The organism is Salimicrobium flavidum (genome assembly GCF_900156645.1).
GTDB classification, from domain to species: Bacteria; Bacillota; Bacilli; order Bacillales; family Halobacillaceae; genus Salimicrobium; species Salimicrobium flavidum.
The window spans coordinates 1-57671 of sequence record NZ_FTOC01000005.1; the positions used below are offsets into that span (position 1 = coordinate 1).

Genomic DNA, 57671 nt, shown 5'->3' on the forward strand with positions numbered 1-57671 from the left:
GATGCCTCTGAGACGAAGAGGTTGATAGGTCCGGTGTGGAAGCGTGGCGACACGTGCAGCAGACGGATACTAATCCATCGAGATCTTCTCTATACCGTTGGTTTCCTGTTTCTTATCCAGTTTTGAGGGTTTTTTAAAAATAACTCTTGAAATTTTCTCATCTGGACAATATAATAGATTTTGTCCATAGAGAACAATTCATAAAAGATCTGGTGGCGATAGCGAAGAGGTCACACCTGTTCCCATGCCGAACACAGAAGTTAAGCTCTTCCGCGCCGATGGTAGTCGGGGTTACCCCCCGCGAGAGTAGGGCGCTGCCAGGTTTTTATTATTCCACCGTAGCTCAGTGGTAGAGCAATCGACTGTTAATCGATCGGTCGTAGGTTCGAATCCTACCGGTGGAGCCATTGGAGAGATGTCCGAGTCTGGCTTAAGGAGCACGATTGGAACTCGTGTAGGCCTTCGTGGTCTCGAGGGTTCGAATCCCTCTCTCTCCGCCATGGCCCGTTGGTCAAGTGGTTAAGACACCGCCCTTTCACGGCGGTAACACGGGTTCGAATCCCGTACGGGTCACCAACATATTCGGAGGATTAGCTCAGCTGGGAGAGCACTTGCCTTACAAGCAAGGGGTCGCAGGTTCGAGCCCTGCATCCTCCACCATAGAAGTTTTTTCAACATCGCGGGGTGGAGCAGTCTGGTAGCTCGTCGGGCTCATAACCCGGAGGTCGCAGGTTCAAATCCTGCCCCCGCAACCATTTTGGTCCGGTAGTTCAGTTGGTTAGAATGCCTGCCTGTCACGCAGGAGGTCGCGGGTTCGAGTCCCGTCCGGACCGCCATTAATACATAAGAAGTGGCTCGGTAGCTCAGTCGGTAGAGCAACGGACTGAAAATCCGTGTGTCGGCGGTTCGATTCCGTCCCGAGCCACCATTTCGCCGGCCTAGCTCAATTGGTAGAGCAACTGATTTGTAATCAGTAGGTTGGGGGTTCAAGTCCTCTGGCCGGCACCATTTATCTAAATCAAATGGAGGGATAGCGAAGTTGGCCAAACGCGGCGGACTGTAAATCCGCTCCCATCGGGTTCGCAGGTTCGAGTCCTGCTCCCTCCACCATCTAGGGGTATAGTTCAAAGGCAGAACAGCGGTCTCCAAAACCGCCGATGTGGGTTCGAGTCCTACTACCCCTGTTTTTTCTATCTATGGCGACTGTGGCGAAGTGGTTAACGCACCGGATTGTGGCTCCGGCATTTCGTGGGTTCGATTCCCATCAGTCGCCCTTTTTTCAATAGTTGGGCTATAGCCAAGCGGTAAGGCAACGGTTTTTGGTACCGTCATGCGCTGGTTCGAATCCAGCTAGCCCAGCCATGCGAGAGTAGTTCAGCGGTAGAACACCACCTTGCCAAGGTGGGGGTCGCGGGTTCGAATCCCGTCTCTCGCTCCAAGGTTATGGCGGCATAGCCAAGTGGCAAGGCAGAGGACTGCAACTCCTTTATCACCGGTTCGAATCCGGTTGCCGCCTCCAAATATAATAAATCGTGGCGAAGTGGTGGAATTGGCAGACACGCTTGACTCAAAATCAAGTGCCTTCACAGGCGTGCGGGTTCGAGTCCCGCCTTCGCTATATATATAAGAGGAGCTATCTGACTTACAGATAGCTCTTTTTTTATATTTTAGAACGATAGAGTATTGACGACACCTCTTCAGAAAGCCTATTTATAATTCGGCTAAAATCTATGAGAAGAGACTAGGCTCTCGTTGAGTATCAGACAACCGAAAATTCACAAGCTATTAAGTCTCATTCGTTTTCAGATTGATAATTAGGGAATAGGTAAAAAGAAAGAGGGGGGGAGCGGGATGAGTCTGCAATATTCCATGAATGATTTTATTATGAAGTACTTGAATTCTACCCCATTTTTATCTGTCTGACAGATAAAAATGGGGAAATTCTTTTTGTTAACGGCTCCACAGAGAATGTATTCGATAAAACACAAGAAGAGATCCAAAACACCTATATATCAGATTGGGTGGAGCAGATATCCCTGGAGAAAGTGGATACATTACTTTTAACTTCGGAGAAAGAAGAAGTAGTAGAAACGGAATTGAATCTATATAATCAGCAAAGTGAACAGCAATCGTTCTACGCTTATGTCATAGAGCTCCCGGAGAGTCGAAGAATTTATTGTTTTGTGCCTATTTCCACCGCGTACTTTCAAGTAACCGAACAGTTGCTAGAAATAAATTCGGATTTTTCAGCTCTCTATTCGGAGCTTTACCTGAAGAATAAAATCATAGAACAGCAAAAGCATGATTATTACTTATTAAGTGTAACGGATGCATTGACCAAACTTTATAATCGACGCTATTTTTACGATATCGTGGAAGATGAAATTGAAATCTCTGAAAAGAATGAAACGCCATTGAGTTTTTTGATGATTGATATCAATGATTTCAAAAAGGTTAATGATTACTATGGGCATTATGCCGGTGATGAGCTTCTCGTTCCATTTCATAAATATTCCTTGAAAACTTGTGGAACGAAGAAAAGGCTTTCCGGTTCGGGGGAGATGAATTTTTGATCGTTTTACACCGTTCTCATGAGAATTGCTTGGAGTGGGCAGAGGAAATGAGTGAGATTTTCAGTCGTTTCAGCGCTATTGCTTCCCTTTCGTATGGAGCGGTTGAATATAAAGGTAATATTAGAGATATCCCTACTTTGTTGAACGAAGCGGATAAACACATGTACGAACGAAAGAAAAGTATCAAAGAGCGGAAGCACCGGGAGGAGAGAAAACTTTGAATCAAAAATTATTTTCAGAACAGTACTTAAAGCATATCCTTGATTCAGACAAGCAGGGAGTCTTTGAACTGGTGAAACAAGAATTGGATGATGGAGTGCCGGTGGAAGATTTATATAAGGGAATAGAAGAGGCAATGTATGAAATAGGGAGGATGTGGCATAAAAACGAAATTTCGATTGCGCATGAGCACTTAGCTACTGCAATAACTCAATGGGTATTGATGGCGGCCTTCCCTCAATTTGGCCATAACACACCAGAGCGGGGGAAGAAGGTCGTTTCTTTTACTGTGGCAGGTAACAATCATGACTTAGGTATCAAAATGGTGAATGATATATTGGAAAGCAAAGGTTTCCCCGTGATTTATCTGGGTACGAATTTGCCCGTGACTGGAGCACTCGAATTCATTAATAGGGAAGCTCCGGATTATATTCTTGTATCAGTGGCACTTCCGGTTAATGTTCCCTACGCCAAAGAGGCGATCAGTACATTAAAACAGTCTGAAGAACTAAAGGAAACAAAAATAATAGCTGGAGGGTATTGCTTCAAGCAGTTCCCGGCACTGCTAGAGAAATTGGATTATGATTACTATGCTTCTGATCTGAAGGACTTCATAGAACTTAGCGAAACGCTTTAAATGGCATGTCATAAAATGTTCATAAATTATTGAGCAACTTGTGAAACATTGAACAAACTATTCCAACTTTCTCCACCGTGTGGTAAACTACAATTGTAGTAAAGAAATCATTCGATTCATTCATGTGAAATACTGAGCATGAAAAACAAAAGGAGGAATTGAAATGTTTACAGATTTCCTTAGAAACAACAATGTGGCGGCGGCGGTTCTTACATTCTTCAGGGTTTATATCGGCTATCAGTGGATGACAGCGGGCTGGGGTAAAATCACAGGAGGACAATTCGAGGCAGGAGGATTCATCCAGGGAGCGATCGGTCAGGCGAGTGGGGAGCATCCAGCTGTTCAGGGATGGTGGGCAAGTTTTCTTGAGACGGTAGCGTTACCGAATGCAGGATTGTTCACATATATGGTGATGTGGGGAGAACTCTTAGTCGGAATTGCACTTATTCTTGGATTATTCACTAACTTTGCGGCTTTGATGGGAATCGTAATGAACTTCGCCTTTCTATTCAGCGGAACTGTAAGCACAAACGCTCAAATGGTAGTACTTACCGTACTCATTCTTGTAGCAGGGTACAATGCAGGTAAATTCGGTCTGGATCGTTGGGTCATCCCTTTCCTTCGTACAAAAACACAGGCACGTATACACAAACAAAAAGTTCAAGCAGCATAAAGCGGGTGGTTCACACCCGCTTTTCTGTGGTATATAGGTGGTAGGAGGGATGAAAATGAAAAGACATGAAGCTCTGATTCCATTATCACATCACCATCATCATGGACTGGTCCTGGCCCAACGCCTGCAGAAGACAGAAGAAAGGGATAAGTTCCGCGAACTCATGAAGGACATTCAGGAGTTCTGGGAGAATGATGGAAGGGATCACTTCAGAGAAGAAGAAGAGATATTACTTCCTCTCTACAGTTGTTATGCTTCCATCGAAGAAGATGAAGATATACGTAAGATGCTGATGGATCATGTAGTAATCCGCGGGCTTATCGAGAAATTGCATAAGGTGGAGAGACATGACTACGAGTTGTTCCGGGAATTAGGAGAAAAGCTTCATGACCACATACGAATGGAAGAACGGGTGATTTTCCCGAAAATAGAAACCGCAGTACCTGATAAAGAACTTTATAAAGCGGAAGGCCAATTCCATACTGACTCTCATAGCGGGAGGTAACGTAACTTTTATAAAGTTGCGTTTTTTTCTGAAGAAAAAGGTTGCAACCCACATCCACGCTTGATAGAATGATAATTATCACTTGAAAGTTGTCCATACCTCTTCAGGCGGGTGTAGTTTAGTGGTAAAACCTCAGCCTTCCAAGCTGATGATGGGAGTTCGATTCTCCTCACCCGCTCCATGTGTATTTGAATTTATGATTTCATACCACGTGCCAACGCAGTGTTTCGTTGATCAAAAACGAAGCATTGCGTTTTTTCATGATGTAAAATGGATACATACCATAGAGATAGATTTATAAGGAAAGGAAGTTTTCAGATGCAACAATTAAAAAAACACTTACAACGAATAGATGGAAAAAGTTACAAAGGTTATAAGGATATCCAGGGGACGTATGATTTCCGTGATTATAAACTTCACATCGATTATGTACAGGGGGACCCTTTTGCGGCACCTTCGAAGATAAGAATCCGTATCCCCGATGAGAAACGTCCGATTAAAAAAGAATGGACGAAATCGCGTTCAAGAAGAATTTATACGGAAGATATTATAACCCGCTACGTTGTGCAAACCGTTAAGAAGATCAATTCCAACGTAAAAGGTTCCGGGAAAAGCGGGAATGTCGGGATGGACCAGCCGGGGCAGGAGGTTCTTGAGCGTTCAGCCGTCATGATTGAAGAAGATTCTACGGTGCTATGTTTTACTGTAGGTCTACCGGCTAACGGCCGCAGAATCAATGGAAAAGAAGCTGAAAAATTATTTTTCGAAGTGCTCCCTTCCATCGTGGACAAGTCGATCATGTCTATAAGTGATGAGGAAATAGAGAAAGCGAATAAACTGGCAGACCAATACGATGCGATCCGTAAAGAAATGGATGAAAATAATTGGGAAGCGTTCATAGCTGATGGTTCTGTTTTGCCAAGAGAGAGTGGTATCAGTCAACTCCCTATGAAAGGAGCCGTGCCATTTGAGAGTCCGGAGGAGAACCGTGTTTCTATTTCAATCCCGCACCGTGGTGAGCCTCTGACCGGAATGGCAGTGAAAAAAGGGATCACTCTGATCGTAGGTGGAGGTTATCATGGTAAAAGTACGTTGCTTCAGGCTATTGAACGAGGCGTCTATCCGCATAAGCAGGGAGATGGCCGCGAATATGTCATTACCGATCCGAAAGCGGTGAAGGTCAGAGCCGAGGACGGGAGGAAAGTGACAAATGTCGATATATCTTCTTTCATCAAGAACCTCCCACATGGTACAGATACTTCCACATTTACGACGGAGGATGCCAGCGGAAGTACGTCCCAGGCTGCGAATGTCGTGGAGGCTTTAGAAGTAGGAGCAGGAGCACTTTTAATTGACGAAGACACGAGTGCCACCAACTTCATGATACGCGATGAGAGAATGCAGGAACTGGTTGCAAAAGAAAAAGAGCCGATCACCCCGTTTATCGATAAAATCGAACAGATGAGGGATGAGCTTGATGTTTCCACGATTATGGTCATGGGAGGTTCCGGAGAGTATTTTCAATCAGCGGATCACGTAATAATGATGGATCAGTATATCCCACATGATGTAACGAAACAGGCGAAAGAAATCGCTTCCCGCTATCCGAGTGAACGCAAGAAGGAAGAGAAGAAGTTCGGGGCACTCCCATCGAGATCTTTCCTTCCGGCTACGATTCAGGCCCAGCGGGGCAAGAAAGAAAAAGTGCAGGCAAAAGGGCTCTATCACATTATCATGGGCAGAAACGATATACAGATCGAAGGACTGGAACAACTCGTGGATGCATCCCAGACGAGGTTCATAGCCGATCTTCTGGTCCATATGAACACACAGGGAATATTAAAGAATCAACAGTCGCTTTCCGAACTTGTACAGGCGATTGACAAACAGATCGATACTCACGGGCTTTCTTTTGTATCACCTTTTCAGAATCAGCATCCAGGCGAGCTCGCGAGACCGAGACCCTTTGAAATTGCAGCCACTCTCAACAGAATCCGTACAGCTAAAGTAGATGATCTAAGATAAAGGAGGCATCCGGTGCTGGATTTTCATCAATTAAAACAAGAGACGATCGATTACAGCAAGGAAATAGGAATCGATAAGATCGGATTTGCAAGCGCAGACGTGTTCGGTGAGCTGAAGTCCCGGCTCATTCGTCAGGAACAGCTAGGGTATCAGTCCGGCTTTGAAAAGGGGGATCCGGAGGAGCGTGCGGAGCCTGAGCGGCTTCTCCCCACTTCCCAGTCGATCATATCGATTGCCTTGGCCTATCCGTCCAAAATGAAAAATCCTCCGAAGAACGAAAAAGGTGCCCGGCGCGGTCAATTTGCCCGTGCTTCCTGGGGGGAGGACTATCATACGGTGCTCAAAGAAAAATTGCAGCTGCTCGGTGCCTTTCTTCAGGAAAGAATGCCGGATATCGACCTGAAGTGGATGGTCGATACGGGGGAGCTTTCCGATCGTGCGGTTGCTGAAAGGGCTGGTATCGGCTTCAGTGGAAAGAACTGCGCCATCATCACCCCGGAATTCGGTTCCTACGTCTATCTCGGTGAAATTGTCACCAACGTTCCGTTTGAACCGGATGAACCTATCCAGGAAGGGTGTGGAGATTGTAATATCTGTGTAGACGCCTGTCCTACAGATGCCCTTGTACAGGGAGGACAGTTGAATGCCAATCGTTGCATCGCCTTTCTCACTCAGACAAAAGGGTTCCTTGAGGATGAATATCGCACGAAAATCGGTAATAGAGTTTATGGTTGTGACACATGTCAGACAGTATGTCCGATCAATCGCGGGAAAGATTTTCATCACCATGAAGAGTTTGAACCCGATCCGGAGAAAGTGAAGCCGAAATTACGCCCGCTTCTTCGCATATCCAACCGCGAATTCAAAGAACGGTTCGGACGGATGGCCGGTTCATGGAGAGGAAAAAAACCGATTCAAAGAAACGCCATTTTGGCTCTCGGGCATTACAAAGAAACAGAAGCGGTCGACGATCTCATTCACTTGATGAAAAATGACCCGCGTCCTGTTATCCGGGGGACTGCTGCATACAGCCTTGGAAAAATCGGAACGCCTGAATCTTATGAAGCTATTGCCGAAGCACTCGCATCCGAAAAAGATGAAGAAGTAACAGAAGAAATGGAAAAAGGACTCGACTTTCAGGTTACCTGAAGAGGAGTGATAAACGTGGAATTTCATCAAAAGGAAATAGTTACACCTCTTGGACCTATACTCGCTACAGCGGATGAAGAGAAGCTCCTCCGCCTTGATTACGGTGATGCCGAAGAAAAGGGGGACCTTCATAAGAAACATATACGTGCATTTCTGGATAAACACCCTGTAATAGACAATGGGGATACAGAATTGCTGAAAGAAACCGAGAAACAACTCCAGGAATACTTTCAGGGAGAACGAAGAAGTTTCGATCTCCCTTACGAGTTTCATGGTACAGCCTTTCAGAAGAATGTATGGAAAACGTTAGCATCAGAGGTTCAGTTCGGCGAAACATGTTCCTACAAAGAACTTGCGAAAAATGCTGGCAATGAAAAGGCGGTACGTGCCATCGGAGGAGCGATGAATAAAAACCCTTTTTCGGTGATTGTTCCGTGCCACCGGGTTGTAGGTCATACCGGGAAACTTACCGGTTACGGGGGCGGCGTCGATAAAAAAGTGTATCTGCTTGAACTTGAAACCACCCCTTAAGAGCGGGTGGTTTTTTGGTGGACCAGCCTTTAAATATGAAATCTTTCGGAAGATAATCACTAAGGTGTGCTATAATATTCAGGTTGAAGAAAAAAAGATCAGAGGTGAACCGAATGCCGAACCATGTGGTATTATTTCAGCCGGAGATTCCTGCGAATACCGGAAATATAGCCAGAACGTGTCTAGCTACCAATACTTCTCTTCATCTGATTCATCCGCTCGGTTTTTCCACGGAGGACAAAATGGTGAAGAGGGCAGGGCTCGATTACTGGTATGATGTGACGATCAACCATTACGACTCGCTTGAGGAGCTTTATGACAAGTATCCGGAGGGAGAATTCTATTACGTTGAAAATTTCGGGGATGCTTCCTTCGTTGATATGGATTATACAAATACTTCAAGAGACCATCTTTTCGTTTTCGGTAGGGAAAGCGACGGGATTCCGCATGAATTGTTGCAGGGACTGGAAGAGCGGTGTGTCCGTATCCCGATGACGGATAAGGTAAGATCATTGAATCTGGCGAATTCGGTTTCTGTTATGCTCTTTCATGCCCTGCATGAACAGGGATTCCCGGGCCTCATCAAATAATCCCTCAGATGAATAATTAAAATAAAGCTCTGTTTCCGTCCCTGGTTGATTTTTATCTCTACGGGTGGAAGCTTGGCTGCGGAGATGATGCGAACTTTCAGAATCTTACTTCGTTCGATTCCTGTAATTTTCCGTTCATGCTTTTCCCGCAGGTGTCTCGACCCTTCGTTTTAAAATCAACAACCGGCTTTAACAGAGCCAAAATAAAAAGGATCGCCGGGGAGGCGATCCTTTTGCTATATTATTTCTTCGCTCCAGGCTTTTCGTCGTGTCCTGCAGCAAAAATAGATGAAAGAAAAGAAATACAAACCATCATGATCAATGTCATTTTCATGTCTAACGCCTCCTTCATATCCGCTCGAATCTAAGTACATTATACATGAGGATATTTATAAAGGAAATGGGGTCCTAGAAATTTGTATTGGACAGTTGCTGACCGGAATTCTCTTCGTATCCTTTCACATATTCCATTTTTCGTTGATTCGTCGTTTTATTCACCTGTTCATCGGCATGATAGGAAGAACGGACAAGAGGGCCTGCTTCACAATGGGTGAATCCTTTTTCAAGTGCGATCCTTTTAAGTTCTTCGAATTCGTCAGGGTGATAATATCTCTCTACATTCAAGTGTTTTTTGGTAGGTTGTAAATATTGTCCAAGCGTTACGATATCCACGTTATTGGCTCGTAAATCGTCCATCGCTTCGATCAGTTCCTCCTTCGTTTCTCCGAGACCAACCATGATACTGGACTTGGTAGGAGTTCCCGGGCGCATTTCTTTCACGCGGCGTAACAATTCCAGAGAACGGTCATACATAGCGATTGCCCGGACTTTTTTAGTAAGACGACGCACAGTTTCGATATTATGATTGAAAATATCCGGTTCTCCTGAGAGAAGTGTGGAAAGACTTTCGTGGTCGCCTTTCATATCGGAAGGAAGAATCTCAACGGAACATCCCGGCATGCGACGACGGATCGCGTTGACAGTTTCAGCGAAGACAGCAGCGCCGCCATCTTTAAGATCATCACGCGCTACAGAAGTGACCACGACATGTTTCAGTTCCATAATTTCCACTGATTCAGCTACCCTTTCCGGTTCTCCCCAGTCGAGTTCATTCGGGAGCCCTGTTTTGACGGCACAGAAGCGGCAGCCTCTCGTACATGTATCCCCGAGGATCATAAACGTGGCGGTTTTCCTTTCGCTCCAGCATTCATGAATATTCGGACATCTGGCTTCCTCACAGACGGTATTCAACTTTTTGTTTCTCATCAATTTTTTCAGTTTCATATAAGACTGGTTCGTATTCAGTTTGATTTTCAACCATTCCGGTTTTCTGACATGTTCGTAATTTTTAGGCATATGTATGCTCCTTTGTCATCGTTTAAAGTTCCACTCGTCGGTCAGATACTTGGTTTCGGCCAGAACTCGGACTTCCTCCCACTCATGTGGAGAAAGGCTGCATGATTCGAAGTTCACGCCGATCCCTTCATGGAAACCCTCCAGAAAAGCATCGCGCACCTGTGTGAGTCCCGGGTGCTCTCCTGTGATATCCGCGATGCTTGCAGCCTTATTTTTGAAACTTTGCTGCGACCGTTTTTTAACTTGTTCATTTGGATAGAGGAACATGTCGAACAGTTTCTCTTCATCTGTTTGAATCGGAATGGATCCGTGTTGAAGAAGAACTCCCCCTTGTCGGACTTGGGCACTTCCTGCTATCTTCTTATCGTTTACGGTAAGTTCATACCAGGAAGGTTCTTCGAAACAGACAGAAGATTGATTGTCTGTTCGCCCATATTCAGGGATAGCATAATCCGTTTCAATTCCAAGGTTGCGGAAGCCGTTCAGGAGACCTTTTGATAAAATGAGATAGGCATCCTTCACAGTAGCAGGGATCATCGGATGTGCTTCCGAGACGATAATACTGTATGTAAGTTCTTCGTCGTGAAGGACTGCTCTTCCTCCTGTAGGACGCCGCACGATTTCCGCTCGATGGCGGGAAGCCCCGTCCGTATTAATACGGCCTTTCGTTTTTTGGAACTGTCCCAGCGAAAGGCCTGCGGGTTGCCAGGTATAAAAACGTAATACGGGTGGGATTTTTTGTTCGCGGTGCCATTTCATCAATGCTTCATCCAAAGCCATGTTCATTGCCGGGCTCAAATCTGGAGTGTAAAGATAGTTCCATGTTTCCAAATCATTCACTTCTTTCGTTTAAAGGATTAAACGATTTAATCCTAACAGGGGTTCGAAAATATGTCAAAAGAAGGTAATAACTTCCGGAAAAGAGTCTGTTTTAGTGATGGATTGAATACCATAATGAACAGGTCCCTGTCTTTGGGTTAAATATTACCTGAGACGGGTAAGTATTATATGATTTATTTTTCATTTCGTGTTCACAACATTTTTTTCTTGTTATAATGGAAGATGGAATAACTTTCACAGTCATGATCACGAGAAAAGAAGAAAAATATGCTAGTAGCTGTTGAAGGTTGGTTGTTACAGTTCTATAATAGAGTTTGAATTTGCAAACGTTTACGTTTTCATACATCATCCAAGACTAATTTGGGGGTAATTTTCGTGTCGAATCCAGAATCAAAAGAAATATTTTGGTCCAAATTCCATGGTCCCAATATGGGATACATAGAGGAGCAATATGAACGGTATCAGGAAGATGAAAATGCTGTAGATTCTTCGATGAAAGAACTTTTTGAAAAACACGGGGCGCCGGCTCAATTGAACGGTTCAACTGTTCAATCAGGAGAAGCCAATGCTCTGTCATCACAGGATATAGTAAATGTCTCTGCTGCACTGAAACTTGTAGAGGCTATTCGTCGTGATGGTCATCTCGCTGCCGATATCTACGCAGTGGGAGGATTTGATCGTCCGGGTACAGAATTGCTTGAGCCAGAGACATATGGTACGTCGCAAGAGGAACTGGAGAAACTTCCGGCGGAATGGGTATGGCCGGAAGCTAATGTCAGACTTGATAATGCGTGGCAGGCTATAAAAACCTTGAAAGAAAGGTACGCCGGCACCCTTTCTTTTGAATATGACCATGTCCACAACGAAAACGAGCGTTCCTGGTTGAGAGAAAGAGTGGAGTCCGGTTCCTTCAATGTCAATCTCTCCAATGAAGAACGTAAGCAATTGTTGTATCGTCTTGTAGAAGTGGAGAACTTCGAGCATTTTCTCGCGAAGACGTTCGTAGCCCAGAAACGCTTTTCCATCGAAGGACTCGATGCGATGATTCCTATGCTCGATAGAATGGTGCAATCGGCAGCAGGGGATCACATACGTCATATGATGATAGGTATGGCTCACAGGGGGCGTCTGAATGTTCTGGCGCATGTGTTGGGTAAACCTTATGAAAAGATTTTCTCGGAGTTCAATCATTCCCCTTCAAAAGAACTTATGCCCTCCGAAGGTTCTCAGGGAATAAACTATGGATGGACGGGCGATGTGAAATATCACTTCGGCGCTAAGCGGGAAGTGAAAAACGGAGATGATCATCACTCCACACGTGTAACGTTGAGTCACAACCCTTCCCATTTGGAATTTGTAAACCCTGTCGTACAGGGATTTGCAAGAGCTGCTCAGGATTATCGTGAAGAACCCGGAAATTCTGTCATTGATGAAGATGGAGCTATCGGTGTACTTATTCACGGGGATGCTGCATTTATTGGTGAGGGCGTTGTAGCAGAAACGCTGAACTTAAGTGATCTTGAAGGGTACCGTTCGGGTGGAACGGTGCATATTATTGCGAATAACCTGGTAGGTTTCACCACCAACAGAAAAGAAGGAAGGTCCACCCGCTATGCAAGTGACCTTGCCAAAGGTTTTGAAATTCCGATTATGCACGTGAACGCGGACGACCCGGAGGCTTGTCTTTCCGCAATGTCTTTGGCTTATGAATACCGTCAGAAATTCCATAAGGATGTGCTGATCGATCTCGTGGGCTATCGTCGATATGGTCATAATGAAATCGACGAGCCACGCGCGACCCAACCTCGTCTGTATAATGAAATCGACGAACATCCGACCATTGCGAATGTGTATGGAAATCGTCTGATCAAAGAAGAAGTCATAAATGATGAGGAACTGGATGAGTACAAAGATAAGGTGAATTCCAATTTAAGCGACATTTATAATAGCATGGAAGAAGAAGATACCCATGAACCTGATGTTCAGGGGCGTCCTCACGGAGTGGAGCGTTCTCTTGAAGAATTCGAGACTGTGGTAGACCTGGAACGTCTGAAATCCCTCAATGAACAGATGCTTAAGCGTCCGGAAGAGTTCAACGGATTCAAGAAACTCGAAAAAATTCTTCATAAACGAAAAGATATGCTTGAAGAAGGCAACAAAGTGGACTGGGCCACTGCAGAGGCTCTGGCTTTTGCCTCTATTCTCGAGGAAGGGCAACCGATCCGCGTTACCGGTCAGGATACGCAGCGGGGAACGTTCGCCCACCGTCACATGGTCCTTCATGACACGGAAACGGGTGAAACATATTGCCCGCTACACGGAATTGAACAGGCGAAAGCATCTTTCGATATATTCAACAGCCCTTTATCTGAAGCCGGTGTACTCGGGTTCGAATATGGATATAGCGTGCACTCTCAGGAAACGCTCGTTGTGTGGGAAGCTCAGTTCGGTGATTTCGCAAATGCCGGACAGGTCATATTTGATCAGTTTGTTTCTTCCGGCCGTGCAAAGTGGAATGAGCAATCGAATATGGTATTTCTGCTTCCTCATGGATACGAAGGACAGGGACCTGAACATTCTAGCGCCCGTCTCGAACGTTTCCTCCAGCTAGCTGCTGAAAACAATTGGACTGTCGCTAATGTTACCTCCGCTGCTCAGTATTTCCATTTGCTTCGCAGACAGTCGGCAATCAGCTGTATGGAAGAGGAAAGACCTTTGGTGTTGATGACACCTAAAAGTCTGTTACGTAATCAGAGAGTGGCTTCAGAAGCTTCTGAATTCACTGACAGCGGCTTCCATGCCCTGGTCCGCCAGCCTGGATTGACGAAAGAGAAGAAGAAAGATAAAGAGAAAGTGGAAACACTACTTCTCGGAAGCGGGAAGATCATGGTAGATATAGAAGACCGTACTGAAAAAGAAGAAAGCTCGTTCGAAACAATAGACGCCGTACGAGTCGAGCAGATTTATCCTTTCCAAAAAGAAAAGTTGAAAAAAATCATGAAAGAATACCCGAACCTCAAAGAGCTGGTGTGGGTTCAGGAAGAGCCGCAAAACATGGGAAGCTGGTACTTTGTGGAAGGTATCCTTTATAATTTGCTTGAGAAGGGGCAAATCCACCGTTATGTCGGTCGTCCTCACCGTGCTTCTCCGTCCGTTGGTGAGCCGAACATTCATAAGACAGAACAGAACCGCATTATACAGGAAGCTCTTCAAATCTCTAAAGGAGGCAATTCACAATGAAGGAAATAAAAGTACCGGAACTGGCTGAATCAATCACTGAAGGAACGATAGCAGAATGGCTCGTAGGAGAAGGGGATAAAGTTGAAAAAGGCGACCCGGTTCTGGAGCTCGAAACAGATAAGGTGAACGTAGAAGTGAACGCAGATACAGGAGGGGTCATCACAGAACTTCTGAAAAAAGAGGGAGATGACGTGGAAGTAGGAGATGTCATCGCTAAAGTGGATGAAACCGGTGAAGCTTCCGGAGAATCTGGTTCCAAGGATGATTCCTCTGAAGACGATTCCTCCGAAGAGAAGCAGAAAGATGAGAGCAAGAAGGAAGAGGAACCGAAGAAAGAAGAGAAAGAAACTGACAAAGAAGAAGAGAAAGAAGAGAAGACTTCTGATGACGATTCGAAAAGAGGAGACGTCATCGCTACCCCTGCAGCGCGTAAGCGTGCCCGGGAACTAGGGATCGACCTGAGTCAAATCTCAGCTCGCGACCCTTACGGCCGTGTTCGTCCGGAAGATGTGGAGGAACACGCGCAGGGCGGATCGAAAAAAGAGGAAAAACAAACTTCCGGATCTTCTGACGATACAAAAGAAAAGCAAGAAGATAAAGAAGAATTCGAGAAACCGGTAGAACGTGAAAAAATGTCCCGTCGCCGTCAGACGATCGCTAAACGCCTGGTGGAAGTGCAACAGGAATCTGCGATGCTGACGACGTTCAACGAAGTGGATATGACCAATGTGATGAACCTTCGTAAGGAACGTAAAGAATCGTTCCAGGACAAACACGGGGTCAAACTCGGTTTCATGTCATTCTTCACGAAAGCGGTAGTCGGCGCTCTTAAAGAATTCCCGTTATTGAACGCGGAAATACAGGGCAAAGAAATCGTGAAAAAGAAATTCTATGATATCGGTATGGCTGTTTCTACTGAAGACGGTCTTGTCGTACCGAATGTGCGTGACGCGGATCGGATCGGTTTCGCAGGTATTGAGAGTGAAATCATCCGTCTGGCTGAGATGGCACGAAATAAAGAACTTGGCCTTGAGGACCTTCAGGGTGGTTCCTTCACGATTACAAACGGTGGTATCTTCGGATCCATGCTTTCGACACCTATCCTGAATTCACCGCAAGTCGGTATTCTCGGTCTTCATAATATCGAAAAGCGTCCGAAAGTAATGCCGGATGATTCCATTCAAGCACGTCCGATGATGTATATCGCTCTTTCTTATGATCACCGTATCGTAGATGGTAAAGAAGCTGTGCAGTTCCTTCGTCGCATCAAAGAAATGATTGAAGATCCATATGACCTTCTTCTGGAAGGGTAGTATGATATATAATAAAAGGCGGCCTTTTCAGAAGGTCGCCTTTTATTACGTTTTCCAGGAGGTTGAAAAGTGAATAATGTTGAAAAGAGAAGGTCCCTGTGGCTAGCATTAGCACCTGATAGAAAGGTATCATAATATAGGTGAAGGGAAAGTGGAAATACGGTCGGGGTTTTAGTTTTATTTTACATATTTCCACTCATTCTTAATTGAATCGTTGTAGTGGAAGAACTAATCGTTGGAGGATACATGTATGATACAGGAAATATTGGAATCTAATCAGTTCCTCTTACTTATCGCTTTGCTTCTTATTATAAGCGTTGTTGTCACAAAATTTTCAAGTCGTTTAGGTGTTCCGTCGCTGGTCCTGTTTATAGCTGTTGGGATGGCGATAGGTAGTGATGGACTTCAAATCGTTTATTTTGATAATGCAGAAGTAGCCCAGTTGATCGGAGTATTGGCTTTGGTGATCATTCTTTTCGAAGGGGGCATGCAGACGGAATGGCGGGAAATCCGACCGGTGGCTGTACCCTCTGTCATGCTCGCGACGGTAGGAGTGTTGTTGACTACTGTTATAGTCGCACTGACAGCTAAATACATCATCGATTTCAATTGGCTGGAAGCTTTTCTGTTAGGTTCCATTGTAGGGTCAACAGATGCTGCAGCAGTATTTGCCGTTTTGAAGGGGAAGAATATCAAAGATAAAGTTGCATCGACGCTCGAAGCGGAATCAGGGACGAACGATCCGATGGCGGTGTTCCTGACCGTCACTTTCATCCAATTACTTACCCTCGAGGGTTCCAACGTATGGATCACTGTCGGTTCTTTTTTCTGGCAGATGGGGGCAGGCCTTCTTGTGGGATTACTTGTCGGGTATGTCGCAAGTACTTCTTTGAATAGGATAAACTTGGATTCAAGCGGCCTTTATCCGATTTTCGCTCTCGGTTTCGCTTTTCTTGCTTACAGTGCGAGTTCTCTTCTTGAAGCGAGTGGCTTACTGGCAGTTTATATAAGCGCAGTAGTAATAGGAAATCGGGAGCTCGCTTATCGCTATTCGATTCTTCGTTTCCACGAAGGATTCGGGTGGATGGCCCAGATTTTAATGTTCATTCTACTGGGACTATTCGTCTTTCCTTCCGAAGTGTTTACGGGGGATGTGATGTGGAATGGTATAGTAACTGCACTTGTTTTGATATTCATTGCCCGACCTCTTGCTATTTTTGCAGTGCTGAGTTTTTTCAGGTTCCGCCTCAAAGAGATGCTATTCCTCTCATGGGCCGGTCTTAGGGGAGCAGTGCCGATCGTGCTGGCTATTTTTCCTATGCTTGCAGGAGTCGGGAATAGTCAGACGATATTCAATATCGTTTTTTTCATCGTTTTGATTTCTGCTTTATTCCAAGGTTCTACCATTATGTGGTTGGCAGAGAAGTTCCAATTGGTATCGGAGAAGAAAATAAATCCCATTCATTCATTGGAAGTTATCTCAATTGGAAAAGCGAATGTAGAAATGCTTGAATTCGAAGTGACGGAACAGAATCAGATTGCCGGAGAAACCCTGGAAGATCTTTCTCTTCCGGATCGGGCACTGATTAACGCTATCATCAGGGAAGGGGACATGATCACTCCCTATGGACAGACTACCATCGAACCCGGAGATACGCTGTATATACTAGTGACGAAAAAAGCGAAGAAAGAATTGAAGAAACGTCTCCAGGCATTGAAGGAATAAAAAGGCATAAGTAAGAGCCAAGGGTAGAAGGATCCTTGGCTCGATTGCAGTGGTTATGATATTTGGGGTGAAGCATTATGATATAATTACGGTTCTAATTATAAAGGACCCTCCACATTTTGTAAACCCTTTCTCGGATTTTACAACCTTTTTCGTGAAGAAGATTGTTAAGGCTATCATTATTCGTTAAAATGAAAATCACTAAGGGAGGCGATTGATTTTGGTAAAGAACATAGGCTTTATTGGCTGTGGCAATATGGGACAGGCAATGATTCAGGGAATGATCCGCTCAGGAAGCGTCTCTATTGATCAGATTGCAGCTACTGCAATTACGGAGGAAACAATAGATTTCGTAAGTGGAGAAATCGGCATCCGGATTTCGGATGATAATAAGAGGCTGGCTGCCGAAAGTGACATATTGTTTCTTGCGGTAAAACCATATGTCTATCAAGGGATTATCGAAGAGATAAAGTCCGAACTATCGGAAGATACGATTATCGTGACTATAGCTCCCGGTATCAATTTGGAAACGATGAGAAAGTACTTAGGAAAAAATGTGAAGGTTATTCGTTCTATGCCGAACACCCCTTCTCTCGTAGGGGAAGGCATGAGTGTATTATGTCCGAATAACCTGGTAACGGATAAAGAATTGAACGAAGTACTGGAGCTTTATGAGAGTTTCGGGGAAGCGGAAGTGATCAAGGAAAACCTTATGGATGCTGTCCCTGCAGTAAGCGGTTCTTCACCAGCTTTTGTATACATGTTTATCGAAGCTATGGCTGATACTGCTGTGCAACAGGGCTTCCCGAGAGATAAAGCTTATAAGATGGCCGCACAAGCTGTAAATGGAGCTGCGAAAATGATTTTAGAGACCGGAGATCACCCTGGTAAGCTGAAGGATGATGTTTGTACTCCTGGAGGTGTCACGATTGAAGGGGTGACGGCTCTTGAGAAACACGGCCTGCGTAAAGCGATCATTGAAGCCATGAACGCTACAACAGAACGTTCGGAGTATTTATCCAAACAGTAAGGAAAGATATTAGAGAAAAGGTAAGCCGTAACTCACCGGCTTACCTTTTTTGATGTAGGCTTTGAATCGTTTCGTCTTTATGCAGGAAAACCTTCGTCCTGCCTGCGGCAAGCTTCCATCTGAAGATATAAAAATCAACAATAGGCTTTAACAGAGCCACGGAGAAAAAGACTGTGAAAATTTAATTATCCTAATATGACAAGCGTTATGAGAGACGATATTAGAATATTTTTTCTATTCATTTCTTTCTTGCATGACGTCTGACAACCTGATACAATTCTATTTGAAAGCGTTGTATGAAAGTGTTTTCATTATAACCTATAAACTATCAAGGGGGAAGTTTACGTGGTCAGTATTCTATTGGGCTTATTAGCCATTGTTGTCGTTATCGGAATCGCCTTTCTCATGTCCAATGATAAGAAGAACATCAACTTTATCGGTGTAGGAGTCATGCTTTTGGCTCAATTATTCACGACGTTCTTCATGTTCGTCACTCCATGGGGAGAACAGATTATCAAGGGAGTCTCTGCTGTTTTCAATAAATTGATCGAGTTCGGAACAGAAGGTGTCAACTTCATTTTAGGTGGAGTAGCTGTAGAAGAGGGAGGATCTGTATTCTTCTTCAACGTGTTACTGTTGATTGTATTCTTCTCCACTATCCTTTCTGTACTTACGCACTTGAAAGTGCTGCCATTTATCATCAAATATCTGGGACTTGGACTATCGTTCATCACTCGTCTGCCGAAAGTGGAATCGTTCAACGCAGTGAACAGTATATTCTTCGGCCAATCTGAGGCTATCATTGCCATCAAGTCTCAGTTCAAGCATTTGAACAATAATCGTCTTTATATCGTAAGTGCTTCGGCGATGGGTTCTGTCTCCGCTTCAATTGTGGGTGCTTATCTGAACATTTTGCCTGAACAATTCGTTCTTGTGGCACTTCCGCTAAATATGTTCAGTGCTTTGATTGTCGCTTCAATCATCGCTCCGGTGAAAGTTCCGAAAGAAGAAGACCACGTAGATATACAGGATGTTTCGCAATCCAAGAGTATTTTTGAAGCTATGGGTAACGGTGCTCTCGATGGTGGTAAAATCGCCCTCATCGTTGCAGCGATGCTTATTGCATTCATAGCTTCCCTTGAGCTCGTGAACTTTGTAATCTCAGGAATCTTTGCAGGAGTAACCTTGCAGCAGATTTTGGGTTACGTTCTCGCTCCGATCGGTATTCTGATGGGGATTCCAGCTTCTGAAGTTGTTGAAGCGGGATCGATCATGGGTACGAAGATCATCACGAACGAATTCGTAGCAATGCTTCAGTTCCAGGAGATGCTTGGTCAGGTTTCAGACAAAACTGTCGGTGTCGTAACGGTCTTCCTTACAAGTTTCGCAAACTTCTCTTCTATCGGTATCATTGCTGGTACTGTACAGGGAATCGACGCGAAAAAAGGTGCAGAAGTTTCAAGTTTCGGTATGAAGCTTCTCGTAGGTGCTACACTAGGCTCTATCCTTTCCGGTACAATGGCTGGTCTATTTCTTTAAAACAGAGTAAGATCCGACTGTCAACGAACAGTCGGATCTTATTTTTTATTGGCTACCCTGAAAATATATATTCAGGCGGACGCTTTCCACGGGCAACGCTTCAGCCTCCTCGTTTCCCTGCGGGGTCTTCAGCTGCCCGAGGTCGCGACGGAGTCGCCGCCTTTCTCTATATCCACCCTATCAAACTCGAATACTAACAGAGCCCGAAAATTTTCATGTATCATGGTGCAAATATCTTTGCATGAACGTCTCTGTTAAAGCCGATGGACTTTCTTATTAGTTGAATAGCTTAAAATCACCAGTTGTTTACACTCCAAACGTTCAGGAAATATAGAAATGAAGAAGTCTACTTGAAAAGGAGTGGAATGATGGAAGAATTCAAGTTATATATCAATGGTGAATGGAAAGAGACAGATTCTCAGGCAGAGGTGCTGGATAAATACACACAGAAGCCCTTCGCATTAGTGCACAAAGCTTCTGAACAGGAAGTGGGTGATGCTGTTACGGCTGCGGATGAAGCTTTTCAGGAAGGGGCTTTATCGCCATATGAGCGTTTTGAGATATTGAAACGGGTGAGTGACCTGCTACGGAAAAAGAAAGAAGAATTCGCAAAAATGATTACCAAAGAAGCTGGTAAACCCCTCAAACAAGCCAGGACTGAAATCGATCGTGCTATCCAGACGATCGAACTGTCAGCGGAGGAAGCCAAACGCATCAATGGTGAAGGAGTACCGGTGGAAGCAGCACCAGGTTCTGAGAATAGAATGGCATTTACAATCAGAGTTCCTGCAGGAGTAGTAGGGGCGATCAGCCCTTTCAACTTTCCGCTAAATCTTGTTTGCCACAAAATCGCCCCGGCGATTGCAGCGGGGAACGCCGTGGTACTTAAGCCTGCCAGTAAAACACCTCTTACAGCTTTGAAACTTGCTGCGTTGTTTCATGAAGCTGGACTTCCGAAAGGTTTTTTCAACGTTGTGGTCGGCTCCGGTGCGACAGTAGGGAATCAGATGATGGAAGATGAAAGGATAGCGCTCTATACTTTTACCGGGAGTACAGAAGTGGGCATGAAGCTGAAACAGAACACTGGAATGAATAAACTGATTTTGGAACTAGGTAATAATTCGCCGGTGATTATCGACAAACACGCAAATATAGACAAGGCTGCGGAAAATACTGCTGCTAAAAGCTTTGCATTTGCGGGGCAGACATGTATTTCCGTTCAACGTTTGTATGTTCATGAAGAGGTTCGCACAGCGTTTGAAGAGAAATTTATAGAAGCCATCAAAAAACTGAATGTTGGAGACCCGAATGATTCCGAAACCGACGTTGGTCCTATGATTGGCGATGAGGAAGCGGAAGGTGCTCTCGCATGGATTGAAGAGGCGAAATCAGAAGGGGCAAAAGTGAGTCACGGCGGAAACAGAGAAGGTGCCCTGCTTGAACCGACAGTGCTTACGAATGTTGATGAGTCGATGAAAGTCGTAAGTGAAGAGGTTTTTGCACCTGTCGTGTGTATTTTGCCTTTCTCCGATATCAAGGAAGGAATCAGGGAAGTCAATAAATCGAAGTATGGCCTTCAAGGAGGAATTTTTACTCAGGACGTCGACACTGCTTTTTACGCTGCTAAGAATGTACAGATCGGTGGCTTTATGGTCAATGATTCTTCTCAGTACAGGGTCGATCTGATGCCATACGGTGGTGTAAAAAACAGTGGATGGGGCAAAGAGGGTCCTAAATACACCATCGAAGATATGACGGAGGAGCGTTTGATTGTAATGAACCTGAGCGATCCGTCCTGAAATGAATACTGAACCGGAGGAAGCTGTCTATAGTATCAGGCAGCTTCCTTTGTAGTATGATATTATTGTTGGCTTTTATGTGCTTTGTAGACGAGCAAGAATTGTATCAATAGAGGGGAAGATATCTTCTTCTGTTATTCCTCTTCCAAGTGAGATAAGATGGGGGAAATGATCATTATCAACTCAGCAGTGGAAAGGAAAGATATCGATGAAAAGAATTTTATTTACCGGCGGAGGGACAGCCGGTCATGTCATCGTGAATACGGCACTCATCCCTTCTTTTCAGGAAAAAGGGTACGAAGTGGATTACATAGGCTCCTATGAAGGAATAGAGAAAGATTTGATTGAAGAGATGGAGAAAGTGAACTATTACGGTATCTCTACGGGGAAACTGCGGAGGTATATGTCGAAAGAAAACATAAAAGACCCGTTCAAAGTGGCCAAAGGCATCATCCAGGCTTTGTCTATTCTGAGAAAAAGAAAACCTGGTGTCATTTTCTCCAAAGGAGGTTTTGTCAGTGTGCCTGTAGTCATTGCTGCGAAGTTGGCTCGGATTCCTGTACTCATCCATGAATCGGATTATACGCCCGGACTTGCGAATAAACTGTCTTTCCCTTTTGCAGACAGAATACTTACCACATTTCCGGAGACGCTGGAGCACGTTCCGGAGAAAAAGTCGGAATATATAGGGGCTGTCATCCGTGATGAACTTTTCCGGGGCGACGTTGCTAAAGCAAAGCTTCTCACGGGTTTTCGTGAGGACAAACCGGTACTTCTCGTCATGGGAGGCAGTTCAGGATCCGGAAAAATAAACGAAGCTATACGTACCAATCTTGAAGAGTTATTGAAAAAGTATAATATCATCCATTTATGTGGGAAAGGTCATAAAGATGAAAGCTATAGCGAAAAAGGGTATGTCCAGTATGAGTATGTGACAGATGAACTGAAGGATTTGCTTGAGTTTTCAGATCTTGTTGTCTCGAGAGCCGGTTCAAATGCTATTTTTGAGTTCGTGGCACTTGAAAAACCGATGCTTCTTATCCCTCTTTCAAGGAGAGTGAGCAGAGGGGATCAGATCCTTAATTCCCAGTCTTTTGAACGTCAGGGGTTTGCTCACACTCTCGAGGAGGAACAGGTAACAGGAGAGTCGTTTCTTGAAGCAATAAGAAGACTTGATGAGGATCAGGATAATCTCAGAGATCGAATGAAAAAATATGAGGTAGAGAAATCGAAAGAGCATGTAATTGAATTATTGGAACGTTATGAAAAAGGAAGGGATCAGCGATGACTCATGCCTGTCATTACTGTAACAAACCGATTCGTGACCGAGACGAACTCGTTACTGCTTCGAAGTGGTTGAGTATTAGACCTTACCACTATCGATGTTACAATTTGGCTGCTCAGGAAGTAGAGACGATAGGCAACAACGAGAAACCGCTGAATAATATCCCGAATACAGTAGTTTCAGTAATAATGCTTGTAGTAGCTATTTTTTTTCTCATGACTACCACTCTCGGTGCGGTTGGAAATCTTCTTGGTGTGCTTTCTCTTTATCCTTCCATCATGAGAGTTTTATCTTACTTGAGGTTCGAACGTCAACTACCTGCATTTTTGGAAAATAAACGCTAGAGGAGTGAGAATACATGAACGCAGCATCGACACTTACACTTTCAAACGGGGTTAAGATCCCACAACTAGGGCTTGGAGTCTATAAGGTTGAGGAAGCGGACACGAAAGAAACTGTCATGACAGCTCTTGAACTCGGATATCGTCATATTGACACAGCTTCTTTTTATGAAAATGAAAAAGAGGTGGGCGAGGCGATTCGTGAGTCAGAGGTTCCAAGAGAAGAGATTTTCATCACTACAAAAGTGTGGAACGATGAACAAGGTTATGCAGAAACACTGATTGCTTTTGAACGCAGTCTGGAAAAACTGCAGCTCGACTATATCGACTTGTATCTGATTCACTGGCCGGTTCCCGGGAAATTCCAGGATACGTGGCGTGCGCTGGAAGACTTGTATAAACATGGAAGGGTAAGGGCGATCGGTGTGTGTAATTTCCAGGAGCATCACCTGGATCAGCTCCTGGAAACAGCAGAAATAACTCCGGTCGTTGACCAGGTGGAATTTCATCCGCGTCTCTATCAGAAAGAACTTGTAGATTACTGCGCTAAAAAGGATATTAAAGTTGAAGCGTGGGCTCCGCTTGGGAGAGCCAGATATTTTGATTCTCCTGTCCTTCAATCCCTGTCGGAAAAGCATAAGAAGACCCCGGCTCAAATCATTATTCGCTGGGAACTACAACACGGCATCATCACGATTCCGAAATCCACGAAAAGGAAGCGTCAGAAAGAAAACATGGAAGTTTTTGACTTTGAGCTCAGCCCTGAAGATATGAATGAAATGGATGAAATGAACCGTAACGAACGTCAAAGTAAGCATCCAGATGATTTCCCATATGACGAATCTTAAATAACAAACAAATAGTGGAATAAGAAATATGTGGGCTAACCTGCGGGCTAGTCCACATATTTTAAATTCGGCTCCGTTAAAAGCGTTTGGGTGACTTGAGGAATGAAAGGTGGGAAGCCTGTTTGAGGAGCATGAACTCAACAATCAGCCGAATCGATTCCGAAGAGACCCGGGAAGCCTGTTTCAATCTTTCACTCGTAAAGCCGATTTGATTGTGATCCTTCTTTCCTCCCTTCATTAGTGGGAGGGTCGTTAATAGAAAGTGAAGATTTCCCGGGAAATGTTTGTGTATGTCTAAAATTCCGAGTTGATGGTAAAATTGAAGATAGAAATGAGGTGAGTCGATGGATAAGAAGGATCGAAATCAGATGGATGAGGATCTTAAAGAAGATCTTGATGAAGAAGAAATCTTAGATATTATCGAAGAAGAAAGAAAGAAATCTCGAATGAAACAGACAGAACCTGAAGAAGAAAAACGCCCATTTCCAAAGTGGCTTATCGGCCTTGTGGCATTTTTTATGTTTTTCAGTGTTATGAGTGCCATTCCTCAGACATTCTCTATCCCCGCCATCGATTTCCTGATTACATCGGCCAAATTGTATACCAATGAAGATGTTCGCGAGTATAAAGAATCGGTAGTTGTAGTGGAAGCAGGCCAAAGTAAGGGAACGGGCTTCTCTTATACAAGTGACGGGAAAATACTTACCAATCATCACGTTATAGAGGGGGGAGAAAGAATTTCGGTCTCCTTCGAGGAACAAGGACTCTATGCGGCTGAGGTGGTGGAAGAGTACGAAGCTATTGATTTGGCTGTTCTTGAAGTCGAGGAGCAGGGTCTTCCACATCTCGACCTGGCGGATAAGGCTGAGATTGAAGAAAGACCACCAATTACATTCATCGGTAATCCTCTTCGTTTTATTAGAATAGCGAACGAGGGAGAAGTTATTGGAGAAAGAAGTTTGGATTCCTGGGAAGAGAAAGTGATGGTCCTCGATGCTCCTGTATACCGGGGGAATTCCGGGAGCCCGGTCATCAACGAGGACGGTGAGGTGATAGGGGTAGTGTTCGCTACGTTGAATACAGATGAAAATGGAAAGGTTGGTTTAGCAGTACCAATCAATCATTTCCATGACGTTAATAAGTAAAATGTAGTGTTTTTTGCAATCGTAATTTAAAAAAATGTAATCACTATGTACTCGTCATCACCCTTTCTGTTCAGTACAATAGTTGTGTTATGGAAAACACTATCCTTACACACTTTGCATAGGTGATACGTTTCTGTAATCTTCATGAAATAATTTCAGAGAGGACCACCATAAAAACGTCGTATTCAACGAAAATTATTTAATAGCCGGGGGTGAAAAGGGTTGATCAGACGTCTGTTAAAAAAAGAAGACACCACCCTGCACACTCAAGTGATTGCTGCTCAGCAAGGAGATAAAGAAGCAAGGGAGGACCTGATTTCCCAATATCAACCTTTCGTTGCTAAATGTGCTTCAGAGGTATGCAAGAGGTATATAAACCCGAGTCAGGATGATGAATTCAGCATTGGTCTTATTGCTTTCAATGATGCTATCGATTCCTATGCGACAGATAAGGGAGCAGCGTTTCTCTCGTTCGCAAAATTGATCATCAAAAGAAGGATCATTGACTATATTCGTCAGCAAAAATCTCATGTATCGGTTACTTCGCTTGATGAAACATATGAAAACGAAGAACAGATGGAAAATCCGGCTGAAATAAAACTTTCGCGTGAGAAGTTCCTTGAAGAAACAGAAAGCTGGTATCGCAAAGAAGAAATACGTGAGTTGCAGTCGCAACTACGGAAATTTCGTCTTACCTTTGAAGAGATTACAGAATCGGCCCCTAAGCACAGAGACGCCAGAGAATCAGCGGTTCAAGTAGCCCGAATCATTTATGAGGACGATGAGTTATGTTCAAAAGTCCTTCAGAAAGGGCGACTTCCTATTAAAGATTTAAATGGAAAAGTTTCTGTAAGCAAAAAAACATTAGAGAGGAATAGAAAATACATTATTGCTCTCGTGCTTATTTTGTCCGGCGAATATGTGTATCTGAAAGAATATTTAAAGGAGGTGAAGGTGTGAGGAAAGGTGTGATCCTGAAACATAACTTCCGCTCGACGATCGTGATGACAGGGAAAGGGGAGTTTGTCAAAGCTCAAAAAATCTCGGGAGCGGAAATCGGTGACGAAGTATCCTTTGAACCAAAACCTGCATCTTCTTTCAGTCTCTCCTCTTATAAAAATATGAGCGCTGTGACTATTGCAATCATAATTATCATAAGTCTTTTTCCGGCTTATTTCTGGCATGATGATAACAAAGCATATGCCTATGTGAGTATAGATATAAACCCGAGTTTCGAAGCGAAAGTTAATCAGGATATGGAAGTTATATCAGTTGAAGCTCTGAACGAAGACGCTGAATCATTATTGAAGAATTTCGGGGAATGGCAAGGAGAGCCATTGACGGATGTCACTTCGCAATTATTTGAAGCAGTGAAAGAGGAAGGAATGGTTTCAAATGGAGAAAACGCTCTAGTAGGAGTGTCTTACCTTTCCGGTCAGGGGAATCTTGATATCATAAAACAATTACAGGGATTCTTTGATCAGAAAGAAGACTCATTTCAGATAGCTGCTTATGCTATACCTTATGAATGGAAAGAAGAGGCTGAAAAAGCGGGTGAATCGGTTCATGCCATAGTAAATCAACGTCTCACGGACGACCGGGAAGCTGTTGAACTCGAGGCCGATGCCAGAAAAATGCTCGAGACATTTTTCCAGTCGGAAGAAAAAGAAGAGAAAAATAGTGATTCTCCTCAAGATGAGGAAAAAGACACCACCGATAAAACAACTTCTAAGCTGGAGAAGACTACCCCAGGAAGCCTTGAGCGAAGCGAAAGCGTAAACAAACCGGAAGAGAGTATATCATCCGGCGAAGAGAAGAAATCATCAACCTCTGAACCTGCTGCTAAACAAAAAAATCATCGAAAAGATAAGCAAGTCAACGATCATTCCCCCCGCATCACTAACAGCAACGCTTCAGGCAACGAAGGAGAAGGTCCTCCTGATAAAGGAACGGAGCACCCGAAGAACAAAGGAAAAGCACATCCCGGAAATAACGGTGTAGGTTCTCCATCCGTCAAGGAGAAGGAGACTCATCCCAGTAACAAAAAGAAAGAGAATCGTTCCGGCAACGCAAAAAATGAATCTACGGACGATAAAGACAATAGAGCTAACAAAGATAACAAAGGCAAAAAAGGCAACAAAGGTAAAGGAAAAGGTCCTTTCCCTGAGTGATTTCTGATTGTCCATTATAATGATTATCCATAAAAAACCGGACGCGGAAGAACTGGATTCAGTCTCCGGGGTCCGGTCTTTTCTTATTGACGCTATTAAACTTTTGTTTTGCCAGAGTGGGGAGTTTAAGCCTCACTCTCGTCTTTTTACCAAGCGAATCTGAGAGGCGCTATGGACGAGGGTAATCCTGTACCATTGGATGTATATGCATTTCATCAATTTGCATGTGTTTAGGAGCGGAAGCCATATGCAGAAGACCTGCAGCTACATCATCAGCTTTAAGCCAATCTTTTTTCTTTTCCTCTCCCTGTCTGCTTCCTGCAAAATAAGTGTCTGTCATGCCCGGGTTTATAGTTCCAACACGTATCCCGAAAGGCTTCAATTCCTGGGAAATAGAACCCATGAATCCCTGCACCGCGTATTTCGTGGAAGTATAAAGCGCACCGTTTTCCGGAATAGTGTAGCGGGAAACATCAGAAGCTACGGTCAGAATCGTGCCCGATTTCTGTTTTTTCATTTGAGGCAGGACGGACTTCGTGGCTAGGAAGACTCCCTGGACATTGATCTCGAATGTTTTCTTCCATTCTTCCAGTGTTACATCTTCAATCGCCTGAAACTTTCCGACACCGGCATTATTGATTAGTACGTCGATTCGGCCATAAGTGTTTATAGTGGAATGGATGGCCTGTTCCATTTCCCCCTCGATCGTCACATCTCTTGTCAGCGCGACTACATTAGGAAATCCGGCTTCTTCAAGGGCTTTTTTCGTTTCATGAATTTCTTCCGAACTTCCGATAATCGTCAGGTTAGCTCCAGCTTTTGCAAAATGAAAAGCGGCTGCTCTTCCAATACCCCTTGATGCACCGGTGATTACTACTGTTTCATTATTCATTGAGGAATCCTCCTATTTAATAAGTTTCTGAATTTGAATTATTTTAAGGTAAGTATTGAACAAATGTATTTCTGGAAAGTTATAACTATAGCAAACGTCGGTGATGATTGATTTCTCGGAAAAAAATCTGTGCTCCTACCGTCGATTGTTGCAAAAATATCTGTTTGGAGCAAACGTCAAGCAAAAGTTCTTTCTTTATACATAGAATATCATAGATGGTTAAATATACGTTTGAAGTCAGAAGAGATTAGGGAAGAAAACTAAGGAAATCGTCGGATTTTCTGTGCTATAATGAATGAAGTTTGTATGGTAGGGAGAGGTTTGCAAATGAAAGAGAAAAACTGGCTATGGCTGGTTATTACTGGTGTATCATTATTCGGTCTATTTATATTTCTTAGTGTGGTGACGATGAATACAGATACTGTTCAAAGAGTATTTGTGATTATAAGCGAAGTTCTGGGTGTATTAACCCTTTCTTTTGCCATTGCGGCGTGGATGAAAGATAATACACGGCCGTGGGTCTACATAGGTACTGTAGCATTCCTTTGCAGCTGGATCATGATAGCTGTAGCTTATGAAATCGGTCTTAGTGCCAATACCGATAATGGATGGGTATGGTTTCTTTTCTATTATATAATAGCTATCTCCGGCATTGTAGTGATGCGTTTGTCTTCAGGAAAAGTGTTCGGGAAAGAAACACTGCTGCCGATTTCAATGTTATTTGTAGCCGGAATACAACTCGTATATGTGTTAGCCGTACATATCATCTGGTCGCTCCCTTTTTAGTTTTTCGTTAGGCTTTGCTATCGTTCATTGTTGATTTTTATCTCTACGGGTGGAAGCTTGCCGCGGGCATGGCGGAAACTTCCCGCATCTTCCTCTTGGTCGATACGGGTGATTTTCCTTCCATGCTCATTCCGCAGGCGTATCTACCCTTCGTTCCAAAATCAACAACAGGCTTTAGAAGTGTTTTTCGTTAAAGTACAGCTTTCCTTTAGCTGCGCCTAGCCCCGGTAGAGGGGGAGAGGGAGCAGAGAAAGGAAGCAGCGAAAATATATTGACAGGGACAAAAGCAGTGATATACTTGATTCGGTAATCAGATAAGCCGTTTTGACGGCAGAGGTTCTTAGCTTCAACCCTCTTAAAAAAACTAAGGTATATGACGCATGCCATATCCCCTTAGGATATGGTTTTTTTAATTGATAATAAAGGAGAAATAATAATGGGACGTGAAAATGAACTGAAAGACCTGTCGCTGCTTGGAAGTCAGGAAACGCACTATTCTTTTGATTATAATCCGGACGTGTTGGAGTCATTTGATAATAAGCATGTTCATAGGGATTATTTTGTAAAGCTGAATTGCCCGGAGTTCACTACACTCTGTCCAAAGACGAATCAGCCTGATTTCGGTACGGTCTATATCAAATATATTCCTGATGAAAAAATGGTGGAAAGTAAGTCACTGAAACTATATCTGTTCAGCTTTCGAAATCATGGGGATTTCCACGAGGACAGTATGAATATTATCATGAATGATCTGATTGAACTGATGGAACCACGTTATATTGAAGTATTAGGGAAATTCACCCCTAGGGGCGGGATTTCGATAGATCCATTCTGTAATTATGGAAAACCGGGCACGAAATACGAAGAGATGGCTGATTTTCGTATGATGAATCACGATATGTATCCGGAAAAAGTCGATAACAGGTAAAAACTTCAAAAAAACAGCAAAGTTCCAGGTGGGGAGAGATTTCATGTTCGTGTATTTAAATGCACTATTCGTAGGGTTGTTGGTAGTATCAAATATTCTGGGGGTCAAATTGTTCAGTGTCGGAGAGTTCGTACTTCCTGCAGCCGTGATCGTATACGTAGTAACGTATATCATTACAGATGTCATCGGTGAGGTGTATGGGAAAGAAGCTGCAAAGCAAACGGTCCAGGCGGGTTTTTTCACCCAGTTAGTCGTTCTCTTTTTCATTTTCATTGCGATTGAACTCCCTGCTGCTCCCTTTTTTGAAGCGCAGGAAGAATTTTCGACGATTCTCGGTGGGAGTTTTCGTGTCATGGTAGCCAGTCTTCTCTCTTATCTGGTGAGTCAGCATCTTGATGTATCATTGTTCCATAGGTTGAAAAAAAGACATGGCGCAAAGAAATTATGGGTCAGGAATAATGTCTCCACGATGAGCAGTCAGTTCGTCGACACTATAATTTTCATAGCGATCGCTTTTGCCGGTACTGTACCTTTCTCCGTTCTGTTGGGTATGATTGGAACGCAGTATGTCTTCAAACTGATAGTAGCTATCGTAGATACCCCGATTACTTATATCCTCGTCAAATCAGCAAGGAAGAATCATTCTCTAGTGGATGAAAAAGCTGCCTGATTCATAAACATTACAACAGCCAGAGAGTCGAAATTCAAAATCAGCTATCTGCATCGTCTATGCTTCTGTTACACTCGAAGATACAACTAGCGTATTCAGGAGGGAAAAGATATGAGTCTTTATGATTTGATATTAACGGAAAAAGGGTTTATGCAGCAGAATGAGTTGAGCTATCCTTTCGAAGAGAGGGGGCTACAATTCGGGGATGGTGTCTATGAAGTCATCCGTATCTACCAGGGAAATTATCACCTTTTGAATGAGCATGTCGATCGTCTTTTCCGATCGGCAGAAGCGATTAAGATCGAAGTTCCTTTCTCGAAAACAGAAATGCACGAGTATTTGAGTGAACTCCTCGAGAAGAACAGCGTAGCCAAAGATGCCAAACTGTATTTGCAGCTTACAAGAGGATCGGCTCCAAGAAGTCACGAGTTCCCTCTGAACGTTTCGTCTAATTTATATGCTTATGTTAAGGATTTTGAACGGGACCTGGAATCGATGAGAGAAGGAGTAGCTACTGTCACCCTGGAAGATATCAGGTGGGAGTGGTGTTATATAAAAAGCCTGAATCTCCTTCCGAATGTTCTGGCTAAGCAACATGCGAAAGAACACGGTGCCAAAGAAGCGATTCTGTACAAAGAGGGTATGGTGACGGAAGGAAGTTCTTCCAACATATATCTGGTCCGGGACGGGAAAGTATACACCCATCCGGCAACTAAGCGGATACTGGGTGGATGTGTCCGGATGAAAATCCAGGAATTATGCAAGGAAAAAGAGATTCCGTTTATCGAGGAAGCTTTTCAGGTCGAAGATATTTCCTATGCGGATGAAATGTTTGCAACAAGCACTACGGCTGAAATCCTTCCGATTCTGAAAGTCGATACGGTGAGTGTCGGAGATGGGGAACCCGGAAAAATAACGAGGGAGTTGCAACGATTGTATGAAAAAGACGCCCATATCCCCTCGGGGGCATCCATTTTTTCGAAAGAGCAAGCGTGACAACAACCAGTATAATTTCAAGCGCCGAGGAGGGGATGAAGTGAGTTATTACACGATAGAAGTCACGAAAGAACAGCTGCGTACGATGGTAGCGTCGATGTTTTTGTCGACGTGGATGGTTAATTATCCAAAGCAGGAACTCGACGAGGAATTCGAAGAGGTACGCAACCTTGTACTATCTACGTATCATAGTGCCGATCCGCAGGGGGAAGTAGAATACCAGTCATTTGCGGATGTTTACGAACTGACCCAGGACAGGGAAAATGATCTTATGGAAAATGTCGTTCAGGAATATGATGAGCATAGTTTCTGGGATCAGCTTATCGAAAAACTGAGCCAGAAAGAAATGATTGATGCGTTCGGGGAAGAGATCCTGAACCGCCCCCTTTCTGAAGAAGAGGTGGGGAAACAGATCGAGATCGAAAAAAGTGTAGAAGAGAAACTCGAAAAGAACGGCTTGTGGGCGCTTACGTGGGATGATTAATGAAAGAGAAGCATTCCATTAAGATAAAAAAGCAAGGGACAGAAATTATTCTGAGTCCCTTGCTTTTTGTTTGTCTAACCATAAAAATGCAACTGGACGGGCCAAAGGGAAGGTCCATTGAATGAGCGGTCCAAGTAAGAACACCACCAGGACTGTACCTATCCCTACAGGGCCGCCGAGTAGATATCCGGCTAATGCCATTACCCCTTCCATAACATTTCGAACGATACCTTTTGATTGTTTTGTTTTTGTGTTCATGACCATCATGAAATGATCGAGAGGGATTCTTGGTAACGGTGTACGTAAATAAAAGGAGATACCGATGGCTGTCGCCAAAATTCCGAGAGCGAAAATGCCTCCCTGTGAATACCAGGTATCAGGATTTACGTTTTCCAAAGAGCCATAAAGGAAAATATCTAATGTACGACCCCTTATAATGCTTGGGATCAGTGATTCGTATTGAGGACGTTTTTTCTCTACAATCGCGTTCACAATAACAAGGATGGTGAACGCAATAATCATAAAAGTACCCACCGTAATAGGGGTGTGATACGATAACCCTACGGCGATACTGTCACCAGGGCCAGCACCAAGGTTGGATTTGATGATGAGAGCGAGACCCAGGCTCGAAACGAGCAGACCTGCTAAATATATAAGTGTCAAAGACAAGTAGACCATAGACGACTCCTTTAATATGAGCTGATAATAGCATACTTATTTGAAGAATAATTGTAAAGAAAAGAGGAGGAGAAATATATGGATTTTGTTATTATTACCGGTGACTCCAAAGGCCTTGGAGAGTCAGCAGCGAAGCGATGGATGGAAGAAGGGGCAGGTGTGATAGGTATTTCACGCACGTTCAATAAATCGTTGGAGAAGACAGCTTCGGATCGTAATGTGTCTTATCATCATTATGAGTGTGATCTTACGGATGAAGCTGAAACGAATAACACACTCGCGGCTGTCCATAACTTTCTGCAGAGAGAAAATGTCGATTCGCTTACTGTCATCAATAATGCAGGTATGGTGGAGCCTATAGAACAAGTAGGACGGCTCGATATACCATCAGTGGATCGACACGTCCGGTTGAATGTTTCTGTACCTATATTGCTCTCGAATTATATGCTCGGTCTTTCAAATGAATGGGAGGTGCCACTGACCTTAGTGAATATAACCTCAGGAGCTGCAGAAAAAACGATTGAAGGATGGAGTGTTTATAGTGCCGGAAAAGCGGCTATCAATCGTTTCACTGCAGTTACCGCTAAAGAACAGGAAGGGAATGGGCATACGATCTTTGCTTTCAGCCCCGGGGTCATGGATACATCCATGCAGGAAGAAATACGGTCCGCTTCCAAGGAATCGTTTGCTGATGTAGAGAAGTTCAGGGAATTGAAAGAAAAAGGACAGCTTACCTCTCCCGACCGGGTGGCAGATGTACTGAAAAAACTCCTGGCTCACGAATCGATTCAAAACGGAGAAGTATATAAACTTTATGATTATATCGATAAATATTAAGGGTGAGAGTAAACAGTATATAAAATATCCGCAGTACGTAGAAACTGCGGATATTTTTATAGGGGCGCTGATTTGCTTCAGGAAGATTTGACTCTGGCTTCCTGTTGCACTCTTTTTTTATCTAAATGATTGTTTTTCAGGAACATATAAAAAGAAGCACTGAATATAATCACATAACCGATGACACTGAGGAGAGTAGGGATCTGATCGAACAGAAGGATACTGAGCAGTGCCGAATAAACGACTGTGGAATAAAAGAATATCGATATCTCACTCGCCGGAGCGAATTTATAAGCTAGCGTTACCCCGAACTGTCCCACAGTGGCGAAGACGCCGGCAAGCAACAGGAACGTCCACTGGGTCGCACTCATCGGTTCATAGAAAAGCACCGTGAATGGTAGCAACAGAACAGTAGTGAAAAACGAAAAATAAAAAACGACGGTATAGTACTTTTCTTTATTCCCGAGTACACGGAGCATAGTATAAGCACCAGCTGCGAAAACAGCTCCAAGCACACCTACGATATAGGGGAAGATCTCCACCGAAAACTCAGGCTGTATTATGAACAGGGTTCCGATGAATGCGATGAGAATCGAGATAACCTGATATCTTCTGGCGTGTTCTTTCAGAAAGAGCGCTGAAAAAATAATCAGGATAAACGGGCTCAATTTATTCAACATTTCAGCATCGGAAAGGACGAGATTATCGATGGCGTAAAAGTTCAGTACTATCCCTACAGCACCGAGGGCTGAGCGGGACATCAGCAATTTCTGGTTTTCTTTTTTGCCGAACAGTCGCTCTTTGTGCCAAAGTACGACGCCGAGTGTCAGGAGAGCTGCAACGATATTACGGAAAAATGCTTTCTGTATGGTCGGGACATCTCCCGATAGTTTGACAAAGGCTCCCATCATTGAAAAACCGAGAGCGGATATCAAAAGTAGAAATATGCCTTTATTACGGTCAGACATGGAATTCCCTCCTCTTCCCTTATCCTTTCAAAAAAATCACTTTTACTATCCTAGTACAAAAAGGGGGAATTGGAAAGGGAATTGCATTCGTCTTCACGTATCAATATTTCTTAACAAACGAAGGAACGATCTTTCTTGTTAATGTTCGTTGACCGATGAACAGATACAGGGCCAATACTGAAAACAAAAACGGAACAGATACCAGGAGAGGTTGCATGCCGGGAAGCTGCCATACAAGGATGAGCACGGGTGCGATTACCAGAGCGCTCAGGAATAGAAGAAAGAGATTGATGAAACGATGCTGGAACACTTCCTCTTCATTCGACCATCCGAGTTTAGGCTCATTCATATCAAGACCTACTCCAATCACAGAAGTGACAAGAAGAATCATATACGAAAGCAGAAGCCAACTGCCCCATAAAGGAAAAGATAACGGAAGCATAACACCGAGTATGATACCGAACAGAGTGAGCGCGAATGAAGGCACGCTCCAGGCTACTGCAATTTTGCTTTTCAGGAGTTCCGAGAAGGTGATAGGGAAATAGCGAAAATCCAAGAGCGATTTCCCATCTCTCGAAAAGGCACTTGTAGCTGAAGTGCTAGTAGCTCCGATGACAGCTGAAAAAGCCAGCATCAGGGCGAGGGTCGTATTGGCTTGCAGTTCACCCGCCCCGTCGCTCCAGGCGGAAAAGGAGCTGCTTGAGTCGAGAAACAGTAATACGAGTAGAAACAAAGGAGCGAAGAACTGATGTCCGAGAATCTGTGTGAAGAAAACGGGTGTACGTACGATCGTTTTGATATCTCTCCAAAAGATGGAAATTAGGATGCTTTTTTGTTTTCCCGTCTGTTTTTTCCGGGTCTTTAGAGAGGAACGGACCCCGCTTGAGAGACCACGGACCCCTTTGAAATAAAGTGTTTCGCTGAAATAGAGAAACAGTAATACTCCACCAGTTGTCAGTAGTAAAAAACCTGTCAAAGCAAGTGTTCCTCCGGTGCTGAACGGATCTGCAAGGGCCATGGCAGCAAGTTTTGCATTTGGAACGTAAGCGGTGACCCAGGAAAGCAATCCTCCTTCTTTGAGCATGGGAGTAAGCACATCTTCATTAGGACCTTCGTCATTTTGTCGTATCATGATATTGATGAACAATACGAAAGCCAATGAAAAAAATCCTCCGAGTGCTTTCGCGCGGTCTTTATATTTTGAAATGTTGATAAAACGCATGATGAACATGAGAAAAGAGGTCACAAAAAGAAATGGCAGAACCGGGAAAAGCACCCAGATGATGATAGCGAAAAGGAAGAAGAAAGCACCGCTACCCGCTTGAAGCATATACATAAACAGAAAAGGAGCGGTGACGAAAAGGTTCCAAAAGTAGGCTGTTATTAAGGGAGAAGCAGCTTTCCCGAGCATGATCTGATATGACCTGAGGGGTAATGGCAGGTAAGACTCCACATTTTCTGACAGGTAAAATGAGCTGATGGCAGGAACGAAAGTGGTGACGATTATCAGGGTGGTGGCCATGAGAAAAATGATGCCGAGCAGCCCTGCTTCATTGCCAGTAGCAGAAAGCGTAGTAAATGTGTCTTTGAATAATGCATAAATCAAGTTGTAAAAAATGATTGCTAACGGAATGGCAAGTATAAACCCGAGTCCCCTCATGCCGTTCCCTTTTTCTTTTCGGAAGAACTCCATTTTTATAATGATTTCCATAAGGATATAAGTTTTACGCATGCCCGGTCAGCTCCAAAAACAGACTTTCGAGATTTTTACCTTCTTGGAATTCTTCTTTCAGTTCATGCATTTCCCCCTGAAAACGGAGGGAGCCCTGGTCAATGATAGCCACTTCATCACATAGTTGTTCCACGACTTCAAGTACGTGTGAAGAAAAAAACACGATCTTTCCGGCATCCGCTTGTTCCCTCATCAATTGCTTTAAGACATGGGCTGATTTTGGATCGAGCCCCGTCAACGGTTCATCCAAAATCCATACGTCCGGTTGATGTATGAGAACACCACAAAGAACTGTTTTTTGTCTCATTCCATGAGAATATGTATGTATCTGGTCATGAAGTGCTTCGTCCAAATCAAGTAATTTCGCATAGTATTCTATTCTATCTTTCCGTTTTTCTTCGCTTACATCATATATATCTGCGATAAAATTCAGATATTCAATACCTTTTAACCGAAGAAAAGAGTCCGACTTATCCGGAACGTAACCGAACTGAAGTTTCGTCTCCAAAGGTTCTTTTTCAATATCTTTCCCGTTGATGGTGATGTGACCTTCATCCATGGGAAGGATGCCGGTCATCATTTTAATGGTCGTGGATTTACCTGCGCCGTTCGGACCAAGGAATCCAAATATTTTACCCGGTTGTATTTGAAGATCCAGATGATGAACAACTGTTTTGCCAGCATAGGTTTTGGTTACTTCGCTTAATTCGATCATGGAAAGCTCCTTTTTGATTGGTATAGGCTCTGTAGATGTTTATGGATGTGAAAAAGAGAAAGGTGACGATTCCAGTGCTGTTTGCGGAAATCGTCCGCCTGGAACGCTCAAAAAATCAAAAGCAGGTTTAGCAGAGCTTTAATATTATACGAATTCAGTGTGTGATGGTTTCAATTCAAGCCTTGATATTATAATATAAGTAATGGAATAATTGTTCAAAACAAAAAAAGAATGATAGAGAGTGGACGAAGAAAGGATGAGAACTATGATTAAGCGGAAAAGCAAAAGAGAAATCGAGAAGATGAAAGAAGCGGGCACACTCCTCGCTTCTGTTCATAAAGAGTTGCGCTCCTTCATCAAACCGGGAGTGACGACTATGGAGATTGAACAATTCGTAGAGCGGTATCTGAAAAAACACGGAGCTACAGGAGAGCAAAAAGGCTACCAGGGCTATGAATTCACGACGTGTGCCAGCATTAATGATGAAATTTGTCACGGGTTCCCAAGGAAAGAAAAGCTTGAAGATGGAGATATCGTCACAGTGGATATGGTCGTCAATCTGAATGGGTTTCTTGCGGATTCTGCCTGGACGCACTCTGTCGGCACAATCAGTGAGGAAGCTCGTAAGTTGATGGACGCTTCGAAGACAGCCCTTTACAAAGGAATTGAAGCCTCCCAGGTCGGTAATCGGATCGGGGATATCGGTCACGCCATCCAAACCTATGCAGAAGGAGAGGGGTATTCAGTGGTCAGAGAATTCACGGGTCACGGTATTGGTGAATCGATTCATGAAGACCCTTATATTCCTCATTTCGGTGAACCTGGGAAAGGTTCCCGTTTGAAAGAAGGGATGGTCATCACTATTGAACCGATGATCAATATTGGCCCGTGGCAGAGCAGAATGGATGATAACCAGTGGACGGCGAGAACGGTCGACGGTTCCCTTTCAGCGCAATATGAGCATACGATCGCAATCACTAAAGATGGCCCGCTCATTCTGACGGAGCAGGAAGAATAGAGTCAGGAAAAATAAATAGAACCATCCGACGTTCGGGTAGTCCATGCTACGAGGAATTTTTTCTTCGAAGGGGTCTGTCCGGGCGTTTTTTACGTTATCATCCAAGTACTGTGAACGTGTAGTGGGGATTCCTTGATGGTAAGAAGAGAAAGGCAGTGACTCCCGCAGGAAATGAAACGATGAGAGACTTCCGTAGTGAAAAAAGAAAACTGCTTGCTCAGCAGTTATTTTTGGACATTGGCCGCTTGAGGCCCCCGTCTACCTTCTTCTATTTCAAATGTGACATATTGACCCTGTTTGAGTGTTTTGTACCCTTCTTCGTTGATGGCAGAAAAGTGAACGAAAATCTCCTCCTCTTCTTCTTCTGTTTCAAGGAAGCCGAACCCTCTGTCGTCGCTGAACCATTTTACACGCCCTCTGGTCATAAGCTGTCCTCCTTTTTCGCGTAACGTTGATGGTAATAATTTTACCATTTTATGCGTTAAATAGGAATGGCTATTTTTTGTTTTTTCAGAAAAAATGTATGTTTATGGAAATTTGATAAAAACAAAAGCTGAGATTCCTGTAAGTCAGGAAGCTTCAGCTTTTGTTTCAGACTTTTTTGTCAATGTCTTCCCAGTGAAACCATAAAATATGGTTAGTAAAGGAGAGAGGAGACAGAAAAAAGCGAATGGCAAGTACTCAAGCACCGGAACTCCGAGGACACCCGAGAGGAAGACCCCGCAGACACTCCACGGTACGAGAGGGTTGATGACAGTCCCTGCATCCTCGAGCGTACGGGAGAGGTTCTTTTTCGCCAGTCCTACTTTATCATAAACATCCTGGAAAGCTTCTCCGGTCAGGAGGATGGACAAGTATTGCTCTCCTACGGAAATATTGATACCGATTGCTGTAAAAGCGGTGGCTAGCGTCGCTGACCGTGCTGTTTGTAACCCTTTCTGAAGGTTCTGAAGAATGCTCGGTATGATTCCTGTTATAAATAGAAGCCCACCGAGAGTGAGAGCGAGAATGACGATGGAAATAGTAAAGAACATTCCATTCATTCCGCCGCGTGAAAGCATTTCCGTTACGGCTTCATTTTGCGATTCTATTTGGAATCCGTTGAACCAGGAGCCGAACAGTGCACCCCATCCCATCGTACCGCGCAGCCCCGCAATAATCGTGGCGGTAATGCTCGTCACGGAGAGAGAAATGAATGCTGGTCGTTTTGTAACGGTGAAAAACACGAGAACGATCAGCGGAATCCAGGAACTCCAATGAATCAGACCGGTTTCTATCAGACCTTCCTCAAAAGAGGAGAGGGCCGCTTCCTGATTGGCTCCCGGAGAGAGAAGTGCGAACAGGACAAATGTCAGGAGAAAAGCGGGAATGGTCGTCCACATCATATTTTTTATATGCTCGAACAAATCCACTTTTACTACTGTCGAGGCCAAATTCGTCGTATCTGATAAGGGGGACATCTTATCTCCGAAGAAAGCTCCGGAAACAATCGCCCCGGCCATAATCGCCATTGAAAGATCCATGGACTGGGCTACTCCTATAAATGCTACCCCTACTGTCGCGGCGGTCGTGAAGGAGCTGCCAAGGGCGACTCCGGTGATGGAGGTGATAGCAAACACAAGAGCAAAGAGCCACGGTCCGCCTGTCAGTGAAAAAGCTATGTCCATCAGGGCAGGAATCGTACCGCTTGCCATCCAGCTGGCAATCAGAATGCCGATGATGAAAAATAACAGCACAGCGGCCATTCCTGACTGTGCTCCTTGAATCATTCCATGTTGAAGTTGATCAAACGTGAATTTTTTCGTTAATCCATAAGCAATCAGAATGAGTATACCTATGAGAATAGGAGTGTGAGGACTGCTTTGGAGTCCGATTATAAAGAAACTTATGACGGCGATTACAAATAAGAGCATGGTGACGGATTCTGCCAGACCAGGCAATTTCTTGGGTTGCAAATGAAGCATGAGGGAGCTCCTCCTTTTTTAAAATGGACGTAACTTTTTCGCTTGAACGCTTTTATGTAATGAAGAATATGGTGTTACTATAGAGCAGCATACCAGAGATGTCAACGGGAAAAGTTAATTCTTTCTCATGTCGAAATATTTTCTTTCGTGTATAATAGTAGGAAATTTTCCCTGTAAAAAGGAGGGGTAGGATGGATACATATAATGAAACTGTTCTTATGCCCGGGAAATCCGATATGTTCAAAAGAGGACTCGCGGCAGGATCCCCTATTGTTCTCGGTTATATACCGATCGCTTTGACTTACGGGGTGCTTGCTTATCAGTCAGGCCTCTCGTTGTTTGAATTGACGTTTATGAGCGTCGCAGTATTTGCGGGTGCAGCTCAATTTCTCGGTGTTTCCATGGTTGCGGCAGGGGTAACGGCAGCTGAAATTATCATAGCGGTGTTTGTGCTGAATTTCCGTCACTTCGTTATGAGTCTGTCATTTGTGAATCAGATGAAGGGGCACGAGAGAAAGAAACAACTCCCCCTCACATTTCTGCTTACAGATGAGACGTTTGCGATTTCATCTATTTATAAAAAAGAGGCGAAAGAAGCTCATGCTTTCTGGTTTTACGGAGGCATTATGCTCGCGGCGTATAGTTCGTGGGTAGTCGGCTCGTTAGTAGGTGGGCTGCTCGGAAATGTAATGCCTTCTGCACTCAGTGATAGTATGGGGATTGCTCTTTATGCCATGTTCATCGGACTGCTGATTCCTTCCTTTAAAAACTCGTTTGCGGTGATGGTTATTGCTGTTGCAGCGATGGGAATCAATACTATAGCTCAGTGGGCAGGACTCACTTCAGGCTGGGCCATTGTTGCAGGAACGATTCTGGGCGGTTTTGCCGGAATATTCGTATTACCGGAAGAAGAGGAGGGGGAAGAATGATATTGTGGGCGATTGCAGGAATGAGTATCGTTACCCTCCTGCCGAGGATTGTTCCGGTGTTCATCATGGATCGGTTGAATCTGCCGAACTGGGGAAGAAGATGGCTTGCTGCTATACCTTATGCAGCGCTCGGCGCTCTCATTGTACCTGGTATATTTACAGTGATCGAAGGGAAGCCGTGGATAGGTCTGGCAGGGGGAGCGGCAGCTGTTGTTACAGCATGGCTCCGTGCCCCTATTATGGTAAGCGTATTGATCGCTATTATTACTGTGTTACTATTGAACGGAATTTAGCCGTGATAAGGCTCGGTATGGATATGGGCGTAAGAAATATGATGATTTTTCTCCAGAAGTATTTCTATTTCGTCTGTAATATCGTGAGCCTGTTGTACCGTGATTTCCGGTGCTACCAGAATGGTGGCATCGACAAGTGTTTCATTTCCCTGCAATCTAGCTTTGACATCTTCGACTTTTTTCACCTCGGGGTGTGTCCGGATGGTAGCTTTGATCTCAAAGAGTTCTTCTTCATCGAAACCGTCTGTCAAAAGGTGGGTAGCGTCTGTGAAAATGTCCCATGCGGTTTTCAGAATAACGATTCCTACGGCAATAGCTGCGGCAGGATCGAGCCAGAGAACACCTGATATGGTACCGAAAATACCTATCGCTGCCCCTATACTCACAAGCGCATCCGAACGATTATCTTGAGCCGCCGCGAACAAAGCGCGGCTTTTCGTTTGTCTGGATAGCCTCAAGTTGAAGCGATAGACCCCGTACATGAGGAAGGCCGCGACAATAGCTGTCCAGCCGGTGAGCATCGAAGGCTCATTGAATTCCCGGTTGACGATTGTTTCCCCTGCACCGAGCAGTACTTCTACCCCGATTGTAACCATAATGAAAGCGGCGATGAGCGAAGAAATCGTTTCTGCTTTTGAGTGACCGTAATGATGGTCGCTGTCGGGAGGTTTCTTTGAAATACGTAACCCTATAAGAACTGCAAGAGAAGCGATGATGTCAGTCGTATTGTTCAAGCCGTCTGCTCGCAGTGCATCGGAATCGCCTATTTCGGCTATAATAAGTTTGACCACTGCTAGTATGAGATATGCAATGATGCTGACCCAGGCACCAAGCTCTGCTTTTTTTTGTAGATTATTTTCCATCGGATATGTCTCTCCTTACCGTCTTTTCATCATAGCAAATATACGGTTTTCAAGCTAATCGGAAACGATAAATAGTAACCCGGATCCGGAATGAAAGATTAACCGTCTATTATTCCGGGTATTTATATGGAAGAAGAGGGAGGGATCTTTAATGATGAGAGAAACGATCGTCATTGAAGGAGAAGTCGAGGGCATGAAATTCGAAAAGTGTTTGGATGTTTATGTCGAGGACTGGGAAGAGGTTGAGAAGGCTATACTACGTTTTTACGGCACAGAAGTCGAGTCATTTGTAGAGCTTACTGTGGAAAAAGGCTGGACGAACTGTTTCTGGACGTATGATATGAGAAATGAGCTTTCGATTGTGTAATCCAAAATATTTCGGTATCGAGTTATTTTAATTTGAGATTTATTTATTAAGAGTATATAATGATTCTTAGAGTCAACTTAAGAAATTTAAAATAAGTGAATGGATTCAAGGAGGATTTATTTATGACAACGAAATTAGCGGTTATTTATTACAGTTCTACCGGTACGAACTACAAGATGGCGAAATGGGCCAAAGAAGAAGCGGAAAAACAAGGTGCAGAGGTGAAACTTGTACGTGCTCCTGAACTTGCTCCAATGGAAGCGATTGAGCAGAACCCTGCGTGGAAAGAGCACTTCGAAGCTACGAAGGACGAAGTACCGGAAGCCAAGGTGGAAGATCTTGAGTGGGCAGATGCAATCATCTTCAGTTCACCGACCAGATTCGGTAACGTTCCGGCTCAAATGAAGCAATACTTCGATATGGCTGGTGGATTATGGGCACAGGGTAAACTGATCGATAAGGTAGTAAGTGCTATGTCCTCTGCCCAAAACCCTCACGGCGGACAGGAAGCGACGATTCTCAATATTTACACGACGATGTATCACTGGGGAGCGATTGTCGTTTCGCCAGGGTATTCCGATGATGCGATCTTCGCAGCAGGCGGGAACCCTTACGGTACGAGTGTGAGCGTTGATGGAGAAGGAAATATGAAAGAAGATGTAGAAGGTGCTGTACGTCACCAGGCAAAACGTACTTTGGAAGTGGCGACGAAATTGAATCAATAATACGAAAAAAGCCGGCAGAAGATATTTTTCATTCTGTCGGCTTTATTATGTTTTAAGGAAGTGTATGCGGGTATAATATAATATAATTAAATATTCAGAAAATTGTTGCTAAATCTTTCGTTTTCTTGCATAATGGAAAAAAGAGTTGAGGGGGTAATCCTATGAGGAAGCAAAAGAGTGTGTACGTCCTTCGTCGTTTCCCGTCTTACAGAGGAAAAAATATTACTGCCAAACGTGAATTGTCTTATGGTATCAAGCTAGCCTCCCGATTGTTCCTGGATCAAATGGTCTATGAGTTTAATAAATCCCGTCTTGATGCTGCTATCAATGAAGCTATCGATAATGAAGACAGAGAAGCATTTGAAAGACTTTCTGTTCACTATCAGCCTTATACTTGGGAATAACAAAATAGTTCGGTCAATAAAAAGTGTACCTGTGATAATACGGGTACACTTTTTATTGTTGCTGAGTCCAAAGCTTTGCCTCCATTATGTGATATACAAACAGGGAAAAACCGTGATATAGTGGTAAAAGAATATTTTTACATAAGGAAGGTACATATAAATATGAAAGTATGGATGAGTTTAGTGATTTTAAGTGCGTGTCTGATTATTACAGGATGTAATCAAGAGGAATCCCAACAAAGCGATAAACAATCTGAAGATGCTGAAACGAAAGAGACGCAGGTAGAGCCGAAAGAAGAGCCTGAAACGGATACTGCAGATAGAAAAGTCTCTGAAGATGGCAGTATGATTGAAGTGGAAGACCCGGAGCGGATGGATGTAATCGTGAATAAGCAGCGCAAACTTCCAGAGGGCTATGAACCTCCGGATATGACAGTGCCGGAGGTCCCTTTTTCCTTCGAGGAGTTTCACCCTAAAAAGCAGATGAGAGAAGAGGCTGCTGGAGCTCTCGAGGAATTGTTTCAGTCAGCTGAAGAGGAGGGGATGAATCTGGTTGCGGCTTCCGGTTATCGTTCTTATGAACGCCAAAAGACTATATATGAAAATTCTGTCGCTCAAAACGGCGAAGAATACGCCAACCGATATTCCGCAAAGCCAGGTACCAGTGAACACCAAACCGGACTCGCTATGGATGTAACCTCCCGAGAAATGAACTTTCGTCTCGAACAGTCCTTCATCGATACGGAGGAAGGGAAGTGGCTCGAGGAAAATGCGCATCGCTTCGGATTTGTGATCCGTTATCCGGAAGGAAAGACGGATATTACGGGATATGCATATGAACCGTGGCACTTGCGTTATTTAGGGGAGGAATTAGCAGGAAAGGTTCACGAGCAAAACAAGACATTAGAAGAATTCTTCGGTTTATACCCGACTAATCAATAGAAAATAATCTACTAGAAAACTCCCGGACAATTGTGCTGACCCGGGAGTTTTTCTGTGCAATTAAAGTTACAATGCCAGACCGATCCGTGCTTTGTGATAGGAAGGTGAAGTTATTTCACGGAAGGCTACATCCGTCACATCAGTAACAGGAGCTTTCTTTCCGTTCTCCGGCAGATAGTCCACCTCTTCCCTAAGAGGCCCCTGCTTCTCTTCGTCCGGCAAGTACGTCGGACAAAGAATAACCCAGTCTCTGTCTTCGTTACTAAGGTAATTGAAGACTTTTTCGTGTTCTTCTGCAGCAAAGGTGATTTTCCGTTTCGATTCATTTGTCTGGTATCTTAGTTTCCCGTCCTGGTTTCGACTGTTCAAAATGCCCGCAGTTCCTATCGTTACGATCCGCGGAATGTCATATTCCTTCATCAGGCGGAGACATAGGGGGGCGAAATCCGACAAAGTAGTCGTTTTATCTGTGCTGAGCGCGCTGAATATAATATCTGCACCCATTAATGTTTGGCGAAGAGAAGACTCATCCAATGCATCCCCTTCTATAGTCGTAACTTTTTTATCGAGCATGCGGTCTGCTTTTTCACTGTTTCGGACAAGGGCTGAAACGGTATGTTCTTTAATAAGGGCATTTGCGACCATACTACCGACGCGCCCGGTTCCACCAAGTATTGCTATGTGCATAGAAATCCCTCCTTCTCTCTGTTGATTCCCTGAACCGTCGGGCGTTAAGCTTTTTCGGTATATTTCTGACACGTTTTCGATAAAAACGTGATAGTTCCATCGAAAGTTGATACAATTAACAGGAACCATTTTAAGGGAGGGACCAATGAATGGATTATCGTATCGAAAAAGACACCTTGGGTGAGATGAAAGTACCGAAGGAAAAGTATTGGGCTGCTCAGACACAGCGCAGCAAAGAGAATTTCCCGATCGGGGACGAAAAAATGCCGAAAGAAGTAATCGAAGGATTTGCCATTCTGAAAAAAAGTGCTGCTCTTGCTAACGAAGAGCTTGGCCTTCTGGAAAAAGAAAAAGCGGAAGCCATCGCCCATGCAGCTGATAGAATCGTGAAGGGGGAACTGGATGAGCATTTCCCACTTGTAGTGTGGCAGACAGGAAGTGGGACGCAGTCTAATATGAATGTGAACGAAGTTATTGCTTACGTCGGCAATGAATGGTTGGAACAAGAAGGGAAGGAGACTCGCCTTCATCCGAACGACGACGTAAATAAATCTCAGAGTTCCAATGATACGTACCCTACGGCTATGCACGTAGCGGCTGTACGTAAAGTGGAAGATGTACTGTTGCCGGCTTCTGAACAATTGAAGAAGACGTTGAAAGAAAAAATGGAAGCGTTTGATGAAATTGTGAAAATCGGCCGTACACATTTGCAGGATGCTACACCTTTGACATTGGGACAGGAAATCAGTGGTTGGCATAGGATGCTTGAAAAAACAGAAAAAATGCTTTCAGAAAGCATTACATATGCAAAAGAGCTGGCCATCGGAGGAACAGCTGTAGGAACCGGATTGAACGCTCATCCGGATTTCGCGGAAAAGGTCGTATCTTTCATCAATAAAGATACTGGGAAGGATTTCGTTTCCGCTCCGAATAAGTTCCATTCCCTTACCTCTCATGATGAGCTGGTTCATACCCATGGAGCTGTGAAAGCTCTGGCTGCAGATATGATGAAGATTGCGAATGATGTCAGGTGGCTCGGAAGTGGTCCGCGCTGTGGTATCGGCGAAATCACGATTCCTGCAAATGAACCTGGAAGTTCTATCATGCCAGGCAAGGTCAATCCTACACAAAGTGAAGCGGTAACCATGGTAGCTGCACAAGTGATGGGGAACGATGCGACGATCGGTTTTGCGGCGAGTCAGGGGAATTTCGAACTGAACGTATTCAAACCGGTGATCGCTTATAATTTCCTTCAATCTTCTCAAATTCTTGCTGACAGTATCAGAAGTTTTGACGAGCGTTGCGTGAGAGGCCTGGAGCCGAATATGGAAAAGATCGATGAATATTTGCGTGATTCACTGATGCTCGTAACAGCACTCAATCCGCATATTGGATATGAAAATGCTGCTAAAATCGCCAAAACTGCTTTTGAAAAGAGTCAGACTCTGAAAGAAACAGCGGTGGAACTCGATATTCTGACAGAGGAACAGTTTGAAGAATATGTGAATCCGAAAGAAATGACAAAACCGAACGCCAAGTAGTTTCAATACTATGGGCGGGTCCAGGTGAAAAATGACACTTCTATTTAAAACCTGCAGAAAAACCATAGAGTTTCTCTGCAGGTTTTTTGCATAATAAAACACAATAATGCATAAATACTTCCTGGCGCAATGGATTATCCGGCCCCCGTAAAAATTTTTTAAATTTTAATGATAGCGATTACATACTTGTGCATTCAAAGTTCTATCGAAATAGGTGAAGTTGTACTACGTGCAAAATAAGTGATTTTATACTATAATTATGCGATACAATGAATTAAACAGAATTTTTCTAAATTTAAACATTAATATCTTTATCATATTTAGGAGGTTTCGGGTATGGAAAAACGAGGTTATCCTGCACCGCAGGGACTGTATCATCCAGATTTTGAACACGAAGCTTGCGGTATCGGAATGATTGCGAACATCAACGGTTCGAAATCACACGATATCGTAAAAAACGCAGTAACTATATTGTGTAACTTGGAACACCGCGGTGGCCAGGGCGCAGATATCAGCACAGGAGACGGAGCTGGTATCATGACTCAAATCCCCCATTCATTTTTCGAAAAACAATGTGAAAAAGAAGATATATATTTGCCGGAAGCCGGGAAGTACGGAGTAGGAATGGCTTTTCTTCCTAAAGACCGTGATGCGCGGAGAGAGGCGAAGAAAATATTTGAAGACCTCGTAGAAAAAGAGGGGCAGGAATTCCTTGGATGGAGGACGGTGCCGATCAACGCATCTTATGTCGGAGATAACGCCAAAACGACAATGCCATTCATTTCACAAATGTTCATCGCCCCTTCTGAAGATGTGGAGACCCGCATTGAACTGGAACGTAAACTATATATTATTCGTAAGCAGGCGCTTAAAGCGTTGGAAAAAAGTGAAAAATTCAAGGAATTCTATATGTGCAGCCTCTCAACGACTACGATCGTCTATAAAGGGATGCTTATACCTGAACAGCTGGATTCCTTCTACATCGATTTAAACCACCCTACTTTCAAAACTGCATTTGCAATGGTCCATTCCCGTTTCAGTACAAACACTTTCCCTTCCTGGAAAAGATCCCATCCTAACCGCTACACTATTCATAATGGTGAGTTCAATACGCTTCGCGGAAACGTGAACTGGATGCGCGCGAGGGAGAAGATGTGTCAGTCTGAAGCATTTCAGGATGAAGAACTTCAAAAGATTCTTCCTGTCATAGATGAAGATGGAAGTGACTCTTCCATGTTTGATAATGCACTTGAATTCATGTATTTATCAGGAAGGTCTTTGGCTCATTCCGCTATGATGATGATTCCTGAACCATGGGCGAACGATGAAACGATACATCCGACGAAGAAAGACTTCTATGAATACCACAGTACGCTTATGGAGCCATGGGACGGACCTGCTGCTGTCTGTTACACAGACGGAAAGCAGATAGGAGCATGTCTGGACCGTAATGGTCTTCGTCCTGCGCGTTATTATGTGACCAAAGATGGAATGATCGTTCTCGGTTCAGAGGTCGGAGCGCTGGATATATTCGCGGACGATATCGAGTATAAAGATCGTCTGCATCCAGGGAAGATGCTTCTCGTCGACCTGGAAGAAGGACGTATTATTCCTGATGAAGAAATCAAATTGGGTATCGCTTCCGAAAAACCTTACCGGGAGTGGTTGGACGAGAACAAATATGATCTTTCCGATTTCCCTGAAGCGAAGCAGGAAGCCCCTGAAATAAAGGTGGACAAACTGATAGAGCATCAGCTCACGTTCGGTTACACGACGGAAGAACTGAATAAGATCATCAAACCACTTGTTATGGAGCAGAAGGATCCCGTAGGTTCCATGGGGTATGACTCACCACTTGCTGTGCTGAGTAAAAAACCTCAGCTTCTTTACAATTACTTCAAACAATTATTTGCTCAAGTAACGAATCCGGCCATCGACGCCATCCGTGAAAAAATCATTACCATGGCAGAAACGACGATCGGTAAAGAAGGAAGTCTTGTAGATCCTAAACCTGAGAGTTCCCGTCATTTGAGATTAGAGACACCTATACTCACAAATGAACAGTTGCAGCAAATCAAAGAACAGTCAGTCGAAGGTTTTGAAACAGAGACGCTTTCCATTCTCTTTGATGTGAATGATAAAGACCTTCCGATGAAGAAAGCGATGGATCGTTTGTGCGCCGAAGCGGATCAGGCTGTGGAAAATGGAAAGGTATTCCTTGTCCTTTCAGACCGGGGGATTGATGAAAATCACGCAGCTATCCCGGCTCTACTTGCTGTTTCCGGTCTTCACCATCATCTGATCCGTCAGGGGGACCGTACGAAGGTCAGCCTGATTGTTGAATCGGCGGAGCCGAGAGAAGTCCATCACTTTGCAACGCTTATCGGATATGGAGCAGAAGCGATCATCCCTTATCTTGCCTATGAAACGTTACGTGACCTTGTGGCGCGCAAGGAAATCCCTGATTCGACCTACGAAGAAAGCGTGATTCAGTACGTCAAGAGTGTTACCGACGGAGTGGTCAAAGTGCTTTCGAAAATCGGTATCTCTACCATTCAGAGCTATCGGGGAGCGCAGATATTCGAAGCCGTCGGTATCAGCTCTGATGTCATCGAGAAGTATTTCACAAGAACAGCTTCCAGACTTGGAGGCATCGGTCTCGAGACGATTGAAAGAGAAGTGCGCATGCGTCATAAGAACGCTTTCGAAGAAAAACGCATCGACGTTAAATATCTAGACCCGGGTGATGAATTCCAGTACAGAATGAACGGGGAAGATCATCAGTATAACCCGCAGACGATTCACACACTTCAACGTGCGGCACGTACGAATGATTATGACCTTTTCAAAAAGTATACCCAATTGCTGACGGATGAAACGAGTAACCTGCAGTCTCTTCGTGGATTGATCAAGTTCAAAGATCGTACATCCATTCCGCTGGATGAAGTAGAGCCGGTGGAAGAGATTGTGAAACGGTTCAAAACCGGAGCTATCTCCTATGGAGCAATTTCTCAGGAGGCCCATGAAGCGTTGGCTGTTGCTATGAACAAGCTTGGAGGTCGAAGCAACAGTGGTGAAGGCGGGGAATCCCCGGATAGATATCATCCTGATGAGGACGGTTCATCCCGCCGCAGTTCTATTAAACAGGTGGCGTCTGGACGTTTCGGTGTGACAAGTCATTATCTTGTAAACGCTGATGAGATTCAGATCAAGGTTTCTCAAGGAGCGAAACCTGGAGAAGGTGGACATCTTCCCGGTAAGAAAGTGTACCCGTGGATTGCTGAAGTCCGTGGTTCGACTCCGGGAGTGGAGCTCATATCTCCGCCTCCTCACCACGATATTTATTCGATCGAGGACTTGGCCGAGCTGATTCACAACCTTAAGAACGCCAACCCTCAAGCACGTGTCAGTGTCAAACTTGTTTCCGCCGTAGGAGTCGGGACGATCGCTGCAGGTGTAGCCAAAGGACGGGCTGACCTTGTACTGATAAGCGGCTATGACGGGGGTACCGGTGCTGCGCCACGTACAAGTATCAAGCATGCTGGTATGCCGTGGGAAATCGGTGTTGCTGAAACCCACCAGACCCTACTGTTGGACGGTTTGCGCGACAGAATCACCATAGAGACAGACGGAAAGCTGATGACCGGACGCGACGTCGTAACAGCTGCATTGCTCGGAGCTGAGGAATTCGGATTTTCGACAGCGCCTCTTGTCGTCCTGGGCTGTATCATGATGCGTGTGTGTCATTTGGACACCTGCCCAGTCGGTGTCGCTACGCAGAACCCTGAGCTCAGGAAGAAATTTATCGGGGATGCGGATCATGTTGCCAATTTCATGCGCTTTATTGCAGAAGAAGCCCGTGAACTTATGGCTGAGCTAGGTTTCCGTACTATGAATGAAATGATTGGACGCAATGACGTTCTCGAAAGAAAAGAGGAGATCGATCATTGGAAAGCTAAAGATGTAGATCTTTCTGCGCTACTCTATCGTCCTGAAGTAGGCTCGAATGTAGGGCATTATTCTCAGGTAGAGCAGGATCACGGATTGGAAAAATCTCTGGATGTTCAAGAATTACTGCCGCTTTGCAAAGAAGCCATCGAAACTGGTAAACCAGTGGAAGGTACCGGTTCAATCCGTAATATTCACCGGGTTACCGGAACGATACTCGGAAGTGAAATTTCCAAAAAGTACGGGGAAAAAGGACTTCCTGAGGATACGATCCGTCTTAAATTCAAGGGATCCGCAGGACAGAGCTTCGGTGCTTTTGTTCCTCGTGGAGTGACCATGCGCCTGATCGGTGATGCGAACGACTATGTCGGCAAAGGACTCTCAGGCGGGAAAATCATCGCCCATCCGTCTCCTCGCTCTACGTTCAAAGCAGAGGACAACATCATCGCCGGAAACGTCTGTTTCTACGGAGCTTCCGGAGGAGAAGCGTATCTCAATGGTAAAGCCGGGGAACGTTTTGCAGTCCGGAACAGTGGAGCCAGACTTGTTGTTGAAGGAGTAGGGGACCATGGCTGTGAATACATGACAGGCGGAAGAGTTGTTGTACTTGGGGACACCGGCCGTAACTTTGCGGCAGGGATGTCCGGAGGCATCGCTTACGTATTGGATGAAAAAGATACATTCAGTAAAAAGCTGAACAAAGAACTTGTCCTTTCTGAAGCGATCACGGACGAGGAAGAAGAGCGGGAGCTTTATGCCCTTATAGAAAGTCACGCAAACTATACCCAAAGTGAAAAGGCTCAACGGATCATTGATAACTGGGAAGAAATGCTTCCGAGATTCAAACGCGTGATCCCTGTAGCATTCCTTGAGATGAGAAGTCGGATCGAAGGCTTCAGAAGCGAAGGTAACGATAAATTCGAAGCTGAAATGAAAGCATTCGAAGCGAGCCAAAAGAATGAAGAAGAACAGCTTACAGAAGAAGAAGAAAAGGAGGAGGAGTATAATGGGGAAGTCGACCGGGTTCATGGAGTATGAACGACAGTCACGTCCTGAACGTGATCCGCAGGAAAGAGTGAAAGACTGGAACGATTATACGCTTCCTATGTCAGATGAAGCAGCTCAAAAGGAAGGGGCCCGTTGTATGGATTGCGGGCTCCCTACCTGTCACACTGGTACAGAAATGGCTGGAGGGACTTCAGGGTGTCCTGTCTACCATTATATACCTGAATGGAACGACCTTGTTTATAGAGGTCAATGGAAAGAAGCGTTAATGAAAGCTCATGAGCAGAACAATTTCCCTGAATTCACCGGCATCGCATGTCCGGCTCCTTGTGAAGGAGCATGTGTGCTCGGCCTTAACGAAAACCCTGTATCTATCAAAGCGGTAGAACGTTCTATCGTCGAGAAAGGGTTTGAAAACGGCTGGATTGTTCCTGAACCTCCGAAATCCCGTACAGGTAAGAAAGTTGCTGTAGTCGGCTCAGGTCCAGCAGGCTTGACTGTTGCGGATCAGATGAATAAAGCCGGACACCAGGTTACGGTATATGAACGTGATGATCGCCTGGGCGGTTTGTTGACGTATGGCATTCCTGAAATGAAGCTTTCCTATGACATCGTCCTGCGTCGTATCAAGCTTTTGGAAAAAGAAGGGGTGACTTTCGTAACGAATGCGAATATCGGTAAAGATATCCCTTCCTCGAAGCTCGAAGAAGAAAATGATGCAGTCATCCTTTGTGGAGGCGCGGCGAACCATAGAAATATTGATGTAGAAGGACGTAATCTTGATGGAGTCCATTTTGCGATGGATTTCCTTCATGCAAATACAAAAAGCCTTCTTGATAACCACCCAGAAGACGGGGAGTATATCTCCGCGAAAGATAAAGATGTCATAGTTATAGGTGGAGGAGACACAGGTACGGACTGCCTCGCCACTTCGATGCGTCACGAGTGTAAAACACTCACCCAATTCGACATTTATGATCAGCGTCCTGAGCAAAGAGATGAAGCAACCAACCCTTGGCCGCAATACCCGGTTATTCACCGTGTTGAATATGGTCAAAAGGAAGCGGCGGCAGTTTTCGGAGAAGACCCTCGTGCCTATGCCGTCCAGACGAAAAAATTCGTCGGGGATGAAAATGGGCATATCAAAGAAGTCCACACGGTCAACGTAAAACTGAAGTTTGATGAACAGGGGAATAAATACCGTGAAGAGATTCCGGGTACCGAAAAAGTATGGAAAGCTGACCTCGTTCTTCTTGCGATCGGTTTTACCGGCCCTGAACAGGAATTGATCGAAGAAATGGGTATCGAAACGACGAAGCGTACGAACGTTAAAGCTGACCTCAACACCTATCAGACGAACAAAGAAGGTGTATTCGCAGCTGGTGATATGCGTAGAGGACAAAGCCTTATCGTTTGGGCAATCAACGAAGGAAGAGCAGCAGCCAAAGCGTGTGACGAATATCTGATGGGAGTTGCGGAACCTGTATAGTTCTTCTGCTTCTTCCGATTTGATATAGTCGTGCTCTGGTAATTATAGAAGACTTTGAAAATTTCATGGTTTGTAGAAATGGCCCGTCTGAGAAGATGGGCTATTTTTATATCAAAATTACGGTTCTTGTATTGACATTTTCCTAAAAGAAGATATCATAGGCATAAATATACGTTTTTATTAATAATTATTCATCGTTGAAGAGGAGGAGTACAGTTTGGTACATGCAGGAATAGTAGGTGCCACCGGGTACGGTGGAATAGAATTATTTCGATTATTGTACAATCACCCGGACGTGGACGAGATATCTCTCTATTCATCTTCGGAGGCAGGGAAGCCCTATGCGTCTTTTATGCCTCAGGTGTCTGGATGGTTCAAGGGTGAGTTGCGACCCATAGATGAAGAACAAATGAAAAAGGAACTGGACGTGTTGTTCCTGGCCACGCCTGCGGGGGTGTCCGGAGGGTTGACCCCTTCTTTCCTCGATAGCGGGGTCAAAGTCATTGATCTTTCAGGCGATTTGCGTCTTAAAAATACCGAAGATTATGAAAAATGGTACAAAAAACAGGCGTCTTCGGAAAGTTTGCTTAATGAAGCGGTATACGGGCTTTCAGAAACGAACAGGGAAAATATCAAAAAAGCTGAAATTCTTGCGAATCCGGGATGCTATCCAACAGCAGTACTGTTAGGTACGGCTCCTCTCGCATCACGCAGCGACTGGAACGGAGATTCTTTGATTATCGATGCCAAATCCGGGATTTCCGGAGCTGGCAAAACACCTTCAGAGAAATCCATTTATGCAAATACAGAGGAAAATTTCCGAATTTATAAAGTGAACGGGCATCAGCATATACCGGAAATTGAACAGCAGCTTCAGTGGTGGAGTGGGGAGAGCGAACCGATTACGTTCAGCCCTCATCTTGTACCAATGACGAGAGGAATCATGGCTACGATGTATGTGAATGTAGATAAAACTGCGCCAGCTGAAGATTGGATGGAGTTGTACAGGGAGTTCTATAAAGACAGTCCCTTTGTCAGGGTCAGGGAAGACTTCCCGGCCACAAAAGATGTGTACGCTTCTAATTTTTGTGATATCCATGTAACGATGGATGAACGTACGGGGCGCCTGACAATAGTTTCTGTCATAGACAATCTTGTAAAAGGTGCTTCCGGCCAGGCGGTTCAAAACATGAATATTATGCTCGGGTTTGAGGAGACGAAAGGGCTGGAGTTTTTCCCTTTATACCCATAAAAAGCGGGAAGGAGTTAACAGGTTGATCGATACAACAGAATTGGTAGAGAAAGTAAAAGAAGGTACGATTGTCACACCGAAAGGTTTTAAGGCTGGAGGTGTGCACGTCGGCTTAAGAAAAACGAGAAAAGATGTAGGAGTCATCATGAGTGAGGTGCCGGCAGTGAGTACGGCTGTTTATACACAAAGCCACTTTCAGGCTGCTCCTTTGAAAGTGACTCAGGAAAGTCTAGGAGATGGAATACTTCAGGCGGTCATTGTCAACAGCGCTGTCGCTAATGCCTGTACCGGAGCAGAGGGGATGGAGAATGCTTATCAGATGAGAAAATGGCTGGCGGAGTACCACGGCCTGCCTGAATCTTCCGTAGCCGTGTCTTCAACAGGAGTGATCGGGGAACAACTGCCTATGGACCTTGTGAAGAAAGGTTGTTTCGGGGTGACACCTACTGATGATGGAGGTGAGGATTTCGCTTCAGCTATACTTACGACTGATAAAGAAACGAAATCTTCCTGCTACCGCATGAAAATAGGAGAAAAGGTAGTAACGATTGCTGGAGCTTCTAAAGGATCGGGTATGATCCATCCGAATATGGCGACGATGCTCGGGTTTATAACGACGGACGCTGATGTAGACCATGGCGCCTTAGAACGTCTTCTGAAATCCACAGTCGACCATTCCTTCAACCAGATAACTGTCGACGGAGAGACATCGACAAACGATATGGTACTTGCTATGGCCAATGGTTGCGCGGAAAATGAGAAGTTGGATGAGGGGCATGAGGATTGGAACTTATTTGTTCATGCTTTTTCGGAGGTTTGCTGTGATTTAGCTAAAAAAATAGCGTCGGACGGAGAAGGAGCTACTAAACTTGTTGAAGTAAGAGTTAACAGTGCCCGTACGAAGGAAGAGGCGCGTGAAGTAGCCAAAAAAATCGTAGGCTCAAGTCTCGTAAAGACTGCAATCTACGGAGAAGATGGGAACTGGGGGCGGATCATTGGAGCCATGGGCCACAGTAAAGCGACGTTTGATGCAGAGAAGTGCGCAGTTGCTGTCGGGCCTTATACGGTTTTTGAAAAAGGAGGAGGCGTTAATTTTTCTGAGGAGGAAGTTTCCGATTATCTATCTCAGAATGAAGTGAGAATCACTGTCGACCTTAATGCCGGGGAGGAAAACGGTACGGCCTGGGGGTGCGACCTTACCTATGACTATGTCAAAATCAACGCCAGCTACCGGACGTAAACCTCTGTATGTTTTAAAAATCGGAGGAAGTATGCTTGATGAATTGGAAAAGGATTTTCTTCTAAATATAAAAGAGTTGATGAGCGATTATCATCTTCTCATTGTTCATGGGGCCGGACCGGCCATATCGGCGAAATTGATGACTCAGAACGTGGATGCGCCATTCATCAACGGGCTTCGGAAAACGACCAGATCAGCAATGGAGGTGGTCGAATCAGTACTTGGCGGAACTAAGAACAGAGAACTTACAGGGAAGCTAATCAGTGAAGGTGTAGATGCCGTCGGTGTAAGAGGGTGTGATCAGATCATTTCAGCGGAATTTTTGGATTATGCTTCCTACGGTTACGTAGGTGCTTCCCCTCAAGTGGATACGAAGTTGCTTCATCATTTGCTGGAAGGAGATTTTCTTCCGGTCGTTGCGCCTTTAGGACGTACATTGAACGGTGACATAGTCAATGTGAATGCCGATACTGCAGCTTCTGGTATTGCGAAGGCTCTCGGAGCGGATAAACTGATTTTTGTTACGGATGTCCCTGGCGTGATGAAAAATGAACAGGTGTTGGATCGACTTACCTCAGAGGAAATCGAACTGCTCATTGAAGAGGATACGATTTATGGAGGGATGATTCCAAAAGTAAGAGCGGCGGAAGAAGCTCTATCTGAAAAACTTCAGGAGTCTGTGATCGTCAGTGGAAAACAACCTATTTTAAAGAACGGTAAATGGAAGGGTACGATAATTAATAAAGAGAGAAAGGGGACGTTTATATGAGCCTGTTTCCGACTTATCCGCGTCTCCCGATTACGATAACGGATGGGGAAGGCACGATTGTAAGAGATGAAGACAATAAAGAATACCTTGATTTTATGGCGGGGATCGGGGTGAATAACCTCGGTCATCGTCCTGCATCGGTCCAGCGCGCGATAGAGGAACAAATGAACCGTCTATGGCACGTGTCGAACCTGTTTCCGATTCCCGTTCAGGAAGATGCAGCGAAGCTTCTGACGGAGCACTCGTCTATGGATGCGGTGTTTTTCTGTAATAGCGGTGCGGAAGCGAATGAGGCTGCCATCAAACTTGCGAGAAAACATACGTGGAAGGATAAAGTAGTCACGTTTCATCAGTCGTTCCATGGACGTACGTTTGCTACGATGGCTGCTACCGGCCAGGATAAAGTAAGAACAGGGTTCGGTCAGATGCTCGAGCCCTTTGAATATGCCAGGTGGAATGACAGGGAGAGCGTGGAAGCCGCAATTGATGAAAATACAGCAGCGTGTCTAGTGGAAGTCGTCCAGGGGGAAGGTGGAGTGCGTCCGGGGGAGCAAAGCTTCCTAAAGCATGTGCAGGCTATATGTAAAGAAAACGGAGCACTCTTTATTATAGATGAGATCCAGACAGGGATGGGGCGCACGGGAGAATTATTCTCTTATCAAACTGTCGGGTTGGATCCTGATATCATCACTTCCGCAAAAGGACTCGGCAGCGGCTTTCCGATTGGAGCGATGCTCGGAAAAGAATACTTAAAAGAAGATTTCGGACCAGGGTCCCACGGTTCAACATTTGGAGGGAACCCGCTGAGCGCCGCTGCTGCAAAGGCCACGCTCGAAGAAATAGTGCAGGAGGAGTTCCTGGACGATGTGAAAGAGAAGGGGAACTATTTGAAAGGCAAACTTGAGCTTATGGTCAATGATGTCCCAGGAGTGGAAGAAGTACGGGGACTCGGACTCATGATAGGCATTGAATGGGATAGGGAAGTGAAACCTATGATTGAACAGGCACGGGAAA

General features: G+C 44.5%; 52 protein-coding genes, 16 tRNA genes, 2 rRNA genes, 1 pseudogene and 1 riboswitch (1 of these 72 running past the window's edge). Of the genes and pseudogenes, 60 read left to right on the forward strand and 11 right to left on the reverse strand.

Going from position 1 to position 57671, the window contains the following annotated elements; translation table 11 throughout:
- From BW944_RS08085 to BW944_RS08215, 28 genes and pseudogenes are all read left to right on the forward strand, one after another.
- Positions 1-93, forward strand: a 23S ribosomal RNA gene (locus tag BW944_RS08085); the annotation flags it as partial.
- A gap of 115 nt (positions 94-208) precedes the next feature.
- Positions 209-323, forward strand: a 5S ribosomal RNA gene (gene rrf / locus BW944_RS08090).
- A 9-nt stretch (positions 324-332) separates the two neighbouring features.
- Positions 333-407: transfer RNA gene (locus tag BW944_RS08095), tRNA-Asn, on the forward strand.
- A 2-nt stretch (positions 408-409) separates the two neighbouring features.
- Positions 410-500 (forward strand) — tRNA-Ser (locus tag BW944_RS08100).
- Position 501: 1 nt separating this feature from the next.
- Positions 502-576, forward strand: a tRNA-Glu gene (locus BW944_RS08105).
- An 8-nt stretch (positions 577-584) separates the two neighbouring features.
- Positions 585-660: transfer RNA gene (locus tag BW944_RS08110), tRNA-Val, on the forward strand.
- Positions 661-678: 18 nt separating this feature from the next.
- Positions 679-755 (forward strand) — tRNA-Met (locus tag BW944_RS08115).
- A 4-nt stretch (positions 756-759) separates the two neighbouring features.
- A tRNA-Asp gene (locus BW944_RS08120) sits at positions 760-836 on the forward strand.
- Between the two features lie 16 nt (positions 837-852).
- Positions 853-928 (forward strand) — tRNA-Phe (locus tag BW944_RS08125).
- 4 nt (positions 929-932) lie between these two features.
- Positions 933-1008 (forward strand) — tRNA-Thr (locus tag BW944_RS08130).
- Between the two features lie 16 nt (positions 1009-1024).
- Positions 1025-1110 (forward strand) — tRNA-Tyr (locus BW944_RS08135).
- Between the two features lie 3 nt (positions 1111-1113).
- Positions 1114-1184 (forward strand) — tRNA-Trp (locus BW944_RS08140).
- A 15-nt stretch (positions 1185-1199) separates the two neighbouring features.
- Positions 1200-1273, forward strand: a tRNA-His gene (locus tag BW944_RS08145).
- 14 nt (positions 1274-1287) lie between these two features.
- Positions 1288-1362: transfer RNA gene (locus BW944_RS08150), tRNA-Gln, on the forward strand.
- A 1-nt stretch (position 1363) separates the two neighbouring features.
- A tRNA-Gly gene (locus BW944_RS08155) sits at positions 1364-1438 on the forward strand.
- Positions 1439-1445: 7 nt separating this feature from the next.
- A tRNA-Cys gene (locus BW944_RS08160) sits at positions 1446-1519 on the forward strand.
- 15 nt (positions 1520-1534) lie between these two features.
- Positions 1535-1618: transfer RNA gene (locus tag BW944_RS08165), tRNA-Leu, on the forward strand.
- Positions 1619-1898: 280 nt separating this feature from the next.
- Positions 1899-2102: pseudogene (locus tag BW944_RS15345) on the forward strand (PAS domain-containing protein); the annotation flags it as partial.
- A gap of 81 nt (positions 2103-2183) precedes the next feature.
- Positions 2184-2573, forward strand: coding sequence for a GGDEF domain-containing protein (locus BW944_RS15350; RefSeq protein ID WP_268794105.1), 390 nt, complete (start codon positions 2184-2186; stop codon positions 2571-2573).
- Positions 2570-2794 (forward strand): nucleotidyl cyclase domain-containing protein, encoded by a 225-nt coding sequence (locus BW944_RS15355; protein WP_268794103.1) that lies wholly within the window; start codon positions 2570-2572, stop codon positions 2792-2794. The genes BW944_RS15350 and BW944_RS15355 overlap by 4 nt, the downstream gene beginning before the upstream one ends.
- Positions 2791-3429 (forward strand): cobalamin B12-binding domain-containing protein, encoded by a 639-nt coding sequence (locus BW944_RS08180; protein ID WP_076558567.1) that lies wholly within the window; start codon positions 2791-2793, stop codon positions 3427-3429. The genes BW944_RS15355 and BW944_RS08180 overlap by 4 nt, the downstream gene beginning before the upstream one ends.
- A 163-nt stretch (positions 3430-3592) precedes the next feature.
- Positions 3593-4102, forward strand: a complete 510-nt coding sequence (locus tag BW944_RS08185; RefSeq protein ID WP_076558569.1) for a DoxX family protein — start codon at positions 3593-3595, stop codon at positions 4100-4102.
- Between the two features lie 55 nt (positions 4103-4157).
- The gene (locus BW944_RS08190; RefSeq protein WP_076558570.1) at positions 4158-4607 is read left to right on the forward strand and encodes a hemerythrin domain-containing protein; all 450 of its coding nucleotides are present in this window, start codon (positions 4158-4160) and stop codon (positions 4605-4607) included.
- A gap of 107 nt (positions 4608-4714) precedes the next feature.
- Positions 4715-4788, forward strand: a tRNA-Gly gene (locus BW944_RS08195).
- A 137-nt stretch (positions 4789-4925) separates the two neighbouring features.
- Entirely contained in the window at positions 4926-6632 is a 1707-nt protein-coding gene (locus BW944_RS08200) for an ABC-ATPase domain-containing protein (RefSeq protein WP_076558572.1), read from the forward strand.
- A gap of 15 nt (positions 6633-6647) precedes the next feature.
- Positions 6648-7781 (forward strand): tRNA epoxyqueuosine(34) reductase QueG, encoded by a 1134-nt coding sequence (gene queG, locus BW944_RS08205; RefSeq protein ID WP_076558974.1) that lies wholly within the window; start codon positions 6648-6650, stop codon positions 7779-7781.
- Positions 7782-7796: 15 nt separating this feature from the next.
- Positions 7797-8312, forward strand: coding sequence for a methylated-DNA--[protein]-cysteine S-methyltransferase (locus tag BW944_RS08210; protein ID WP_076558574.1), 516 nt, complete (start codon positions 7797-7799; stop codon positions 8310-8312).
- A 113-nt stretch (positions 8313-8425) separates the two neighbouring features.
- On the forward strand, positions 8426-8902 hold the full coding sequence (locus BW944_RS08215; protein ID WP_076558576.1) for a tRNA (cytidine(34)-2'-O)-methyltransferase: 477 nt from the start codon (positions 8426-8428) through the stop codon (positions 8900-8902).
- 408 nt (positions 8903-9310) lie between these two features.
- Here the strand turns inward: BW944_RS08215 and lipA are convergent, their stop codons facing one another.
- Entirely contained in the window at positions 9311-10258 is a 948-nt protein-coding gene (gene lipA, locus BW944_RS08220) for a lipoyl synthase (RefSeq protein WP_076558578.1), read from the reverse strand.
- A 15-nt stretch (positions 10259-10273) separates the two neighbouring features.
- A complete protein-coding gene (locus tag BW944_RS08225) occupies positions 10274-11044 on the reverse strand; it encodes a lipoate--protein ligase family protein (RefSeq protein WP_076558976.1) in 771 nt (256 codons plus the stop codon).
- A 483-nt stretch (positions 11045-11527) separates the two neighbouring features.
- Between BW944_RS08225 and BW944_RS08230 the strand changes: the two genes are divergently transcribed.
- From BW944_RS08230 to BW944_RS08285, 12 genes are all read left to right on the forward strand, one after another.
- Complete coding sequence (locus BW944_RS08230; protein ID WP_234983157.1) at positions 11528-14338, forward strand: 2-oxoglutarate dehydrogenase E1 component; 2811 nt, start codon at positions 11528-11530, stop codon at positions 14336-14338.
- A complete protein-coding gene (gene odhB, locus BW944_RS08235; RefSeq protein WP_076558582.1) occupies positions 14335-15651 on the forward strand; it encodes a 2-oxoglutarate dehydrogenase complex dihydrolipoyllysine-residue succinyltransferase in 1317 nt (438 codons plus the stop codon). Before BW944_RS08230 ends, odhB begins: the two co-directional genes overlap by 4 nt.
- A gap of 250 nt (positions 15652-15901) precedes the next feature.
- Positions 15902-17377, forward strand: coding sequence for a potassium/proton antiporter (locus BW944_RS08240; RefSeq protein ID WP_076558584.1), 1476 nt, complete (start codon positions 15902-15904; stop codon positions 17375-17377).
- 220 nt (positions 17378-17597) lie between these two features.
- Positions 17598-18407 carry a pyrroline-5-carboxylate reductase gene (gene proC, locus BW944_RS08245; protein ID WP_076558586.1) on the forward strand — a complete coding sequence of 270 codons (810 nt, stop codon included), beginning with the start codon at positions 17598-17600 and terminating at the stop codon, positions 18405-18407.
- Positions 18408-18812: 405 nt separating this feature from the next.
- Positions 18813-19946 (forward strand): NupC/NupG family nucleoside CNT transporter, encoded by a 1134-nt coding sequence (locus BW944_RS08250; RefSeq protein WP_234983159.1) that lies wholly within the window; start codon positions 18813-18815, stop codon positions 19944-19946.
- A 368-nt stretch (positions 19947-20314) separates the two neighbouring features.
- Positions 20315-21745: an aldehyde dehydrogenase family protein gene (locus BW944_RS08255; RefSeq protein WP_076558590.1), complete on the forward strand. Its 1431-nt coding sequence runs from the start codon at positions 20315-20317 to the stop codon at positions 21743-21745.
- A 208-nt stretch (positions 21746-21953) separates the two neighbouring features.
- Positions 21954-23033: an undecaprenyldiphospho-muramoylpentapeptide beta-N-acetylglucosaminyltransferase gene (locus tag BW944_RS08260; protein ID WP_076558592.1), complete on the forward strand. Its 1080-nt coding sequence runs from the start codon at positions 21954-21956 to the stop codon at positions 23031-23033.
- Positions 23030-23374, forward strand: coding sequence for an LIM domain-containing protein (locus BW944_RS08265; protein WP_076558594.1), 345 nt, complete (start codon positions 23030-23032; stop codon positions 23372-23374). The genes BW944_RS08260 and BW944_RS08265 overlap by 4 nt, the downstream gene beginning before the upstream one ends.
- Positions 23375-23388: 14 nt before the next feature.
- Positions 23389-24219: an aldo/keto reductase gene (locus tag BW944_RS08270; protein WP_076558595.1), complete on the forward strand. Its 831-nt coding sequence runs from the start codon at positions 23389-23391 to the stop codon at positions 24217-24219.
- A 344-nt stretch (positions 24220-24563) separates the two neighbouring features.
- Complete coding sequence (locus BW944_RS08275; protein ID WP_076558596.1) at positions 24564-25364, forward strand: S1C family serine protease; 801 nt, start codon at positions 24564-24566, stop codon at positions 25362-25364.
- A gap of 222 nt (positions 25365-25586) precedes the next feature.
- A complete protein-coding gene (gene sigI, locus BW944_RS08280) occupies positions 25587-26324 on the forward strand; it encodes an RNA polymerase sigma-I factor (RefSeq protein ID WP_076558597.1) in 738 nt (245 codons plus the stop codon).
- Complete coding sequence (locus BW944_RS08285; RefSeq protein ID WP_076558599.1) at positions 26321-27535, forward strand: anti-sigma factor domain-containing protein; 1215 nt, start codon at positions 26321-26323, stop codon at positions 27533-27535. Before sigI ends, BW944_RS08285 begins: the two co-directional genes overlap by 4 nt.
- A 169-nt stretch (positions 27536-27704) precedes the next feature.
- On the opposite strand, the gene BW944_RS08290 is transcribed toward BW944_RS08285, so the two are convergent.
- Positions 27705-28427, reverse strand: a complete 723-nt coding sequence (locus BW944_RS08290) for an SDR family oxidoreductase (protein ID WP_076558601.1) — start codon at positions 28425-28427, stop codon at positions 27705-27707.
- Between the two features lie 327 nt (positions 28428-28754).
- On the opposite strand from BW944_RS08290, the gene BW944_RS08295 reads away from it, so the two are divergent.
- The 5 genes from BW944_RS08295 to BW944_RS08315 all read left to right on the forward strand — a co-directional run bounded on the left by BW944_RS08295 (position 28755) and on the right by BW944_RS08315 (position 32291).
- Positions 28755-29213 (forward strand): hypothetical protein, encoded by a 459-nt coding sequence (locus tag BW944_RS08295; protein WP_076558603.1) that lies wholly within the window; start codon positions 28755-28757, stop codon positions 29211-29213.
- A gap of 327 nt (positions 29214-29540) precedes the next feature.
- A riboswitch (PreQ1 riboswitch) is annotated at positions 29541-29587 on the forward strand.
- A gap of 62 nt (positions 29588-29649) precedes the next feature.
- Positions 29650-30141: a preQ(1) synthase gene (queF, locus tag BW944_RS08300; protein ID WP_407690082.1), complete on the forward strand. Its 492-nt coding sequence runs from the start codon at positions 29650-29652 to the stop codon at positions 30139-30141.
- 43 nt (positions 30142-30184) lie between these two features.
- Complete coding sequence (locus tag BW944_RS08305) at positions 30185-30811, forward strand: queuosine precursor transporter (RefSeq protein WP_076558606.1); 627 nt, start codon at positions 30185-30187, stop codon at positions 30809-30811.
- A gap of 111 nt (positions 30812-30922) precedes the next feature.
- Positions 30923-31807 carry a D-amino-acid transaminase gene (gene dat / locus BW944_RS08310; protein ID WP_076558608.1) on the forward strand — a complete coding sequence of 295 codons (885 nt, stop codon included), beginning with the start codon at positions 30923-30925 and terminating at the stop codon, positions 31805-31807.
- Positions 31808-31847: 40 nt separating this feature from the next.
- Positions 31848-32291, forward strand: a complete 444-nt coding sequence (locus BW944_RS08315; protein WP_076558610.1) for a hypothetical protein — start codon at positions 31848-31850, stop codon at positions 32289-32291.
- A gap of 45 nt (positions 32292-32336) precedes the next feature.
- Here the strand turns inward: BW944_RS08315 and BW944_RS08320 are convergent, their stop codons facing one another.
- Positions 32337-32969, reverse strand: a complete 633-nt coding sequence (locus BW944_RS08320; RefSeq protein ID WP_076558612.1) for a YczE/YyaS/YitT family protein — start codon at positions 32967-32969, stop codon at positions 32337-32339.
- A 78-nt stretch (positions 32970-33047) separates the two neighbouring features.
- Between BW944_RS08320 and BW944_RS08325 the strand changes: the two genes are divergently transcribed.
- Positions 33048-33806: a (S)-benzoin forming benzil reductase gene (locus BW944_RS08325; protein WP_076558614.1), complete on the forward strand. Its 759-nt coding sequence runs from the start codon at positions 33048-33050 to the stop codon at positions 33804-33806.
- Positions 33807-33883: 77 nt separating this feature from the next.
- Here the strand turns inward: BW944_RS08325 and BW944_RS08330 are convergent, their stop codons facing one another.
- From BW944_RS08330 to BW944_RS08340, 3 genes are all read right to left on the reverse strand, one after another.
- Positions 33884-34774, reverse strand: coding sequence for a DMT family transporter (locus BW944_RS08330; RefSeq protein WP_076558616.1), 891 nt, complete (start codon positions 34772-34774; stop codon positions 33884-33886).
- 100 nt (positions 34775-34874) lie between these two features.
- A complete protein-coding gene (locus BW944_RS08335; protein ID WP_076558619.1) occupies positions 34875-36506 on the reverse strand; it encodes a putative ABC transporter permease subunit in 1632 nt (543 codons plus the stop codon).
- Positions 36499-37221, reverse strand: coding sequence for an ABC transporter ATP-binding protein (locus tag BW944_RS08340; RefSeq protein ID WP_076558621.1), 723 nt, complete (start codon positions 37219-37221; stop codon positions 36499-36501). Before BW944_RS08340 ends, BW944_RS08335 begins: the two co-directional genes overlap by 8 nt.
- Before the next feature lie 265 nt (positions 37222-37486).
- Here BW944_RS08340 and map point away from each other — a divergent pair, with 265 nt between their 5' ends.
- The gene (gene map, locus BW944_RS08345) at positions 37487-38239 is read left to right on the forward strand and encodes a type I methionyl aminopeptidase (protein ID WP_076558623.1); all 753 of its coding nucleotides are present in this window, start codon (positions 37487-37489) and stop codon (positions 38237-38239) included.
- A 224-nt stretch (positions 38240-38463) separates the two neighbouring features.
- Here the strand turns inward: map and BW944_RS08350 are convergent, their stop codons facing one another.
- Together BW944_RS08350 and nhaC are read right to left on the reverse strand one after the other, a co-directional pair.
- Entirely contained in the window at positions 38464-38664 is a 201-nt protein-coding gene (locus BW944_RS08350; RefSeq protein WP_076558625.1) for a cold-shock protein, read from the reverse strand.
- A gap of 144 nt (positions 38665-38808) precedes the next feature.
- Positions 38809-40203: a Na+/H+ antiporter NhaC gene (gene nhaC, locus BW944_RS08355; protein ID WP_076558628.1), complete on the reverse strand. Its 1395-nt coding sequence runs from the start codon at positions 40201-40203 to the stop codon at positions 38809-38811.
- Between the two features lie 191 nt (positions 40204-40394).
- Between nhaC and BW944_RS08360 the strand changes: the two genes are divergently transcribed.
- Entirely contained in the window at positions 40395-41132 is a 738-nt protein-coding gene (locus BW944_RS08360) for an AzlC family ABC transporter permease (RefSeq protein WP_076558630.1), read from the forward strand.
- Complete coding sequence (locus BW944_RS08365) at positions 41129-41425, forward strand: AzlD domain-containing protein (RefSeq protein WP_076558632.1); 297 nt, start codon at positions 41129-41131, stop codon at positions 41423-41425. The genes BW944_RS08360 and BW944_RS08365 overlap by 4 nt, the downstream gene beginning before the upstream one ends.
- On the opposite strand, the gene BW944_RS08370 is transcribed toward BW944_RS08365, so the two are convergent.
- Positions 41422-42288, reverse strand: coding sequence for a cation diffusion facilitator family transporter (locus BW944_RS08370; RefSeq protein ID WP_076558634.1), 867 nt, complete (start codon positions 42286-42288; stop codon positions 41422-41424). The two genes, BW944_RS08365 and BW944_RS08370, sit on opposite strands and share 4 nt — an antisense overlap.
- A 151-nt stretch (positions 42289-42439) precedes the next feature.
- Here BW944_RS08370 and BW944_RS08375 point away from each other — a divergent pair, with 151 nt between their 5' ends.
- The 4 genes from BW944_RS08375 to BW944_RS08390 all read left to right on the forward strand — a co-directional run bounded on the left by BW944_RS08375 (position 42440) and on the right by BW944_RS08390 (position 44726).
- Positions 42440-42655, forward strand: coding sequence for a hypothetical protein (locus BW944_RS08375; protein ID WP_076558637.1), 216 nt, complete (start codon positions 42440-42442; stop codon positions 42653-42655).
- Positions 42656-42777: 122 nt separating this feature from the next.
- Complete coding sequence (gene wrbA / locus BW944_RS08380; protein ID WP_076558639.1) at positions 42778-43380, forward strand: NAD(P)H:quinone oxidoreductase; 603 nt, start codon at positions 42778-42780, stop codon at positions 43378-43380.
- 161 nt (positions 43381-43541) lie between these two features.
- Complete coding sequence (locus BW944_RS08385; RefSeq protein WP_076558642.1) at positions 43542-43784, forward strand: IDEAL domain-containing protein; 243 nt, start codon at positions 43542-43544, stop codon at positions 43782-43784.
- A 162-nt stretch (positions 43785-43946) separates the two neighbouring features.
- Entirely contained in the window at positions 43947-44726 is a 780-nt protein-coding gene (locus BW944_RS08390; protein WP_076558644.1) for a M15 family metallopeptidase, read from the forward strand.
- Positions 44727-44792: 66 nt separating this feature from the next.
- On the opposite strand, the gene BW944_RS08395 is transcribed toward BW944_RS08390, so the two are convergent.
- A complete protein-coding gene (locus BW944_RS08395) occupies positions 44793-45413 on the reverse strand; it encodes an NAD(P)-dependent oxidoreductase (RefSeq protein WP_076558646.1) in 621 nt (206 codons plus the stop codon).
- Positions 45414-45562: 149 nt separating this feature from the next.
- Here BW944_RS08395 and fumC point away from each other — a divergent pair, with 149 nt between their 5' ends.
- The 7 genes from fumC to BW944_RS08430 all read left to right on the forward strand — a co-directional run.
- Positions 45563-46954 (forward strand): class II fumarate hydratase, encoded by a 1392-nt coding sequence (gene fumC / locus BW944_RS08400; protein ID WP_076558648.1) that lies wholly within the window; start codon positions 45563-45565, stop codon positions 46952-46954.
- Between the two features lie 336 nt (positions 46955-47290).
- The gene (gene gltB / locus BW944_RS08405; RefSeq protein ID WP_076558650.1) at positions 47291-51940 is read left to right on the forward strand and encodes a glutamate synthase large subunit; all 4650 of its coding nucleotides are present in this window, start codon (positions 47291-47293) and stop codon (positions 51938-51940) included.
- Positions 51909-53396, forward strand: coding sequence for a glutamate synthase subunit beta (locus BW944_RS08410; RefSeq protein ID WP_076558653.1), 1488 nt, complete (start codon positions 51909-51911; stop codon positions 53394-53396). Before gltB ends, BW944_RS08410 begins: the two co-directional genes overlap by 32 nt.
- Positions 53397-53613: 217 nt before the next feature.
- Complete coding sequence (gene argC, locus BW944_RS08415) at positions 53614-54648, forward strand: N-acetyl-gamma-glutamyl-phosphate reductase (protein ID WP_076558656.1); 1035 nt, start codon at positions 53614-53616, stop codon at positions 54646-54648.
- Positions 54649-54670: 22 nt separating this feature from the next.
- The gene (gene argJ / locus BW944_RS08420) at positions 54671-55888 is read left to right on the forward strand and encodes a bifunctional glutamate N-acetyltransferase/amino-acid acetyltransferase ArgJ (RefSeq protein WP_076558659.1); all 1218 of its coding nucleotides are present in this window, start codon (positions 54671-54673) and stop codon (positions 55886-55888) included.
- Positions 55851-56657 carry an acetylglutamate kinase gene (argB, locus tag BW944_RS08425; RefSeq protein ID WP_159438213.1) on the forward strand — a complete coding sequence of 269 codons (807 nt, stop codon included), beginning with the start codon at positions 55851-55853 and terminating at the stop codon, positions 56655-56657. Before argJ ends, argB begins: the two co-directional genes overlap by 38 nt.
- Positions 56654-57671, forward strand: partial view of an acetylornithine transaminase gene (locus BW944_RS08430; protein WP_076558661.1) — the 5' portion only. The gene runs 122 nt beyond the window's last position; only the first 1018 of its 1140 coding nucleotides appear in the window; its start codon is at positions 56654-56656; its stop codon lies off the right edge, out of view. The genes argB and BW944_RS08430 overlap by 4 nt, the downstream gene beginning before the upstream one ends.

Coding starts and splice junctions, on each gene's coding strand:
- BW944_RS08330 (WP_076558616.1), bottom strand. CDS start 34,774: ATGTCTGACCGTAATAAAGGCATATTTCTACTTTTGATATCCGCTCTC.
- BW944_RS08275 (WP_076558596.1), top strand. CDS start 24,564: ATGGATAAGAAGGATCGAAATCAGATGGATGAGGATCTTAAAGAAGAT.
- odhB (WP_076558582.1), top strand. CDS start 14,335: ATGAAGGAAATAAAAGTACCGGAACTGGCTGAATCAATCACTGAAGGA.
- BW944_RS08225 (WP_076558976.1), bottom strand. CDS start 11,044: ATGAACATGGCTTTGGATGAAGCATTGATGAAATGGCACCGCGAACAA.
- BW944_RS08390 (WP_076558644.1), top strand. CDS start 43,947: ATGAAAGTATGGATGAGTTTAGTGATTTTAAGTGCGTGTCTGATTATT.
- BW944_RS08375 (WP_076558637.1), top strand. CDS start 42,440: ATGATGAGAGAAACGATCGTCATTGAAGGAGAAGTCGAGGGCATGAAA.
- BW944_RS08240 (WP_076558584.1), top strand. CDS start 15,902: ATGATACAGGAAATATTGGAATCTAATCAGTTCCTCTTACTTATCGCT.
- queF (WP_407690082.1), top strand. CDS start 29,650: ATGGGACGTGAAAATGAACTGAAAGACCTGTCGCTGCTTGGAAGTCAG.
- BW944_RS08385 (WP_076558642.1), top strand. CDS start 43,542: ATGAGGAAGCAAAAGAGTGTGTACGTCCTTCGTCGTTTCCCGTCTTAC.
- BW944_RS08410 (WP_076558653.1), top strand. CDS start 51,909: ATGGGGAAGTCGACCGGGTTCATGGAGTATGAACGACAGTCACGTCCT.
- BW944_RS08250 (WP_234983159.1), top strand. CDS start 18,813: ATGTCCAATGATAAGAAGAACATCAACTTTATCGGTGTAGGAGTCATG.
- BW944_RS08365 (WP_076558632.1), top strand. CDS start 41,129: ATGATATTGTGGGCGATTGCAGGAATGAGTATCGTTACCCTCCTGCCG.
- argB (WP_159438213.1), top strand. CDS start 55,851: ATGACTATGTCAAAATCAACGCCAGCTACCGGACGTAAACCTCTGTAT.
- dat (WP_076558608.1), top strand. CDS start 30,923: ATGAGTCTTTATGATTTGATATTAACGGAAAAAGGGTTTATGCAGCAG.
- BW944_RS08185 (WP_076558569.1), top strand. CDS start 3,593: ATGTTTACAGATTTCCTTAGAAACAACAATGTGGCGGCGGCGGTTCTT.
- BW944_RS08200 (WP_076558572.1), top strand. CDS start 4,926: ATGCAACAATTAAAAAAACACTTACAACGAATAGATGGAAAAAGTTAC.
- BW944_RS08320 (WP_076558612.1), bottom strand. CDS start 32,969: ATGGTCTACTTGTCTTTGACACTTATATATTTAGCAGGTCTGCTCGTT.
- lipA (WP_076558578.1), bottom strand. CDS start 10,258: ATGCCTAAAAATTACGAACATGTCAGAAAACCGGAATGGTTGAAAATC.
- BW944_RS08305 (WP_076558606.1), top strand. CDS start 30,185: ATGTTCGTGTATTTAAATGCACTATTCGTAGGGTTGTTGGTAGTATCA.
- BW944_RS08325 (WP_076558614.1), top strand. CDS start 33,048: ATGGATTTTGTTATTATTACCGGTGACTCCAAAGGCCTTGGAGAGTCA.
- BW944_RS08290 (WP_076558601.1), bottom strand. CDS start 28,427: ATGAATAATGAAACAGTAGTAATCACCGGTGCATCAAGGGGTATTGGA.
- BW944_RS08265 (WP_076558594.1), top strand. CDS start 23,030: ATGACTCATGCCTGTCATTACTGTAACAAACCGATTCGTGACCGAGAC.
- BW944_RS08335 (WP_076558619.1), bottom strand. CDS start 36,506: ATGCGTAAAACTTATATCCTTATGGAAATCATTATAAAAATGGAGTTC.
- BW944_RS08360 (WP_076558630.1), top strand. CDS start 40,395: ATGGATACATATAATGAAACTGTTCTTATGCCCGGGAAATCCGATATG.
- BW944_RS08370 (WP_076558634.1), bottom strand. CDS start 42,288: ATGGAAAATAATCTACAAAAAAAAGCAGAGCTTGGTGCCTGGGTCAGC.
- BW944_RS08230 (WP_234983157.1), top strand. CDS start 11,528: ATGGGATACATAGAGGAGCAATATGAACGGTATCAGGAAGATGAAAAT.
- BW944_RS08260 (WP_076558592.1), top strand. CDS start 21,954: ATGAAAAGAATTTTATTTACCGGCGGAGGGACAGCCGGTCATGTCATC.
- fumC (WP_076558648.1), top strand. CDS start 45,563: ATGGATTATCGTATCGAAAAAGACACCTTGGGTGAGATGAAAGTACCG.
- BW944_RS08340 (WP_076558621.1), bottom strand. CDS start 37,221: ATGATCGAATTAAGCGAAGTAACCAAAACCTATGCTGGCAAAACAGTT.
- BW944_RS08295 (WP_076558603.1), top strand. CDS start 28,755: ATGAAAGAGAAAAACTGGCTATGGCTGGTTATTACTGGTGTATCATTA.
- BW944_RS08350 (WP_076558625.1), bottom strand. CDS start 38,664: ATGACCAGAGGGCGTGTAAAATGGTTCAGCGACGACAGAGGGTTCGGC.
- wrbA (WP_076558639.1), top strand. CDS start 42,778: ATGACAACGAAATTAGCGGTTATTTATTACAGTTCTACCGGTACGAAC.
- nhaC (WP_076558628.1), bottom strand. CDS start 40,203: ATGCTTCATTTGCAACCCAAGAAATTGCCTGGTCTGGCAGAATCCGTC.
- gltB (WP_076558650.1), top strand. CDS start 47,291: ATGGAAAAACGAGGTTATCCTGCACCGCAGGGACTGTATCATCCAGAT.
- BW944_RS08255 (WP_076558590.1), top strand. CDS start 20,315: ATGGAAGAATTCAAGTTATATATCAATGGTGAATGGAAAGAGACAGAT.
- BW944_RS08270 (WP_076558595.1), top strand. CDS start 23,389: ATGAACGCAGCATCGACACTTACACTTTCAAACGGGGTTAAGATCCCA.
- BW944_RS08215 (WP_076558576.1), top strand. CDS start 8,426: ATGCCGAACCATGTGGTATTATTTCAGCCGGAGATTCCTGCGAATACC.
- map (WP_076558623.1), top strand. CDS start 37,487: ATGATTAAGCGGAAAAGCAAAAGAGAAATCGAGAAGATGAAAGAAGCG.
- BW944_RS08190 (WP_076558570.1), top strand. CDS start 4,158: ATGAAAAGACATGAAGCTCTGATTCCATTATCACATCACCATCATCAT.
- BW944_RS08395 (WP_076558646.1), bottom strand. CDS start 45,413: ATGCACATAGCAATACTTGGTGGAACCGGGCGCGTCGGTAGTATGGTC.